Source organism: Corynebacterium mendelii, from assembly GCF_017307055.1.
Classification (GTDB): domain Bacteria; phylum Actinomycetota; class Actinomycetes; order Mycobacteriales; family Mycobacteriaceae; genus Corynebacterium; species Corynebacterium mendelii.
Genome location: NZ_JAFLEQ010000017.1, coordinates 238134 through 295804, shown reverse-complemented (window position 1 = coordinate 295804; position 57671 = coordinate 238134). Strand labels below are relative to the sequence as shown.

40 protein-coding genes and 1 tRNA gene (1 of these 41 only partly in view) are annotated in these 57671 nt (G+C 64.6%); 22 read left to right on the top strand and 19 right to left on the bottom strand.

The window, feature by feature from the left end; genetic code table 11:
* Both JZY06_RS11535 and JZY06_RS11530 read left to right on the top strand, forming a co-directional pair.
* Positions 1 to 494 carry part of the coding region annotated (locus JZY06_RS11535) for a beta-galactosidase (RefSeq protein WP_207279702.1) on the top strand (this coding region is incomplete at its 5' end). 1427 nt of the annotated region lie to the left of the window's left edge, so 494 of the 1921 annotated nt are shown.
* Between the two features lie 489 nt (positions 495 to 983).
* Positions 984 to 3938: an HNH endonuclease signature motif containing protein gene (locus tag JZY06_RS11530; protein WP_207279701.1), complete on the top strand. Its 2955-nt coding sequence runs from the start codon at positions 984 to 986 to the stop codon at positions 3936 to 3938.
* Positions 3939 to 4020: 82 nt separating this feature from the next.
* On the opposite strand, the gene JZY06_RS11525 is transcribed toward JZY06_RS11530, so the two are convergent.
* Together JZY06_RS11525 and JZY06_RS11520 are read right to left on the bottom strand one after the other, a co-directional pair.
* On the bottom strand, positions 4021 to 5271 hold the full coding sequence (locus JZY06_RS11525; protein WP_207279700.1) for a DUF4032 domain-containing protein: 1251 nt from the start codon (positions 5269 to 5271) through the stop codon (positions 4021 to 4023).
* Positions 5272 to 5473: 202 nt separating this feature from the next.
* Entirely contained in the window at positions 5474 to 6601 is a 1128-nt protein-coding gene (locus tag JZY06_RS11520; protein ID WP_207279699.1) for an ABC transporter ATP-binding protein, read from the bottom strand.
* A 536-nt stretch (positions 6602 to 7137) separates the two neighbouring features.
* On the opposite strand from JZY06_RS11520, the gene gnpA reads away from it, so the two are divergent.
* Positions 7138 to 9438 carry a 1,3-beta-galactosyl-N-acetylhexosamine phosphorylase gene (gene gnpA / locus JZY06_RS11515; RefSeq protein WP_207279698.1) on the top strand — a complete coding sequence of 767 codons (2301 nt, stop codon included), beginning with the start codon at positions 7138 to 7140 and terminating at the stop codon, positions 9436 to 9438.
* A gap of 8 nt (positions 9439 to 9446) precedes the next feature.
* On the opposite strand, the gene JZY06_RS11510 is transcribed toward gnpA, so the two are convergent.
* Positions 9447 to 10226 carry a class I SAM-dependent methyltransferase gene (locus JZY06_RS11510; RefSeq protein ID WP_330617278.1) on the bottom strand — a complete coding sequence of 260 codons (780 nt, stop codon included), beginning with the start codon at positions 10224 to 10226 and terminating at the stop codon, positions 9447 to 9449.
* Between the two features lie 151 nt (positions 10227 to 10377).
* On the opposite strand from JZY06_RS11510, the gene JZY06_RS11505 reads away from it, so the two are divergent.
* Complete coding sequence (locus JZY06_RS11505; RefSeq protein ID WP_207279696.1) at positions 10378 to 11511, top strand: glycosyltransferase family 4 protein; 1134 nt, start codon at positions 10378 to 10380, stop codon at positions 11509 to 11511.
* 21 nt (positions 11512 to 11532) lie between these two features.
* On the opposite strand, the gene JZY06_RS11500 is transcribed toward JZY06_RS11505, so the two are convergent.
* Together JZY06_RS11500 and JZY06_RS11495 are read right to left on the bottom strand one after the other, a co-directional pair.
* Positions 11533 to 13074, bottom strand: coding sequence for a hypothetical protein (locus tag JZY06_RS11500; protein WP_207279695.1), 1542 nt, complete (start codon positions 13072 to 13074; stop codon positions 11533 to 11535).
* A gap of 5 nt (positions 13075 to 13079) precedes the next feature.
* Positions 13080 to 14252, bottom strand: a complete 1173-nt coding sequence (locus tag JZY06_RS11495; RefSeq protein WP_207279694.1) for a porin PorA family protein — start codon at positions 14250 to 14252, stop codon at positions 13080 to 13082.
* Positions 14253 to 14558: 306 nt separating this feature from the next.
* Between JZY06_RS11495 and JZY06_RS11490 the strand changes: the two genes are divergently transcribed.
* The gene (locus tag JZY06_RS11490) at positions 14559 to 15725 is read left to right on the top strand and encodes an acyltransferase family protein (protein ID WP_207279693.1); all 1167 of its coding nucleotides are present in this window, start codon (positions 14559 to 14561) and stop codon (positions 15723 to 15725) included.
* Here the strand turns inward: JZY06_RS11490 and JZY06_RS11485 are convergent.
* From JZY06_RS11485 to JZY06_RS11475, 3 genes are all read right to left on the bottom strand, one after another.
* The gene (locus JZY06_RS11485) at positions 15611 to 19036 is read right to left on the bottom strand and encodes an alpha-(1->3)-arabinofuranosyltransferase domain-containing protein (protein WP_207279692.1); all 3426 of its coding nucleotides are present in this window, start codon (positions 19034 to 19036) and stop codon (positions 15611 to 15613) included. The genes JZY06_RS11490 and JZY06_RS11485 overlap by 115 nt on opposite strands.
* Positions 19037 to 19074: 38 nt before the next feature.
* Positions 19075 to 19335 carry a DUF2613 family protein gene (locus JZY06_RS11480; protein WP_207279691.1) on the bottom strand — a complete coding sequence of 87 codons (261 nt, stop codon included), beginning with the start codon at positions 19333 to 19335 and terminating at the stop codon, positions 19075 to 19077.
* Between the two features lie 213 nt (positions 19336 to 19548).
* Positions 19549 to 20031, bottom strand: a complete 483-nt coding sequence (locus tag JZY06_RS11475; protein WP_207279690.1) for a universal stress protein — start codon at positions 20029 to 20031, stop codon at positions 19549 to 19551.
* A gap of 468 nt (positions 20032 to 20499) precedes the next feature.
* Between JZY06_RS11475 and JZY06_RS11470 the strand changes: the two genes are divergently transcribed.
* Genes JZY06_RS11470 through JZY06_RS11460 form a run of 3 tightly spaced genes read left to right on the top strand, consistent with a single transcriptional unit; the run spans position 20500 to position 23749 of the window.
* Positions 20500 to 21813 carry a glycoside hydrolase family 3 N-terminal domain-containing protein gene (locus JZY06_RS11470; RefSeq protein ID WP_330617277.1) on the top strand — a complete coding sequence of 438 codons (1314 nt, stop codon included), beginning with the start codon at positions 20500 to 20502 and terminating at the stop codon, positions 21811 to 21813.
* Between the two features lie 2 nt (positions 21814 to 21815).
* Positions 21816 to 21956, top strand: a complete 141-nt coding sequence (locus tag JZY06_RS11465; RefSeq protein ID WP_207279689.1) for a hypothetical protein — start codon at positions 21816 to 21818, stop codon at positions 21954 to 21956.
* Positions 21953 to 23749, top strand: coding sequence for a peptidoglycan binding domain-containing protein (locus JZY06_RS11460; RefSeq protein WP_207279688.1), 1797 nt, complete (start codon positions 21953 to 21955; stop codon positions 23747 to 23749). The genes JZY06_RS11465 and JZY06_RS11460 overlap by 4 nt, the downstream gene beginning before the upstream one ends.
* 123 nt (positions 23750 to 23872) lie before the next feature.
* Here JZY06_RS11460 and JZY06_RS11455 read toward each other — a convergent pair whose 3' ends face one another.
* The 5 genes from JZY06_RS11455 to JZY06_RS11435 all read right to left on the bottom strand — a co-directional run bounded on the left by JZY06_RS11455 (position 23873) and on the right by JZY06_RS11435 (position 29976).
* Complete coding sequence (locus JZY06_RS11455) at positions 23873 to 24202, bottom strand: helix-turn-helix domain-containing protein (protein ID WP_207279687.1); 330 nt, start codon at positions 24200 to 24202, stop codon at positions 23873 to 23875.
* 1366 nt (positions 24203 to 25568) lie between these two features.
* A tRNA-Gly gene (locus tag JZY06_RS11450) sits at positions 25569 to 25642 on the bottom strand.
* A 79-nt stretch (positions 25643 to 25721) separates the two neighbouring features.
* Entirely contained in the window at positions 25722 to 26777 is a 1056-nt protein-coding gene (locus JZY06_RS11445; RefSeq protein ID WP_207279686.1) for a GNAT family N-acetyltransferase, read from the bottom strand.
* Positions 26778 to 26938: 161 nt separating this feature from the next.
* On the bottom strand, positions 26939 to 29002 hold the full coding sequence (locus JZY06_RS11440) for a YhgE/Pip domain-containing protein (RefSeq protein ID WP_207279685.1): 2064 nt from the start codon (positions 29000 to 29002) through the stop codon (positions 26939 to 26941).
* Positions 28999 to 29976 (bottom strand): ATP-binding cassette domain-containing protein, encoded by a 978-nt coding sequence (locus tag JZY06_RS11435; RefSeq protein WP_242516958.1) that lies wholly within the window; start codon positions 29974 to 29976, stop codon positions 28999 to 29001. The genes JZY06_RS11440 and JZY06_RS11435 overlap by 4 nt, the downstream gene beginning before the upstream one ends.
* 442 nt (positions 29977 to 30418) lie before the next feature.
* Between JZY06_RS11435 and dcd the strand changes: the two genes are divergently transcribed.
* The 6 genes from dcd (at position 30419) to JZY06_RS11405 (ending at position 39486) form a co-directional block, all read left to right on the top strand.
* Positions 30419 to 30985: a dCTP deaminase gene (dcd, locus tag JZY06_RS11430; protein WP_207279684.1), complete on the top strand. Its 567-nt coding sequence runs from the start codon at positions 30419 to 30421 to the stop codon at positions 30983 to 30985.
* Between the two features lie 158 nt (positions 30986 to 31143).
* The gene (locus JZY06_RS11425) at positions 31144 to 32232 is read left to right on the top strand and encodes a glycine betaine ABC transporter substrate-binding protein (protein ID WP_207279683.1); all 1089 of its coding nucleotides are present in this window, start codon (positions 31144 to 31146) and stop codon (positions 32230 to 32232) included.
* A gap of 564 nt (positions 32233 to 32796) precedes the next feature.
* Complete coding sequence (gene phoA, locus JZY06_RS11420; protein ID WP_330617276.1) at positions 32797 to 35985, top strand: alkaline phosphatase; 3189 nt, start codon at positions 32797 to 32799, stop codon at positions 35983 to 35985.
* A gap of 136 nt (positions 35986 to 36121) precedes the next feature.
* Positions 36122 to 36994: a TIGR03943 family putative permease subunit gene (locus JZY06_RS11415; protein WP_207279682.1), complete on the top strand. Its 873-nt coding sequence runs from the start codon at positions 36122 to 36124 to the stop codon at positions 36992 to 36994.
* On the top strand, positions 36991 to 38067 hold the full coding sequence (locus JZY06_RS11410) for a permease (RefSeq protein ID WP_207279681.1): 1077 nt from the start codon (positions 36991 to 36993) through the stop codon (positions 38065 to 38067). Before JZY06_RS11415 ends, JZY06_RS11410 begins: the two co-directional genes overlap by 4 nt.
* A gap of 57 nt (positions 38068 to 38124) precedes the next feature.
* A complete protein-coding gene (locus tag JZY06_RS11405) occupies positions 38125 to 39486 on the top strand; it encodes a UDP-glucose dehydrogenase family protein (RefSeq protein ID WP_207279680.1) in 1362 nt (453 codons plus the stop codon).
* A gap of 27 nt (positions 39487 to 39513) precedes the next feature.
* Here JZY06_RS11405 and JZY06_RS12390 read toward each other — a convergent pair whose 3' ends face one another.
* The 5 genes from JZY06_RS12390 to JZY06_RS11380 form a co-directional block, all read right to left on the bottom strand.
* Positions 39514 to 41319, bottom strand: a complete 1806-nt coding sequence (locus JZY06_RS12390; RefSeq protein WP_242516957.1) for a YibE/F family protein — start codon at positions 41317 to 41319, stop codon at positions 39514 to 39516.
* A gap of 145 nt (positions 41320 to 41464) precedes the next feature.
* Complete coding sequence (locus JZY06_RS11395) at positions 41465 to 42466, bottom strand: hypothetical protein (protein ID WP_207279679.1); 1002 nt, start codon at positions 42464 to 42466, stop codon at positions 41465 to 41467.
* A 126-nt stretch (positions 42467 to 42592) separates the two neighbouring features.
* Positions 42593 to 43207: a hypothetical protein gene (locus JZY06_RS11390; RefSeq protein ID WP_207279678.1), complete on the bottom strand. Its 615-nt coding sequence runs from the start codon at positions 43205 to 43207 to the stop codon at positions 42593 to 42595.
* A gap of 149 nt (positions 43208 to 43356) precedes the next feature.
* Positions 43357 to 44691, bottom strand: a complete 1335-nt coding sequence (locus tag JZY06_RS11385) for a pyridoxal phosphate-dependent aminotransferase (protein WP_207279677.1) — start codon at positions 44689 to 44691, stop codon at positions 43357 to 43359.
* Positions 44692 to 44931: 240 nt separating this feature from the next.
* Positions 44932 to 47931, bottom strand: a complete 3000-nt coding sequence (locus tag JZY06_RS11380; protein ID WP_207279676.1) for a (Fe-S)-binding protein — start codon at positions 47929 to 47931, stop codon at positions 44932 to 44934.
* Between the two features lie 215 nt (positions 47932 to 48146).
* Between JZY06_RS11380 and JZY06_RS11375 the strand changes: the two genes are divergently transcribed.
* Positions 48147 to 48785, top strand: coding sequence for a nucleosidase (locus tag JZY06_RS11375; RefSeq protein WP_207279675.1), 639 nt, complete (start codon positions 48147 to 48149; stop codon positions 48783 to 48785).
* A 204-nt stretch (positions 48786 to 48989) separates the two neighbouring features.
* Positions 48990 to 49517: an META domain-containing protein gene (locus JZY06_RS11370; RefSeq protein ID WP_207279674.1), complete on the top strand. Its 528-nt coding sequence runs from the start codon at positions 48990 to 48992 to the stop codon at positions 49515 to 49517.
* A 778-nt stretch (positions 49518 to 50295) separates the two neighbouring features.
* Here JZY06_RS11370 and JZY06_RS11365 read toward each other — a convergent pair.
* Complete coding sequence (locus JZY06_RS11365) at positions 50296 to 51681, bottom strand: AI-2E family transporter (protein ID WP_207279673.1); 1386 nt, start codon at positions 51679 to 51681, stop codon at positions 50296 to 50298.
* A gap of 283 nt (positions 51682 to 51964) precedes the next feature.
* On the opposite strand from JZY06_RS11365, the gene JZY06_RS11360 reads away from it, so the two are divergent.
* From JZY06_RS11360 to grpE, 6 genes are all read left to right on the top strand, one after another.
* The gene (locus JZY06_RS11360; protein ID WP_207279672.1) at positions 51965 to 52492 is read left to right on the top strand and encodes a hypothetical protein; all 528 of its coding nucleotides are present in this window, start codon (positions 51965 to 51967) and stop codon (positions 52490 to 52492) included.
* A gap of 84 nt (positions 52493 to 52576) precedes the next feature.
* Positions 52577 to 53083, top strand: a complete 507-nt coding sequence (locus JZY06_RS11355; protein ID WP_207279671.1) for a hypothetical protein — start codon at positions 52577 to 52579, stop codon at positions 53081 to 53083.
* 241 nt (positions 53084 to 53324) lie between these two features.
* Entirely contained in the window at positions 53325 to 53873 is a 549-nt protein-coding gene (locus tag JZY06_RS11350) for a hypothetical protein (protein ID WP_207279670.1), read from the top strand.
* 234 nt (positions 53874 to 54107) lie between these two features.
* Positions 54108 to 54680 carry a hypothetical protein gene (locus JZY06_RS11345; RefSeq protein WP_207279669.1) on the top strand — a complete coding sequence of 191 codons (573 nt, stop codon included), beginning with the start codon at positions 54108 to 54110 and terminating at the stop codon, positions 54678 to 54680.
* Between the two features lie 464 nt (positions 54681 to 55144).
* Positions 55145 to 56986, top strand: a complete 1842-nt coding sequence (dnaK, locus tag JZY06_RS11340) for a molecular chaperone DnaK (protein WP_207279668.1) — start codon at positions 55145 to 55147, stop codon at positions 56984 to 56986.
* Positions 56987 to 56989: 3 nt separating this feature from the next.
* Positions 56990 to 57604 carry a nucleotide exchange factor GrpE gene (gene grpE, locus JZY06_RS11335; RefSeq protein WP_207279667.1) on the top strand — a complete coding sequence of 205 codons (615 nt, stop codon included), beginning with the start codon at positions 56990 to 56992 and terminating at the stop codon, positions 57602 to 57604.
* Positions 57605 to 57671: the final 67 nt, after the last annotated feature.

Genomic DNA, 57671 nt, shown 5'->3' with positions numbered 1-57671 from the left:
CCGGCGGCAGACAGTCAGTGGCGGTGACCGTATCTGACCGGGCGCTGGCCGACTCGCTGGAAAAATTCGGCCACAGTGGCCGGCAACTGGAACACGCGGGCAGAATCTGGGCGGAATCACTCGCCGGTGCCGGTGACATCGATGTGCTGTGCACCTATGCCGACACCGGCTCCGCGCTGGATATCGCCGGACAACCGGCCATCACCAGCAGACAGGTGGGCCGGGGATCGGTGATGTATGTGTCGGTGGACGCCAGAGCCGTTGTTCGTGCCGCCCTGGTTGACCGTGCCGCATCGATCGCGGGCATATCCACACCGACAATGACCATCGGCATCCCCGGGGTTGAGGCGATTGAACGCGGGGACAACCTCTTTGTGCTCAACCACAGTGACGACACCGTCACCATCGGTGACACCACCATGGACGAGCTCGGAGCCGATCCCCGGGCGCTGACCGTCGGCCCCCGGCAGGCGGTGGTTGTTCCGCTGAAGTAGGGCTTTTTACCAAAAAGCCGGCACCGTGAACACGTTCCGGTTCCATGATCGACTGCAACTCCCACCGTCCGGTGGCAGGCCTTGGGGCGAAGTGGCCTGTCCACCGGGCGGTGGTGTTTTTCCACACGCACCACACATCGGTTCGCTGCAGTGAGGGTGTGTGGTGATCCGTTGGCCGGTGGCGCTGTGGCGGGTGCTGGTTGCCGGTGGGTGGGGGTGGTGTAACAGACGTCTGTTATTTTCCGCGCCTGTGGCCTGCGCATTTTTCGACATGTCCTTTGTGGGGGAATTTTTCCGGGGGTGATGCGGCCGCCTTGGGGCGGGCTGGTGGCCTGGTCGGCGGGGTTGGAAATTGTGATGTGCATCAAACATGTGTTCGTGCAAGGAACCGTTCGCCCGTGTGTTCGGTCTAACTGTGTTGATGGCCTTGATGGGCCGGACAAATACAGGTGAAAAGACTTTTTTGGGACGGTGTTTGTGATGTCGAACATGAAGGCGAGTGTTGAGTCGTTTGTGGTGATGCCTGATGAGGAGATTTCCACGGCGTTGGATATTGCCATGCGGGCCAGTGAGCATTACATGGCACAGGCGATGATGGTTATCGGTGTGATGGCGACCCGCCGGTCGCATGAACGCTCCGGGTGTTCGTCGATGGTGGAGTATCTGGTGCAGGCTTTTGACAAAAGTGCCACCTGGGCGCGGGAATCGATTGCGATCGGCCGTTTTCTTCTTGAGCACGAGTTGGTGGCGGCCGAGTTTTTGGACGGTAAGTTCACCCGGAGTCATGTCACTGTGATGGTGCGCCACCCCGAGGCGATGAGTGATGCTGATTTCTGCACCACCGCGTCCCGTCTGCCTGTAGCCAGGTTTCGGGATGTGGTTGCCGGTTTGTGTCCGCCGAAGAAGAAAAAAGGGCGGCAGCATTTCGTGAAGGTCACCCGTATGCCTGATACCGGGGCAGTCGCGGTCCGCGCCCTGCTGGATCCGGTGTTGGGGATGAAGGTGCTGGCGTTGCTGAAAATGTCGGAGCTTCAGGCCGGCCAGTCAGCGAAAGTCATGGCCGATGTGGTCACCTGCGGGGATCTTGAGCAGGCTTTCAACCAGGCGGAACAACAACACGACACCGTGACCGATCTTCTGTCGGACCCGGCGGATAACGACGCAGTCGACCAAGCACTGGCCCAGCTGACCAACACAGCAGACGATCGCCTCCAAGGGGATACCAACTCCGGCACTGACACCGGTGACGACTGTGGCACCGACACCCGCACCGGCGATGGTGCAGATTCCGATGCTGGTGTGGTTGGTCGTTTGCGGACTCGGGTGGATCGTAATGGGAGGTTGTTGTCGTTGTTGTGTCGTCAGACGTTGCTGGCGTCGGTGAGGACGTGCAGGGTGTCGCGGTTTGGTTTGCCGTCCGCGGCGAATTCGTATGCGGCATTGTCGTTTTTGGTGGATACGGCGTTATCGGGGGGTGGCTGGTCGTCGTCTGTCAGGCGTGCCCCCGGGGTTCGTGTGGGTGTGACGGTGCGTGAGGGTGGTGCTGTGCAGGCGCATGGTTGTGAGATTAATCGCCCATCCTTGGAGCATTTGTTGCTCAATGGTGAGTTGGTGCCGTTGGTGGTGGATTCAACGGCGCCGGGCCGGATGTGGATGGGGCGTGGTGCGCGTATCGCAAACGATGACCAGATTGATGCGTTGATGCATTTTTATGGCGGGAAGTGCGCGATGCCGACGTGTGTGAACCGGAAATTCATCGAGATTCACCATGTGGGCAATTGGAGCCACGGCGGTAAGACCGATATTGAGAATCTGATTCCGTTGTGCAATTGGCATCATGCCGAGGTCACTGCGGGGCGGATGATGATTATCGTTCCGGAAGGCCATCCGGACAAGCTGGTGTTTCAGATGACCGGGCAGCATAGTTGGGTGGCCACGGACAGGTATTTGCCTGAAAAGTGCCACAAGCCGTTGTATGTGTGGGGCCGCACCATGCACGGGGAGATGGTCGAATCGGAGGTGCGGCCGGAGTTCGCCGCGCATGCGATGCCGCAGGTGCCGGTGGGAAGGAAGGTTCTTGTCGAGCAGGGGCTGTATCTGCCCGCCGCGTTGAGTGAGCCGCGGGAAAGGGCGATTATGGGTGCTGCCGTCAAACACGCGCTCGGTATCGACGGTGACACCGACTATGGGGAGCAGTGTCTGCCGGAAACAGGTGTCGCGGTGATGACGTTGGTGAAAGATTCCACCGGCTGTTTCCTCTATGACGTCGATATCGAGAAAGAATTCACCACCCCCGGCGGCGCGTTCTGCTACGAGGTGCTGCCGCCGAAAACCAGGTGCCTGATCTCGGCTGTCCGCAGACTCAGGCAGAAAAGAAACCAGCCCCGCACTACGGGTGTGCGGGTACCGCTGCGCGCGCACCTGCTCTACCGGGTACCCGCAGAAAAGAAAACACCCTGGTCCGGGCTGGTGTCGCTGGCTGCGGGCAGGGCGCAGGGCCGTGTCGATGCGACTGCCCGGCCGGTTATTCCGGAGACGACTGTGCTTGTTGACGGTATCGATAAAATCATCGCCTACGCCAACAACCCCGCACTTCCCGATAGCACCGGGCAGATATCCGGTATCTACACCACCGAGCAGCTGCTTGACGGCAGCTGGATTTCTGCCTGCGGCTACGCCTGTGACAGCGATGACGGTACCGCTATCGGTGTCGATGATCTCGACCCGGAACAAATGATGATGCCGGCACCGCCGTGTGACCCGGTCAATATTCTCATCGGCAGCCCGTGGCGTGTCCGGCCGATGAATGGCTACGCCCGCCATACCCGGGCGATAGCGCACGCGGTGCTGCCCGATCCGGATGTGACCGCGCGGATCGGTCGTTTCCCGCAGGCGATGGTCCCCAGCCGTATCTTCGCCCCCACTATCGCCCGTAACAGTGGTTTCGATACCGACGTCAGCTGGCGGCAGCTGATCCGGCTGGTCAAACTGGTCCGGTTGGCTGACACCATCGGCATGGTCACTCTCACCCGCCATAAAATCGAGCGCCTCACCCCTGAAGAACTCGATATCCCGGGGCTGACAGCCCACCTGTGTGACGTTTTGTGCCTGGAAATCATCGACCACACCGCGGTCCTGCTCGCCGGGGAACCGACACGCACCGAGCTGATCGAGAAACTCTCTTTCGCCGGCGACGTGTTCACCACGCATCCGCTCCACCTGATTGACCAGGCACTCCACGCCCGCGGACACGACGGCATTGCCGACCGACTCGCCGACACACTCGCCTACTACACCCAGCCGCAGCTCCCCGCCGGAAACAACACCGACGGCGACAACACCGACGGCGGCAACGGCGGTGACACGTCCGATGAGAGCGGCGACAAACCTAGCGGCACCGGCGACACCGTCGACAAGCCCGACGAGGGCGGCAACAACAACTAGCCGCACCGGCCGGTAACAGATGTCTGCTACCGGCCGGTGTTGTCATGTTCCCGCTGTCACGACAGCGGCGGACAAAAAGAAGTCAGTCCTCTGGTTTGCTATCGTCCAGGTCGTCGTCGGAGCCGGTGAAGTTGAGGAAGGCTTCCTCATCCGGCTTATCGGCCAGCTGGTTGCGCAGATAGGATTTCGCGGCCTGTTTCATGCCGATGTCGCGGCCGGCCCGTTCCGACAGGTACCAGCGGTGCTCCAGGATTTCGTGGAACAGCTGGGCGCGTTCGAGTTTGTGGGTCAGCTCCCGGGGGATCATTTCCACAGTCGGTTCATAGATCTCCATCATCCAGCGGCGCGCGAGTTCCTGGTTGGGTTCTTCATCGATACCTTTGGCGCTGGCCCAGGTGCGCATCGTGTCGAGGATCCGTTTCGCCTGTTTTTCGTGCACGTCCAGCCCGGTGAGGAACCTGACGCGGCGTTTGTTGTGCCCGGCGTCGACGACTTTCGGCTGGATGACGAAGGCTTCTTTGCCGGCGTCGTGCACCATGGTCATTTCGGCGACATCGAAGCCCAGATCTTCCAGCCGTTCGATCCGCCGTGCCAGCTTCCACCGCTCATCCATGGCGATGGTTTCCTCGCTGGTCAATTCATCCCACAGATTCTCGTACGAGCTGACTACCCGGGTGCCGATACCGACGACGTCGGCATCTTCGGGGATCAGTCCCGCGGCCTGCAGATCCATCAGTTCGCCGATGATGTTGACCCGGGCCAGTTCCAGGTCGTGCCCCCGCTGTCCGGCGGTCAGTTCCTCGTGGAGTTCACCTGTTTCCGCGTCCACCAGATAGGCGCTGAAACCTGCGGCATCCCGGCGAAACAGGGTGTTCGACAAAGAGACGTCCCCCCAGAAGAAGCCGAGCAGATGCAGTTTGACCAGCAGGACGGCCAGCGCGTCGATCAGACGGGTGGTGGTGGCTTCGTCGATTCCGGAGGAAAACAGCGCCCGGTAGGGCAGGGAGAAAGGAAGATGGTTGGTCACCAGGCAGGACAGGAGTTCCTCGCCGTGGATATTGGTGCGTTCGGTGATCACCGCCGCAGGGGTGACGCAGGGTGTTTTCAGCCGGACGAGTTTCTGCAGCATCCGGTATTCCCGCCACGCGATGGGGGCCGGGGTTTCCTTGATGGCCACCACAGAGCTTTTCAGCCGCACGAAGCGCACGGTGTGGCGGGAAATGCCGCGGGGAAGGGCGGCCAGGAAACGGGTGGGCCATTTTTCCAGTGGCCGGTCCCACGGCAGGGACATCAGCTCCGGGTCGGGGTTGGCGGCATTGATCTGCAAAGGCATGGGTGATCGGTTTTCGTCTTCGGGGGGATGTAGATCCACCGGTGGGGGAGAAGTATGCGGGAAGGGGCACCGCTGGGCGGCACACGGCGGGCCACCCGCGCGCACCCGGTGGGTGGTGCGTGGATGGCCCGTGTTCGTGTGTGTTTGTGTCGGGTTGTCCTGCTGTCGGCCGAGCTATGGCAGCGTCGGCCGACAGGGAGATTTAGGACGGCAGGCGCTTGCCGGTGGATGCCGAGAAGTGGTGCTGGTGCTCGGGGCGGACACGGACATGGATGATGTTGCCGCGGCCCGGTGAAGTGCGCGGGGGAACACGCACAATGATCTGGCTGGCTTCATCTTCGGCACCGGAGCCGAGCTTGGCGCCTTCCACACCGGCCAGCTGGCCGTAGACGAAAGCATCCGAGCCGAGTTCCTCGACCAGGTCGATTTTGACCGGAATGGAGACACCGGCCTGCTCGTCGACAACTTCGAGAGCTTCGGGGCGGAAACCGATGATGATTTTGCCCTGGTCTTCCGGGGTGACTGCGGCGAGCGTGTCACGGGACAGCTCCACACGGGCCGGGCCGAGGACGGCGTGGTTTCCTTCAATATCGAAGGTGCCCAGGTTCATGGCCGGGGAGCCGATGAAGCCGGCGACGAATTCGTTGGCCGGCTCGTCGTACATCTGCTGCGGGGTGCCGACCTGCTGCAGAATGCCGTCTTTGAGAACGGCAATCCGGTCGCCCATGGTCAACGCCTCTGTCTGGTCGTGGGTGACGTAGACGGTGGTTACCCCCAGCTTGCGCTGCAGGGAAGCAATCTGGGTACGGGTCTGCACACGCAGTTTCGCGTCCAGGTTCGACAGCGGCTCGTCCATGAGGAACACCTGGGGTTTACGCACAATGGCGCGGCCCATGGCCACACGCTGACGCTGACCACCGGACAGGGCCTTCGGCTTGCGGTCCAGGTAGGGGGTCAGATCCAGGATGGCGGCGGCTTCTTCAACCCGCTTGTTGATCTCGTCTTTCGGGGTGCCCGAAATCTTCAGGGCGAAGCCCATGTTGTCGCGCACGGTCATGTGCGGGTACAGGGCGTAGTTCTGGAAGACCATGGCGATGTCGCGGTCTTTGGGCTGCACGTCGGTGACATCGCGGTCACCGATGAGAATACGGCCGGTGTTGACGTCTTCCAGGCCTGCCAGCATGCGCAGCGAGGTGGACTTGCCGCAGCCCGACGGGCCGACCAGAACCAGGAATTCACCGTCCTCGATGTGCAGGTCGAGTTCGTCGACCGACGGTGTGGTGGCACCCGGGTAAATACGGGTTGCTTTGTCGAATGTGACAGTTGCCATGGGGTTATCTCCTCCACCGGCAGGTACGTGCCGGACGATCCGAGTGGAGTGGCAGGACGGCCGCCGCCGGATCCGGTAGCGGTACCGGGTGGCGGTGCAGGATGTCCTGGTCACTTATTGAATATTGTCCACCCGCACCCTGTGTGGGATCCGTCACTGGTGGCGGATGTATGCGGGCTGAGTTACATCATTGCACATTCCGGCGGCAAAGTCAGCGGGCTGGCGCGAAGAAGTGACACACAACATGCATCCTGCAATCACAAACAATCACCAGTTGGTTCATGATCGACCATTTTCGGCTGTTCCTCCGCCGCCAGCGGCCGGACAGCCGGGCGGCGGTGGGCGGAAAAACGGCCGATGTTTTTGTCAACCACCGCCTTTTTCGGGGGCGGTTGGGGTGCGTGTGCGCCACCCCTTTTTCATGTTCCAACGGGCGCTTGACCGGCTTTTTTCATGCTTGTGCAGCAGTGGTATTCCCCGCCGGTGCCCGCCGGCGGCTGCCGCATGCGGCGGTGAAGAAGGCAAAATTGGAAACCATGGGTCGAATTCACAACGATGAGGAAGGTACCGGTGGGGCAGCAGTGAACCACGCACAGCAGAAATCTTCAGGAAGGCTGACGCTTCCCATTCAATCCGGCATGGATGAGCGGGTGGGGCAGCTCATCGGGATGCTGGGGGCGGACTGGGTGCGCAATTCCGACGGCACCAGCCTGCCGGATACGGCCGCCCAGTGGGGTGCCCGCATCATGTCCACCTATTTCCCGGCCCGCGGCGACAACGAGTTCGCGCTGGCTCACCCGGATGAAACCACCCGCATGTTCCTGTCCTCGGCCACGGTGACCGCCATGGAGTCATCCCCGCTGGATATTGAGGTCGCCGCCGAGTACTACCACAAACAGATCGCCCCTGATCTGGGAGTGGATACGGAGCGTTTCTGGCAGGTGATGGACCGTTCCACCGGCTGCCCTTTGAAACGCTCCGACTGGCGGATTTCCACTGTCCCGCGTGATGCGGCCGACTGCGACGATGATTGGCCGGCCGATGATCCGCGCCGCGAGGTGGTGACCGTCACCATTGATTCGCCGGAGCGTTTCCACCTCTACAGCGTCAACTTCATGGCGAAACAGATGTGGGATTCCACCCAGATGTACAACTATCTCACCAACGGCTGGGAGGATGATCCGCAGCGGAAAAAAGAAATCCCCTACGATATCCGCTACCCGGCGACCCGGCAGTTTGCCCGGGAGCAGCTCACCCGGTGGCTGGAGGACAACCCGCAGGTTGATGTGGTGCGTTTCACCACGTTTTTCTACCACTTCCATCTGGTGTTCGGCGCGGACGGGAAAGAGAAGTTCGTCGACTGGTTCGGCTACGGGGCATCGGTGTCGCCGAAAGCCATCGACGCCTTCGAGGCCGAATACGGCTACCGCCTCGACCCGGAGGTGTTCGTCGACGAGGGCTACTACAACTCGCCATTTCGCCCGCCGCGCAAAAAATTCGTCGACTGGATGGATTTCACCAGCCGGTTCGTCGCCGAGCAGGCCAAACAGCTGGTTGATATCGTGCACGCCCACGGCCGGACGGCCATGATGTTTCTGGGCGACAACTGGATCGGCACCGAACCCTACGGTGACTATTTCGCCGGGATCGGATTGGACGCGGTGGTCGGTTCCGTCGGCAATGCCGCCACCTGCCGCATGATCAGCGATATCCCCCATGTCAGCATCCACGAGGGCAGGCTGCTGCCCTACTTTTTCCCCGACACTTTCCACCCCGGCGGGCAACCGGAAAAGGAAGCCTGGTCCTCCTGGCGGCAGGCCCGCCGGGCGATTGTGCGCTGCCCGCTGGACCGGATCGGCTGGGGCGGGTATCTCAAACTCGCCGATGAGGCTCCCGGTTTCACCGAAGTCATGCAGTCCATCGCCGGGCAATTCCGGGCCATCCACGACATCTCGCAGGAAGACAGGCCCGCCACCTGCGGGGTGAAGGTCGGGGTGCTCAACGCGTGGGGTGCCCGCCGCAGCTGGCAGACCCACATGGTTGCCCATGCTCTGCCCTACGAGCACACCACCGCCCATGTCGGGGTTGTTGAGGCCCTGGCCGGAATGGCGGTGGATGTGGAATTTGTGTCTTTCGCCGATATCGCGGACGGCGTCCCGGATGACATTGACGTGCTGATCAATGTGGGTGAGGCGGCCACCGCTTTTTCCGGCGGGGCGGCCTGGCGGCAGCCGGGTCTGGCGCAGGCGGTGCGTGATTTCATTGCCCGCGGAGGCGGGATCATCGGGGTGGGGGAGCCTGCGGCCTGCCCGGGTAACGGCCGGTTTTTCGAACTGGCCGATGTATTCGGCGTGGACCGGGAATGCGGCTGGTCACTGTCAACCGACCGCTATTTTTCTTTGCAGCCCCACTTCATCACCGGCGGCGGCATCCCCGGCCACGGCACCATCCCGGCGTTTGACCCGCAGGGCCGGCCGGGCCAGGTCACCGTGGTGCGCGACAGCGTGAAGGTGCATGCCGCCCATGGCCAGAGCATCGATATCGCCACCAACTGTTTCGGTGACGGGCGGGCGGTGTATTTCGCCGGACTGGGCTACAGCGCGGACAATGAGCGCCTGCTCTACCGGGCGATTATGTGGGCGGCCGGACGGGAAGACAGCTATGGCGAGCTTCCGGTGGCGCAGTGCCCGCAGGTCGATACCGCCTACTACCGGAAGGCGAACAAACTGCTGGTGTTCAACAACGGCGGCACGCCGGTGACCACCCGCCTGTCGTCGCTGGTTGCCGGGGAGATCACCCTGGACGCCGGGGAAAGCCGGTGGTTCGACATCGACTGAGCGGGCGCTCAGCGGTCGTGTGCGGCCATGACGATCACCAGGTTGGAGACCGCGAATTCCCGCAGGAGGGGAACCGCGGTCACCCACCACGCCCACCCCGGGTGGTAGCGGGGGAACAGCCCGACCAGCCGGTGGCCCGCGGCGGCACGTTTTTTCGCTTCGGCGATGCCGCGGGCGGCCGACACCGCAAACAGGCTGTGGCCGAAAACGTTCTTCGGCGGGTGGCCGTTGATTTTCTGGTAGCGCCGGCGGGCGTAGTCCCCGCCGATGTAGTGCGGCAGCAGTCCTGTCTCATGCCCGCCGAACGGCCCCAGCCACACGGTGTAGCTGACCACCACCAGCCCGCCGGGGCGGGTGACGCGCAGCATCTCGTCGAGCATCTGCCACGGCCGGTCGGTGTGTTCGACGACGTTGGAACTGACCGACACATCAAAGGTTGCGTCGGCAAACGGCAGGTCCTGCCCGGTGGCCCGCACATCGGCCGCCCCCGGCAGCCCGGCGGCGGTGATTTCCCTCTGGTCCGGTTCCACCGCCAGATAGCCGGCTCCGTAGGCGGCGAAGGCCTGCCGGAAATATCCCGGTCCACCGCCGACGTCGAGGATTGTTTTCCCCGCCAGCGGGCCGGTGCCGGTGTCGGCGCACAGGCGGGAAATCATCCCGGCGGTGTCCTCGGCCAGACTGCGGTAGAAGCGTTCCGGGTTGTTCTGCTCGTCGGGATAGGACCGCAGCAGGGCCAGCGACCGGGTCAGGGTGGCGGCGGCGCGGGTGAGCGGCAAAGCATCGGGCACGGTTGTCCACTGTAGGCGCCCGGCGGATCCGCCACTGTGGCCGGGCCGGATGTTCCCCCAAGAAAAACCTGGGAAAACGGTATGAAGTTGCTGGTCAAGATGGGTGTGGGGGTGTCCGGTTGCGGTCTTGTGGGATAGGGTGAAGGCCACCATGAAGATTTTGCTGCTGTGCTGGCGCGATACCGCCCATCCCCAGGCCGGTGGTTCCGAACGCTACCTGGAACATGTCGGCGGCTATCTGGCGCAACTCGGCCACGAGGTTTATCTGCGGACGGCCGCCAGCCGGGGGCATCCGGCCACACAGACCATCGACGGGGTGGTCCACCACCGTTACGGCGGGAAATTCACCGTCTATCCGCGGGCGTTCCTGGCGATGCTGGCCGGGCGGATGGGGCTTGGCCCCTACCGGCACACCGATGTGGTGGTCGACACCCAAAACGGCATCCCGTTTTTCGCGGTGTGGGCGATGGGGCAGCCGACGATTGTTCTCACCCACCACTGCCACCGGGAACAGTGGCCGGTGGCCGGGCGGGTGCTTGCGGCGGTCGGCTGGTTCATTGAATCGGTGCTCAGCCCCAGGGTGAACCGGCACTGCGACTATGTGACGGTGTCGGGTCCTTCCGCCGAGGAACTGGTGGCGCTGGGGGTGGATGCCCGCCGCATCCACATCATCAGAAACGGCGTCGACCCCATCCCGGAAGGCCTGCCGGTAACCCGCAAAGACGGCGCCTGCCGGCCGGTGCATCTGGTGTGCCTGTCACGTCTGGTGCCGCACAAACAGATTGAACACGCCATGGATGTGGTCGCCGCTTTGAGCGCGACCCGGCCGGTGGTGCTGGATGTCATCGGCTCCGGGTGGTGGGAGGAGAACCTGCACGCCTACGCCCGGCAGCTGGGGGTGGCCGACAATGTGGTCTTCCACGGGCAGGTTTCGGAGGAAGACAAACATGCCCTGCTGGCGGCGGCGGATCTGCACGTCATGCCGTCGCGGAAAGAAGGCTGGGGGCTGGCTGTCATTGAGGCGGCCTGCCACGGGCTGCCGACGGTGGGATACCGGTGTTCGGCGGGGCTGAATGATTCGGTGGTCGACGGGGTCACCGGGGTGCTGGTGGACTCCAAGGCCGAACTGATCGCCGAAATCTCCCGGCTGATTGATGATCCGGCGGCGGTCGACGCCCTGGGCGGGAAAGCCAAAGCCCGTGCCGCCGGGTATTCCTGGGTTGATACCGGCCGCCGGTTCGCCCAGCTGATTGACACGGTGGCAGCCCCGGCCAGCCGCCGGTAACACAGGCAGCGGCAAGACGGGCTAGCGCGGTTGGTGCCGCCGCCGGCGGCAGGCAACCACCAGTCCCGCCGGGACGGCAAGCCACAGGGCCGTCAGCAGCAGCGGGGCCACCGCTGCCGCGGGATGGGGCGCGCAGCCGGTGACACCCGTCGGGTGGGCGGTGCCCCCGGGGTCGATGACGGTGCCGATGCCCAGCCGGTCCAGGGTGGTGGTATCGCCGTCGGCCCAGGCCTGCCGTGCGGTGGCGTGGCGGGCAAGATGCGGGTCGGTGACCACCCCGTCGACCCGCAGCCCGGCGGCGGGAAACGCACCGGTGGTTTTCAGCAGCGGATCCACGGCCACCCCGCCCGCGGGGGTGGCGACCAGGTCACTGGGCCGGTCGATGATGCTGCTGCAGCGTGACAGGTTGATCCGGTCGGCGGCACCGGTATCCGGTGCCGTCAGGCTGGCTGTCACCGCCCCCGGGTCGACCGGCTGCAGCTGGCCCACAGCCTGCGGGGCGTCGGGCATCTGCAGGAAAATCAGGACCGCCGCCGCCCCCGGCGCCAGGCCCGCCACCGGCCACGGCAGCCGCACGGCGGCCAGCCCCGCGGCGTACGCCGGGAGGACAAGGGCCAGAAATTTCTGGCTGTCGCGCACAATCCCCAGCGCCGGGACCATGTCGATGGCCTGTGCCAGCTGCTGGCCCGCCACCACCGGCGCCACTGTGACAGCAATGCCCAGCCCCGCCAGGACGACAAGACGCCGCGGCACCCGGCCGAGCGCGGTGGCCGCGCACAGCGCCAGGGCGATACCGAAGACGGCGGCCCCCTGTTCCCGGGAGGCCGGGACTGCCGCGGCATTCCAGATTCCGCCCAAGCCGGCCAGTGTCGCGGCCAGCCCGACGCCGTGTTCGGCCCGCGGGGCGAAGGCGGCCACCCCCGCGGCCGCGCCGACAGTTGCCCGGCCACCGCCGCCAACCAGCACCGGCACCAGCCACGGCAGGGCGCACACCGCCGCGGTGGCCCCGGCCAGGAGGCGTCTGCCGCGGGCGCAGACAACCGCGGTGACGGCGGCGACCACCAGCCCCGGCGGTGTCAGGGAGGCGCCCCATATCCCGAGCGCCATCGGCAGCGGTGCACCGGCCAGGGCGCACCCGGCCACCAGCACCACACACCAGCAGGCCACCACATAAGACCACTGGCCCTGCAGCAGCCGTTCGACCACCAGCGGGTTGTAGACGGTGATCGCCATGGCCACCGTCGGGCGGAAAAAACCGTCGGCCCCGACATGCCGGGCCAGCACAAGCGCCCCGGCGCATCCGGCGGCGCAGCCGCACAGCAGAAACAGCCGGGCCACGATATCGGCGTCCACAAGATACGACAGCACAGCCAGCACACCGTCCTGCGGGACGGCCCGCGGCCAGGCGCCGGTGAAACCGAACATGTCGGGGGTCAACGCCAGGGTGTGCGGCACCGACATGTCGCGGTGGACAAAAATCCCGCGTCCGGCCACCGGCCACAGCACCAGCCCGGCCAGGATCACCGCACTGCAGCCGACAGCGGCCTGTCTGAACCTGTCCACGGCGGCTAGGACACTTTCGCGGAGCGGATCCGGCGGCGCAGCGCACCGGCCGACAGGTATCCGACAGCGGCCAGCGAGATGCCCGCCATAAGCCACACAATGTCGCGGAAACGGGTGGCGGCTGCCAGATCACGGTGGAAGTGGAGGGCGCGGTCGGCCGCATCATCACTGGTGGGTTTGTCGTAGCCCGCGGTCATCGACAAGGCGGTGCGCTGCCCGGCGGGGGCGAAAGTTTCCGGTTCCACCCGCCCGCCGGTGCCGAACGCCTGCACTGCCGCTTCCTGCCGGGTGCGGGCGAATTCGTCGCGGACTTTCACTGTTTCGTTGACAATGATCCCCGAATCCCGGTGGACCACCACCACCCGGTGGACAAACCGGTAGCGGCTCAGCTTCACCGGGGTGTCGGGGTCAAGGCCCTGCGCCCGCAGTTCAATTCCGGTGTAGGCCCGCCCGGCCGCCACTGTCAGGCGGCTGGGGTTTCCGGCCGGGTTGTCCGACAGGTTCACCGGCCCGGTCAACTGGTGGAAAGCATAGTTTTTCACCGTGTCGGCGGGCACCGGGTCGGCGTAGTCGATCGGGGTGGTGGTTCTGGTCAGCGGGTCGAAAAATTCCACGGAGCGCAGCGGTGTCACCGGCGGGAAGAAAAACGTCAGCCCGGTGCCGGGGGCCGGAAGGATACGGGGGGTGTCGTTGACGCCGACGACCGGCTGGTCGAAGCGGGCGGACACCGTCGTCCCGTCGGCGGGTCGGCCGTGGACCCGGTCGACGGTTTCGGTGACGGTGGTCGACCACAGGGGGATACCGCCCGCCCGGGCGCTGCCGCGGGCGGTAATCGCGACGTTTTTCCGCGACTGCGGGTCAGGGGCGGTGGTGATCACCCCGGTGGCTTCCACCGGAACCGCAGTCCGGGTGAAACAGCCCAGCCGCGCCGCCGGGCCGGCGCAGTCGGGCTGCCCGCCGTGCGGGCGGTCATCCAGCCACGCTGCCGAATCGAAGACCACTTCGGCCCGCCCGCTGAACCCGATGTCGACCCGGTTGTCCACCGCCGGGATCAGGTGCGCCTGGTTGAGTACCGCCGACTGGAAGGCGGTGGCGGCCACTGCACAAGCAACAGCGATAACCAGCAGGACAGCCGCCGCCGCCCGGTAGGGGCGTCGGCGGAGAAGATTTCTGGACATTGCGGGCCTGTGGGTGGGTCGGTGAAGAGAAAAATGGGGGGCGTCCGGCCGGGCGGGGACAACCACCACGCGGCCGGGAGGAGGGGGCGACAACAACCATATCCGGTGCCGGCCGGTCCCCAGCCGCCGCCCACCCGGCCGGCTATTGTGCTGCCGGTACCGGGCGTTGTCCCGTCATCAAGGATGAAACGCCGCGGGAACACACCCAATCTAGTTCACCCGGTTTGCATGCGCCTGAAAAACCGTGCCGCCGTTGCCGGTTTCCGCAGCCCGCGCCGGATCACCAGCAGGAAGACACCCCCAACCATGACCGTCCCCGCAGCCTGTCACGCGCCCCGTTTCAACCCGGCGCTGGAAGGTCTGCGGGCGGTGGCGGCACTGGGGGTGATGACCACCCATGTCGCCTTCCAGACCGGGGTGTCGCCGAGCGGCCATATCGGCGGGATCCTCAGCCGCCTCGATTTTTTTGTGCCCGTGTTTTTCACCCTGTCGGCGTTTGTGCTGTGGCGCCGCCACGGCACTGTCGCCGGGCTGCGCCGCACCCGGTGGGGGGTCTACGCCATCCGGCGGATTTTCCGTATTGTGCCCGCCTACCTGGTGGTTGTCGGCCTGGTGCTGGTGGCCCACCCGCCGGCCTTCGGGGTGCCGGCCGATGTGGCGGCCGCCACGGTGCTGATGGTGCAGATTTATCTTCCCCACGGCCTGGCGCCGGGGTTGACCCACCTGTGGTCACTGTCGGTGGAGGTGGCTTTCTATGCGCTGCTGCCCGTGCTGGCGGTGGTGCTGTCACCGGTGAAAAAAACCCGGGCACGGCTTGTGCTGCTGGTGGCGGTGGCGGTCGTCTCCTACGGGTGGGCGTGGATTCCGGCGGTGGCGGCAAGCCCCGCCGACGGGATCGCCAACCGGCAGATCTATCCGCCGGCGTTTGCCAGCTGGTTTGCCGTCGGCATGATCGCCGCCGAAATAGAGCCGCGGGCGGAGACATTCGCCGCGTATCTCATCCGCTGGCGGTGGGTGTGCTGGCTGGCGGCGGCCGGGGTGCTGTGGGTGGCCTCCCGGCCGTGGTTCGGCCCGGTCGGGCTGGTCCATCCCGATGCGCCGGAATTTGCCCGCCGGGTGGCCGCCGGAACAGTGTTTTCCGCCCTGGTGGTTGTGCCCGTGGCGCTGGCCCCGCGGCAGGGGATGCTGTCCGGTCCCGTGGGGCAGATGCTGGGCCGGTATTCCTACGGAATTTTCCTCATCCACCTGCCGGTGCTGGAACAGGTCATGGTTGTCATGGGGATCCCGGTGTTTTCCGGCCACACTGGTGTGGTGTGGATTGTCACCGCGGTGGTGACGGTTCTTGCCGCCGCCGCGCTTTACGTGCTGGTGGAACACCCGGCGCGGGTGCTGTCGGTGCGGCTTGTCGGGTCGAGCACGCAGGCGATGGCCACCAGGGCAGCCGCCACCACGAACGGGCGGTCGCCGGCGTAGCCCGCCGCAGGCCACGGGGCGTGCGCCAGCCACAGGGCGGCCAGGGCAAACGATATGCCCGCCAGTACCGGCTGGGGCAGCAGCCGGGTGAGGCTGACTGCCGCCACCGCGATACCGGCGACGACACCGGCCAGTCCGCCGATCAGCCACAGGGCGGTGGCTGACAGCGCCCCGGCGACAACGTCGTCGGCCACCCGCGGGCGGCGGCCGGGGGAGGGCGGCCATCCGGCCGGTGGTGTTCCCGCCCGGCGGTATCTGGTGGCCAGCGTCCCGGCGGCGGCCATGGTGACCAGCCACACCAGCCCACCGGCGGCAAGCCCGCCCCGGTAGAGGCGGTCGCCGCGGAAGGTGACGGTGACCCGGCCGGTGGTGTGCGGCGGGATGACCGCCCCGGCCAGTGCCCCGGCGATCATGGTCGGTGCCAGCGGTTGGTTGCCGCTGCCGGTGGAAAGGCCCACCGACAGCCCCGGGCGGGCGGCCCGCCCGGTTGAGACCACCTGCGGGTGGGCGGCCGCGGCCACCGAACCGTCGGCGCTCAGCGCCGCCGCGGGTGGGGCCGGCCGGCCGGTTGACAAAAGCAGCCAGCCGGGCGGGCCGGTGATGGTGTGGCGCCCGGGGGCCAGGTCGATGCTGTGCCCGCAGCCGTGGCCGGTGCCGTCAATATCAAACAGCACGGGTTTTTCAGCGGCGGCGACCGCTTGTGCCGCCAGCGCCGGTGACTGGTGGTCGCGGCACACAGCCGCATCCAGTGTCACGGTCAGCGCGGTGGACAGCACGACCGCCCGGTTGAGTGTTTTCTCCCCGCTGGTGAGGGTTTGCAGCAGAATGTGTGACACTTGCCCGCCGGTGGCATCAACGGTGATGGTGCGGCCAACCGGATGCCCGGCAACGGAAAGCTCCGCCAGGCCCGCCCGCCCGCCGCGGGGTGCCACCCGCACGGTGATCTCTTCCACCCCGTCTGCGGGGATGGGCAGTGCCGCGGTGCCGAAAGCCGCCAGCTCGACGGTGGTTGCGAAAGGCCTGCCGCCGGTGGCGGTGACGGTGGCGGTGACCGCCCCGGTGGCGGCTGTGAGCACCAGCTCGGGGTGGTCGAGCGGCCGGTCCGGGGTCAGTGCCACCCACGGGTTGTCATCGCCCGGCTGCGGGTACCAGGCTGACAGCACGTCGCCGTCGGTGAGCGCGGTGACCGATTCATGCTGCCGGGACCCGCCGAAAGATATGGGCGATGATGCCTGGGAGCTGGCGGTGACCGTGCCACCGGTCGTGTGTACCGTCACCGGCGGCAGCCGCGTGGGGTAGTCGGTGACCGGGTTGGTGACCCCGGACAGCCCGGTTTCCCCCTCGGCCAGCACCGCGGACGTGGCGTGCCGCAGGCGCCCGTAGTTGCGGTCGACAAGCTGCGGGGTGTCGGTGACAATACGCGGCCGGGCGGCCGGTGCGGCGGTCGTGTCGGTGTACAGTCCCGGCCCGGCCAGGGCGGCCACCAGCGGCATGATCTCCGGGGCGCCCTGGACTGCCGTGACATCCCCGGCGGCGGCGGTGGCCATGCCCGCCGACTCGTCGATGGTGACTACCGCCATACCATCCAGGTCAGTGACCGGGTAGCCGGCGGCTGACCACACCGCCAGCAGCCGGTCGGCGCGGCGCCGGTCGGCGGGATCGCTGAGATCCCGGCGTACCGCCACCAGGCCGATACCGAAGGTGGCCAGCGCATCCCCCATGGCCCGGCCGTCCAGACCGGGGGCTTCCAGCAGATGGGTCATCCCGTCCAGCAGGCGGATCGCGCCGGGTTCGGTCAGCGGGATCGCATCCCGCACCGCCCACGGCACATCCAGCAGCGGCTGCAACGGCTCATCATTGGTGTTGCCCCAGGTGAATCTGCCGAAACCCGACGGCGGGTAGATCAGGGTGCGGGTGGTGGCGCCGTGGGCGTTGATCCAGTCGGCCGTCCGGCCGATGTAGTCGGGTACTTTTCGCACAGCCCCGGCGGGCGCCAGCTGCCCGGTGACCACCGGGGCGGCGCCGGCGGCCACGGCAAGTGCCACCAGCCCGGCGGTGACCTGCGCCGGTGACGGGGACAACCACTCGGCCCGTGTCACCGGCACCGGGAAATAGGCGGCCAGCCCGGTGATGCCCACCGCCAGCGGCAGACGCACCAGCACATCGGCTTTGTGCAGGTTGCGCAGCGCCACCCCGGCGCCGTCGAGAAAGCCGGTGACCTGCCCGCCGAGCGGGCCGTGGGCGGCGCACAACACCACCACCCCCAGCCCGAACATCCACACCCAGATGCCGCGGTGGACAACAACCGGGGCCCGCCGTGCCCGGCCGGGGGCCGCCCACCAGCCGTGGCGGGTGGTCCCGGCCAGTCCCGCCAGCCCGCAGGCGGCGGCCAGCCCGGTGGCCAGCACATGGGTGGGGCTGGTGGCCTGGGCGGTGGCGGCGGGCCGGTGCCCGTCGGCGAACGGCACCCAGTGGGTGGTGCCGCGCAGCACCTCGACAGGGTTCAGCCAGCGGGTGGTCACCCGGGCTGATTCGATGAAATCGGTAAACGGCACCGCCCACCGGCCCATGACCAGCAGCGGAATAATCCACCACAGGCTGACCATGACCACCCCGGCACACCACCACAGCAGTGTTTTCACCGCGCCCGGCCGCCGCCCGGCAACCGCCGCGGCCAGCACCACCAGCGCCGGAAGCACGGCAAACAGGTTGGCGGTGGCATTGACCGCCCCCAGACAGCCGGCCGCCACCACCGAGCAGGCCACCGGGGCGGGCGGCCACCAGCGGCGGGCCGCGGGGCGGGAAACCGTCTCCAGCAGGGGGGTGACAATCCACGGGGCCAGCACCACCGGCCAGGCTTCGGAGGAAATCGCCCCCACGGTGGCGGTTATCCGGGGGCTGGCGGTGAAAAACACCGCCCCGGCGACACACCAGAACAGCCCCGCGGTCGTGGCCCGGCGCAGCAGCCGCAGCATACCGGAAAACCCCAGGCCAAGGATGATTGTCCACCACAGCCGCTGGGCGATCCAGTCGGGCAGCGGGTCCGCGAGAAGAAACAACAGCCCCTGCGGAAACAGATACCCGTAGGCCTGGTTTTGCAGCTGCCCCAACGTGAACACATCGGTGTAGGCGGTGGTGGCGCCGGCAAGGAAATGGGCGGGATTTGCCACCAGGTCGTGTTTGGTGTCGGCCACCGTCAACCCGGGGGCGCTGGCCAGTGCCGCGACAAGCGAGACAAGCCACCCCGCGATATGCACCGGCAGGTCACCGCCACGGCAGCGGGCGGCGGGCGGGTGGTGGCGGGCGGGCACACCGGCCAATCTAACCGCCCGGCGGGCTGGCGTGCCGGTCACCTGTCGGCGGCGGGGGCGCTGGCGGGGTGACCGTTGGCGATTTCGGCCCCGGCCACTGACTGCCGGGAACCGTATTCCGGACCGCCGAGCAGTGGATCGACCACCGTGCCGGTGGTGTGCTGGGGGGCAGGATCATCCCCGCCGCCCAGCGCCGCCACCCCGGCGATGGCCGCGATACCGACCACCATGCCGATCACCGATGCCGCCAGCGCCGGCCCGACGGTACGCCGGTTGAGGGAATCGGATTCAAAAGCCATGGTGTCTCCGGCGCGTCCTTCCATGTGTACGGGCTGGCGTGGGGCACACACGCCGGTGGGCCGGGTGCATCAGGGACCGGTGGTTAAAAAGGCACATGAAAAAACCGGGCGCCCCATGCTGTGCGGGCGGGTGCAAGAAAAGTGTAGCCGGTGGCCCGCCGGTTAAACCAACGCGAGCCTGGCGCAGCCGCCGGCGCCGCGGTGCGGGCCGGGTTAGCGGGGACGGGTGTTTTTCGGCGGGACAATCAACACCGGCAGCCCGGAATTGTGCAGCACGGTCTCTGAGGTCGACGACTGCAAAAAACCTTTCACCCCGCCGGTGGCCCGGGTGCCGGTGACAATGACATCGGCCCCCAGATCGAACGCGGCGTCAACAATGGCCGACCAGATGGAGGTGGTGGTTTCCACCAGATGCGCCCCGCAGTCGGCGCCGAGCTGTTTGATGATCTCCGCGCCCTCCCGGCAGGTGGCCATCGCCTCGGTGTAGGCCGGGTCCTCCGATGCGGCATCCTCGGTGAGATCCACCACCGCCACACCCGGCGCCCCGGCGGTTTTCATCGCCTGCCGGCTGATCGACTCATAGGCGGTGACCACCTCCAGCGATGACCCGGTAAACAGGGCCACCGCATATTCCAGACCACGGCGCGCTTCCTCCGACCCGTCGTAGGCGATCAGTACGGTGGTGGACTGTTGCATCAGTGCTCCTATGGGTGGGTGTACTTTTTAAAAACCGGTGGTCGATGACCCGGGGTGGTTCCGGTGGCTGCTGCGGCAGGCCGGGCGTGGCCCAAATCCTAGTGCACCACCGGCCGGGATGCCGGGCCGGGGGAGCACCCCGCTACAGTGGTGGGTCCCCGCTGGTGCCCACTGCTGTCCGTTGCTGTTTTTCCCGCACCGGACAAAACCCCGCGGCAGCGCGCACATGTCACCGTCCGGGGCAGCCGGGTGCATAATATGGTGCACCGCTTCCTCCGCGGCCGGAACAACCGGCGGCGCAGCCGGGTTCCACGTGTCCACGGTGTTGTTTGTTTGCCGGCTCTGGGAGCTGTCCCCAGTTTTTCTTTTTTGTCGATTGTGTGTTGGTTGGTGTCGTCGTTGTTGTCGCAAACTCCGTCCCGCGGTGCGTGCCCGCTGGGAGGCCGGTTACGTGCTGCCGCCCTGGTTGTGGCGGCCCTTGCCGCAGGCTGCGCCGAATCGCCGACCACCCCTCCGCCGCCCGCCGTCACCTCCGCCACCGTCCCGGGCACCACCGTCACACTCGGCGCCGGCGGGCGGGCGGGGGATACGGCACCCCCCGGACAGTCACCGACTTCCCCCACCCGGTCACCTGACCCGGCGGACACCCCGGCGCCGTCGACGGCCGGGCAGCCGTCGACGACCGCCCGCGGCGGGGATGCCGCGACAGCCGCCCGCATCGCCGGGGTCAACCCGCTGCCGCCCGGTTTTTCCGACTTTGTGGGATCCTCCGGGCTGGGGTCGACCGGCCCGCAGATCAGCCTGCCCGCCGACAGGCGGGCCAGAATCGCCTCCCTGATGATGGTCGGGGTGGCCAACTACGATGATGCGCTCTGGGCACTCAACCAGGGGGCGGGCGGCATTTTCATCGGCTCGTTCACCGATCCGGCGCTGCTGGTGGAACCGGGGCGTGACATCGCTGCCCTGCACCGGGCGGTCGGCCGCCCCTTCCAGGTGGCCATCGACGCCGAAGGCGGGCGGGTCTCCCGGCACCCGGGACTGGTCGGGCAGCTGCCCTCGGCGCGGGTGATGGCGCAAACCATGAGCCCGCAGCAGGTGGAGGCGGCCGCCTACGACCTGGGCGCGAAACTGCGCTCACTGGGGATCACCGTCGATTTCGCGCCGGTGGCCGATATTGACGGCGGCCCGGCCGGGCGGGTCATCGGCGACCGGAGTTTTTCCCCCGACCCCGTCACCGCCGGAATCTATGCCGCGGCGTTTTCCCGCGGGCTGGCTGCCGCCGGGGTGACCCCGGTGGTCAAACACTTCCCCGGCCACGGCCGGGCCGCCGGTGACAGTCACACCGGGCAGGTATTCACCCCGCCGGCCAAGGAACTGGCGGATGTGGATCTTGTCGCCTTCACCGAGCCGCTGCGGGTGGCTGCCACCGGGGCGATGATCGGCCACATGACGGTGCCGGGCTTGGGCGATGACGGGGTTCCCGCCACCTTCAACCCGGCGGTCTACCAGCTGCTGCGGGGCGGGGCCTACCGTGGCGGGGCGCCCTTTGACGGGGTGATCTACACCGATGACCTGTCGGGAATGAAAGCCATCAGCGACACCACGCCGCTGCCGGAGGCAGTGCTCAGATCCCTCACAGCCGGGGCCGATGTCGCCCTGTGGATCAGTACCCGCGGCCTGGTGGAGGCCATCGACCACGTCGACCGGGCCGTCGCCGAGGGACGCTACAGCGAACAAGCCCTCAACCGGGCGGCCGCCCGGGTTGCCGCGCAGCGGCGGTGACCATGCCATCCCCCAGCATGTCGGCGGCGGAGCAGGAAAAAGCACCACAGCCCGACAAAACCACCAACCACACCCCGGCCGGACAAGAGGGGGGCCATGTCACCGCCGCCGGGCGAGAGTCCAATAGGCTTGAGAAACTGTGACAGAACACGAACCGAACCAGCAGCCGCATCCCAGCCAGGGGGGAGCGATCACCTCCCGGGTGTGGGCCGCTGTCCTGCTGCTTTTTCTGCTGGCGTTTGCCGCCCTGTGGTCGACGACCTATCTGGCCACCCGCGGCCGGGTGCCCACCGGGGTGTCGGTGGCCGGGGTCGATATCTCCGGGATGACCACCGGCAACGCCCGCACCACCCTGCAGGAACAATTGGGCGAGCAGGTCATTGAACCTTTTGAGGTGCATGCCGGACCCCTGACCGCCACCGTTGACCCGCTGCAGGCCGGGCTGACCGCCAACTGGTTCGAAACGGTCAAAGGTGCCGGAGTATCGTCGGGAAACCCGTTCAGCCTGGCGGCCGGACTCTTCGGCAGCAGACACGTCAACCTGCCGGTGGCCAGTGACGTTGACGAGGAGAAACTCCAGGCTACTCTGGTGCAGCTGGAAAAACAGCTGTCCCGGCAGCCCGTCGACGGCTATGTCGACATTGAAAACGGGGAAGTCCGCATCACCGAATCCCAGACCGGCATCGGGGTGGACCCGGCCGAGCTGCACTACGCGATCACCGCCGACTGGCTTTCCCCTGGACCGGTGACCGTGGAACCGGTTGTCACCGATCCCGCCATCACCCAGGACGCAGTGGACGAAGCCGCGTCCCGGGCGCGCAGCGCCGTGTCGGCGAACCTGGTGGCCCAGGGCAAAGGTGGGCAGGGACTCATCCCCACCGACCGGATGGGGGAGATCGTCGTCTTCGAGCCGAAACAGCACCGCCTGGTGCCCGCCATCAACAACGAGCTGGTCACCGAACTTTTGGCGGAAGGCCTCGACCGCACCGCCCAGGAACCGGTGAATGCGAAAGTGAAATTCGTCGGCGGCACCCCGTCGGTGGTGCCCGCCCAGAAAGGCCGCACCGTCGACTGGGAGAAAACCCTCACAGACTTTCCCGACCGGCTGTTCGGTAAAAAACCGAAAACCTGGGACGCCGTTTACGAGGAAACCGACGCCGAGTTTTCCACCGAAGACGCCGAGAAACTCAGCTTCGACGACACCCTGGGGCAGGCCAGTGAACAGGGCGGCACCCATGCCTCCAGTGTCAATGCCAGGAAAATCGCCGAGATCGTCGACGGATCGGTGGTCAACCCCGGTGAACGTTTCAGTCTGGCGGCCACCGTCGGGCCGCGGGGACCGTCAGCCGGATTCATCGCCACCACCGACACCGACGATGATGCCGGCTACGGCACCTTCGCCACCGCCATGTACAAAGCGGCCCTGCTGGCCGGTATGACCGATTTCACCCGCAGCCCCCACGCCCACTACAACGACCTCTACGAAGCGGGACTGGATGCCACCGTCGCCCCCGGCAGAGGGGATCTGGCTTTCACCAACTCCGGGGACACCCCGGTGGTGATTCTGGCGCGCTCAACCGGATCCCGGGTGGTGGTGACCTTCAAGGGCGTGAAAACAGTTAAGGTGACCATCGACCCCGGTGAGATCACCGACAAAGTCACAGCCCCGACAACCACCAGCGACGATCCGGATTGTTCCCCGCGCCGCGGACGCGACGGATTCACCACCTCGTTTACCAGGAAGATTGAAAACCTGTCCGGCACCGTCATCAAGCGGGAAAAAGTCACCACCGTCTACCCGCCGTCCCCAGAGATCAGATGCGTGGAAAAACAGCAGCCCGACCGCCGGCCGGACGACGATGATCGCCCCCAGCGCCCGGGCAATGACACCGAACCCGGCCTGGCCGATGTTCTTGACGTCCTGACCGGCAACTAGCCGGTGCAGCGACAAAAACCACCACCCGCGCACCCACAGGCTCGCGGTGGTGGTTTTTCGGCCAACCCGGCAGATACGGCACAACCCCGGCACATATGATGTGCCGGGGTTGGACTGATTCGGTTACTGCTTCATGGTGCCGCGGCTTCGCCGCAGCGGGCTGATCCCGTAGGTGTCCACACCGGGGATTTGGCTGTGCCGTTGGGCGACCGTGTCGATCGCCCGCGCGAAAATATCCTGGGGAGCTATATCCATCGCCATGCAGATTTCGATGAACTCATCGACGGTGGGCGATTTTTCTCCCCGGAAATACTGGCTCAGCTGGCTCGTTGAAATCGCCGTCAGCTCAGCAATGCGGCGCTGACGCAGATTGCGCGCGGCAAGAGCGCTGCGCAGCTGCGCGGCGATCTCCAGCCCGTAAGTGTCGGGTTTGCGTCTCGGATGTCCAGCCATGCCTCATATTCTAGAGGAATAGTCGACTGAAAAAAGGGCGGGTGCAGAGGGCGGGGGAAATTGAAAAGCTCAGCGGAACAAAAGTAGTCCCTTTGCAGGTCTGTGTTCGCAGCTTATTTCTAATCGGCGAAAAGGCATAGTTGACCAGCGTGAACGTCAGTATTTGCGATGAGTATTTTATCTGATAATTTCCAAAAAGGTTATAAAGATCATTTAATTGGTTCTTTTTTTAGCGCCGGAAAAAAGATACTTTCTGGATCAAAAGAGCAAACATGATAACCCCCATTTTTTGTAATCTAATAATGAACGGTCTGTCATTTTTATCTGGCAGGACCCTCGGGGGCGCCGCACCCATGGGGGCGGCTGGGGCGGGCTGTGGCGCAATACGCCTGTTTAGCAGCCCTTATTTAGTGGCGGACGTCCGCAGTTGAAATCCTTGGTCGGTAGTTGGCCGGTTGACTGCACATCCGGACCGACGTGATCGGGTAGCAACGGACCTGCAATCCGGGGGATGTGCGGTGTTTGCCGGGCTGGCCAATGGCATCCGGGCCGGCGGTTCGGCGGGTCGGAAATGTTCCGGATGAATGATCATTGATCTGCTCGTGAAAATGTTTTATCTGCCGCAATGAGGTCGCCCGCTATTTTTTACCGCGGTCGCATATGGGGTGACGGGGCCGGAAAAAGACTGTGTTGACTGATCGGGCTGGCCTTAGTGAGGGAATTGGAGGTGGGGGTGGACGGGGGGTGTTTTTGGTGCGGGTGGAGGTGTGCGGCGGATCCCGGTGCGTCTTCGTCGCCCGGGGCAGCCTGTCGTTCCCTCTCGTCCGCCGGTCGGCCGGGTCGCTGATGGTGCCATTGTCTCCGGTCAGCGGTGGCAGGGATGGTGCTGGGGCATGCCGCGGGGGAGTGGGCGAGGGGAGCCTTGGCGCGGCATGGGCGGCAGGTGGTTGGGCCGGTCACGGGCACTGTTTGTTGTCGGAGCTCCCCCGCCCCGGCGGACTTGATGGGTATGCCTTGCAGTGATGATGTGATTATTGGTGGGGTCAGTGCGGCGGCCCGGCGGTAATCGCTGCCGGAGGGGCGACGGTCCGGGTGGTGTGTACACGCCCGGCAGGCCGCCCCGGTTATTTTCCTTTTTGCCGCACTTTTCCCGGGTGTGTGCGCCGTGTATGTCCCGCCGCCGGGTGCCCCCGTCGCTATTTCGGGGCCGGTTTCAGGGGTTGTTTTTGCCCACATTTTGCCCACATTTTTGCCCACAAGCGCCCACAAACGCCCACAAACGCCCACATTCCCACCCCCGGGGAAGGAATGACAAACCCCCGCTGACCTGCTAAAATGCTGGTCAGCGGGGGTGAATCAAAAAGAGTGGAGCCGATGACGGGAATCGAACCCGCGCTACCTGCTTGGGAAGCAGGAGTTCTGCCATTGAACTACATCGGCATGTGCCCGCAATGCGGTGTACCCGGTGATTATAGCACTGGTTTCGGGGGCTGGTTCAAACCGTCGTCTGGCCAGGGCGTTAGTCGGTGACAACAAGATTGGCGGTGTTGTCGATGATGTAGCGGCAGTTTTTCGCCTCACCGGTGCCGGTGGCCCGGCCCTGGAGCACACCGCCCAGTGCTTCGATGGTGTGTCTTCCCGGACGGTTTGTTTCGGCGCAGTCAATCGCCACCCGGGCACTGCCGTAGTGGCCCATGCGCAGCAGCGTCTCCCGCAAAATGACCCGGGTGTGGCCGTGGCCGCGGAGATCTTCGGTGGTGGTTACGGTGATAAAGCCCGGTCTGGATTCTTTGTCGCCCGGTGGGCCGGGGCGGCAGGACAACCGGGCGCAGAGGCGTGCCCCGGCCCATGCCACAAGGGTTTCTTCCGGTTGTCCGCCGGAGCGTCCCATCCCGACGGTGTGCCGGGCCACGGTGGTGAGATAGTCGGTGAATTCACCGTTGGTGGGGTCGGGAAGGCCGGTGCCGGCACCGCTGCCGGTGTGGCGGATGAACTCTGTCAGCTCGGTTTTATCGCGGCGGTGCGGGGGCCGCAGGATAATCTGCGGGACTCGCGGCATGGTGGCACTGGGTCTGGTCGGTATCCGGAAGCGGAGAATCTCCCGCCTGTGCACCGGGTCACTGATCCTGTCGAGCGGCTTGCCGCCGCAGGCGGTGATGGTGGCACGGCTGGCGGTGTTGGTACTGTCACAGGTCACCAGGGCATCGGGAACACCGGCCTGGTAGAGGCGTTGGACTGCCGTCCGGCACAGGACGGTGGCAATGCCGCGGCGCCGGAACTGCGGCAGAACCCCGTAGCCGATATGCCCGCCGTAGCGCCTGAGATAACCGTTCAAGGCGTAGCGGATGCTGACCGCCCCGGCAGCGGCACCGTCACGGGTGGCGATGAGCAGCTCCCCGCGGACCCGTGACGGGCGCAGGTTCAAGCCGGTGGCTTCTTCGCCGAGGACGCGCAGAAATTCCCGCGGATCATCCCCCGGGTTGAATCCGATGCTGAAATCATGGCCCGGGCCGGTGAAACAGGCGAGACTCGACAGATCTTCCATGCTTGGCGGGGCGAGACTGACGATCGGCACACTTACCGAGTCTAATCATGGTTCCCCGGCGGCAGGCGGTGTTGGTGCAGCAGGTGGGACCCGTGGGTGGATACACCACCGCCCGGCGGGGCGGTGGTGGTGTGCGGGAAAGCAACAACCGGATGCCTCATCGCCGGGCGGTGTGTGCAGCAGGGGTGTTGTCACAGTTTGATCGGCGGGTGCAGCCGCTTCATCGTCCAGGTGCGGTCACGCCAGGCACCCAGGGCGGTCAGGGAGATCGACAGGGCGATGACAATCAGCACCGCGATAATCGACTGGGGCAGCCGCTCGTCCAGGTTGCCGTAGATCAGCTGGCGGAACCCGTCGACGGAATAGGTCATGGGGTTGATCGGGTGCAGCCAGGTGAAAATTTTCGGTTCGGTTTCCGTCGGGTACAGCCCGCCCGACGACAGGATTTGCAGCATCAGCAAAGCCATGGCGGCGACTTTGCCGGGGCCGGGGCCGAGCAGCACGTTGAGGAACTGGTTGACGGCGGTGAACATGATCGACACCAGCACACAGAAAGCCCACAGGGCCACCGGGTAGCTGGCTTGCAGGCCCACTCCCCACAAGGTGACGGCCACAATGGCGGTGGCCTGGAAGGTGGCGATCAGCGCCCCGGGCAAAAACCCGTCGAGTGCGGCCCGCAGCGGGGCGACGCCGCTGGCCACCGCCCGGTTTTGCAGCGGCTGCAACAGCAGGAAGATGATCAGCCCGCCGATGAACATGGCCAGGGAGAAAAAGAAGGGGGCAAGACCGGCGCCGAAGGTGTTGTTGCCGGCTTCGTTGGTGTTGACCATGCGCACCGGACCGCCGAGAACCTCAGCGACCTGTTCGCGCTGCGCGGTGGTCCACTGCGGGGTCTGGCCGGCCCCGTCAGCCAGTTTCGTCGACAATTCATCGAGTCCGGCTTCCAGTTTCACCGACCCGTCGAGCAGCTCATCCAGGCCGACGGTCAGTTTCGCCCCGCCTTCGGCCAGCGGCTGGGTGCCCTCGGTTTTCAGGCGGCTGGCGCCGTCGGCCAACTGGTGGGCGCCGTCATTGAGTCTGTTCACCCCGTCGGTGAGCTGTCCCAGCTGGCCGGGAAGCTGTCCGGTTCCGGCATGCAGCTGGTCGAATCCGGAGCGGAAAGGGGCGTGGGGGTCGGCCAACTGGTAGGCCATCTGTCCGGTACCTGCGGCCAGTTCGTGGATTTTCGCCGTCAGCGGGGAATCGGGTCCCAGCGCCGACATGTCGACGGTACGGGCCGCCTGGTCAATCTGGTCGGCCAGCCGGTGGGCGTTCGGATCCGGCAGCGTCCGCAGCTGGGCGGCGATGCGGTGCAGATCACCGGAGACGCCGGCCTGTGCCGCACCGACCTGGTCGGTTTGGTTTTTCAGTTGCTGCACACCGTTGTTGATGGCGGTGGCACCATCAGCCAGCTGGTTGATTCCGCCGGCCAGCTGATCGACCCCGTGGGTCATCTGCGTGAGTTTGCCGGTGGCTTCGTCGACTTTGCTGGCCAGCTGCCTGGTGCCGTCGGCCAGCTGGCCGGCCCCCTGCTGCAGTTGCCCGACTTTGTCATCCAGGGTGGTTAAACCGTCGGAGAGTCTGGCGGCCCCGGCATCGGCGTCCACCAGGCCGTCACGCAGCCGCACCGAGCCGTCGTGCAGCTTGCCCGCCCCGTCGCTGGCTTTGGTCAGCCCGTCCCCGGCCGATTCAATGCCCACCAGAACTTTGTCGATGGCCTGGGTGCCGATCTCGTTGGAGATCACCGGCACCATGGTGCGCAGCACATTCTGCCCGATCAGGGTTGACAGGTAGCCGTTGGCGTCGTTGTAGATGGTTTCAATGACCGCTTTGTGCGGATTGTCGGTGGTGGGGGAGACCACGGCCGCGGAGAAATCCTCGGGAAGTTCGACGACGAAATAGTATTTGCCGTCCTTGACCCCGTCGAGGGCCTCCTGCTTGGAGACATAGTCGAAGTGGACTTCGGTGTTCTGTTTGAGTTTGTCCACCACGCCGTCCCCGGCGTTGAAGGGGGCGCCGTCAACGGTGGCGCCCTTATCAGAGTTGACGAAGGCGATGGGAAGCTTGTCGACCTCGCCGAAAGGATCCCAGAAAGCCCACAGGTACAGCGCCGAATACATCAGCGGAATCAGGCTGATCGCGATCAGTGCGATTCTGCCCAAAGTGGAGCGGTGGAACCGGCGCAGTTCCGTGCCCAGCGTCAGGCCGGCGATCATAGGTGAAGCTCCTTTGGCAGCAGTGCCGGATCGGGGTGCTCCCCGGGGTTGGCGGGAAGCAGGTGGCCGGCATCGGTGAACAGTTCGATCAGCGTGTAGTCGGGGACGAGGAATTCCGGCAGCGGGTTGACCGCGTTGACCACCACCGGAATCTCTTCGGCCAGGCGGGCCAGGATATTCATCAAAATCACCCGGTCGGTGAATTCGTGGACCTGCTCCAGATCATCCATCACCAGCATGCCGATCTCGTTGCCGTCGGCCGGCCGCAGCGCCAGGGCGATACGGATCAGATACCTGTCCAGGCCCGATATTTGGGAGACATAGGCGTCCAGGGGCGGCAGGTCCCGCTGCCCGTAGACCTTGGCGCACAGCGACTCGTAGTATTCCTGGTCGGCTTTTTTCACCCACTTGATCCACGGGGTGCCCCAGGCGCGGTGCTCGGTGACAATGGTGCGCAGCCGCACATCCCGGTCGATGAGGTCAATGTCATCGACCCCGGCGATGGCGACCCGCCGCCGGATCTGGCTGCGCCGGGTCATGCCCAGCACCGTCAATTCCCCGGTATTGGGCCGCATCCGCCCGGAGATCGTCAATGCCAGGGCGGTTCGGCCCGATCCGCCGCGGCCGGTGAGAATCGTCAGACCGGTGCCCGGGATGGTCACATCCAGTGGCCCGTAGACCGGTCCTTCATCACCTGTGACGGCGATGCCGCGGGCAATGACCGCCGGGGGGATATCGGGTTCTTCCTCCACGGCATGGGAGGTGGTGATCTGTTCTGCCGCGACCACCGCCCCGGCCGGTGAATCATGGTGGACCGTCTTCCCTCCGGCGGCATGATGATCCATCTCGTGGGCGTTGAGGGGGTGTTCATGGGCGCCGGGCGGGGCCGGATCAACGGCAGGGTGCTTCCCGCCGGTGTCACCGGTTGCCCGCGGGGCAGTGTCCCGGGGTGGTGTGTGATCGTTGTCGGACATCATTTCTTCCTGCAACCATGGTTGGTGCATGCAGCCTGCAGCGGAATGGTTGTCCCTTCCCCGGTATAGGGGCAGGGGTGTGGTCTTGTCTCCCACGGGTTGTCGGCTATGGACTGTCATGTGCGGAAAAAGCCGCGTGTGGGGTGGGTCGGTGGTGTGCGCTTTTTTCTCCTGTGTACCCGCTGCTGCGGGAGGATGACAGGACGCACCGGATTCCCCGCTGCCGGTGGCGGTTGAGTCGGGGATACGATGCACCAACCATAACCCAAGCGGAGGGTTAACTTCCACTTAAGGGTAAATCCGCACCACAGGGCAGGTGTTGCCCTGTTTTGGCGGGGGTCGGTGTGGGTGGTGTGCATACCGTGTTCCACGACGTTGGGCGCCTGCCGGTGGGGCAACCGGGTGGCTCCCGGGCGGTGAACTGCCACTACACTGGGGTGCTGTGCTGCTTAGTGACCGTGATATCCGCCGCAAAATCGGCGCCAAAGATCTTGTGATCGAACCCTTCGATGCCGAGCTGATTCAGCCCTCCAGCATTGATGTGCGCCTGGACTGCCTGTTTCGGGTGTTCAACAATTCCCGCTACACCCATATTGATCCGCGGGAAAAACAGGAGGAGCTGACCTCGCTGGTCGAGGTCGCCGACGGGGAGCCGTTTATCCTGCATCCGGGCGAATTCGTGCTGGGGGCGACGTTGGAATGCTTCACCCTGCCCGCCGATCTGGCCGGTCGGCTGGAGGGCAAATCATCGCTGGGCCGGCTGGGGCTTTTGACCCACTCCACCGCCGGTTTCATCGACCCCGGTTTCACCGGGCACATCACCCTGGAACTGTCGAATACGGCGAATCTGCCGATCGCGTTGTGGCCGGGGATGAAAGTCGGCCAGCTGGCGCTGTTTAAGATGACCTCCCCCGCCGAGGTGCCCTACGGTTCAGCGGCGCTGGGGTCGAAATACCAGGGCCAGCGCGGCCCCACCCCGTCGAAGGCCTACCTGAATTTCCGTTCCTGATAAAAGGACCGCGGCCTGCCTGCTCCCCCGGGGGGTTACCCGTTGGCTGTGACCTGTATTGCGGTGGCCCGATATTCGGTACTGTCAATGGATGACGGGTCGGGTTATTGACCGCCCCGTTCACTCCGGCAGGACCGATAACGGGCAGGAGACCTAGCATGTGCCGGCCGCACCGCAGACGACAGACCCTTGTGCTGCTCGGCGCCCTGGCGCTGGTGGCCACCGGCTGCGCCGGAAATAGCGGGCACGATGCACCGGATGGGGCCGCCAGCTCTTCTGCCGCGGCCGCCTATGTGCCCACCACCCCGGCCACTTCCCCGACCGGGGACACCACCGCCCCGGCGACACCGTCCGCACCGAAAAAAACCACCGCCGGCAGCAGCACTGCGGCAGCTGGGCCGGCGGTGACGGTGGCCTCCTGCGGGCCGGATGAAACAGCCGTGATTGCCGCGGTGTGGGCCAGGGCACTGGACAACAACGGGTTCACCGTCACCGATGCGGGGGTGATGAACAACCGCGAGGAATGCCTGGCGAAACTTGCCGCCGGCGAGATTTCGCTCATCCCCGACTACTCCTCCTCGCTGGCCCGCTATTTGAGCCGCACCCACGGCGATGAGCCGCTGCCGGACGGGGCCACCGGCAAACAGGCGATGGGCACGTTGAAAAAGAACCTGCCCGCCGGGCTTGCGCTGGGTAAACAGCTTCCCGCCCCGGTAGCCCCCGTATTCGCGGTCACCAAGCAATTCGCCCGCGCCCACCACCTGGAAACACTCGCTGACCTGAGAAAGCTCGACAGCTTCCTGCTGGCGGTCAACGCCTGCACGGCCGATGACAATATCGACATCGACGCGGTTGCCGCCCACTACGGCATCGACCCCGGTGCGGTGACAGTGGTTGCCGGATCTGAGTGCAACCCCACCGGCCCGGTGCAGATGATCAGCGAAGGCAAGGCCGATGTGGCGGAAATATTTACCACCACCCCGCCCCTGGATGATGCCGGCCGCCCGGTTGATCTGGTCTACCTGAAAGACCCGGACAAGCAGATCCCCACCGAGGGCATTGTGCCGGTGATGTACGGCAAAGCCATCAACGGGGACGCCCGGGGACTGCTGGCCACCCTGAACAAGTTCCTCGACACCGACACCCTGGTGGAACTCAACACCGCCACCGTCGGGGAGCAGGCGGTGCCGCTGGACGATATTGCCGTGGCATTTATCGCCCACCATCCCGTCGGTACCGGGCGCTGACGGGCCGGGGGCAAATATCCGGCCCCACCGTCGTGCGTCCCGCACGGCGCACCCCGCCCCCGGAAGGGGGAATGACAGTGGGGACACGTGCCGCGTCATACAATGTAGAACTGTTGAAAACAATTGTCATTGCCGGTGGGATGTGCGGGATGATGGCGGCTGACTGTGGTGCAAATCGGCCTAATACGGGAAATGGGCACATGTGCATCCGCAATATCGGGGGTGACGGTGGGGTTGTTGTGGGGTGTTGTGCATTCCGTTGGTGAAGCCCGCGTAAAAACAGGCCACCCGTGGGGGTGTCAGCTGCTGCTTTGCCGGGCCGACAGGACCATGCCAGAGGCTGGTTTCTTTTCCGCCACGCTGTGTTTACCCGCCGGTGCTTTATTGGCTCACGCGCGGGGCTGACACACCAGAAGCCCGCACCGCCGCCCGGTGGTCCTGCCGCTCCCGCGCATCCATTCCCGCTTCCCCGCTTCCCCGCTTCCCCGCGGCACCGCAGCACCAGCTGTTGTCCGGCAGTGCCCCCGCGCCCACGGTGGTGCCGCAGAAAAGAGTTGACGCTAAGTGTTTTCCCCGAAAAGACATCTGCCCCGCGAGGTGACGGCGCTTGTTGCCGCCGCGCTGATTGCCGGTACCCCGACCATCGCCGCCGCCGCCCCCGCCATCGACCCGGCCGATACCTCCCCGGTACTGAAATACAACGGACCCGCCACCTGCAAGACCCGCGACGGGCAGGGACATGTTGTTGCCCCCGGACCCGGTGCCTGCGCCCAGTACGGAACCGTCGGGGAACAGCGCAGCGACACCAAGGCCCGCAACGTTATTTTGGTGATCGGTGACGGCATGGGCCAGCAGGAAATCACCGCCGCCAGAAACTATCTCAAAGGCGCGGCCGGACGCTTCGAGGGGTTGGACAGCTTCACCGCCACCGGCGCCTACACCCATCACTCCATCAACCAGGACGGCTCGTTCAACTACGTCACCGACTCGGCTGCTTCTGCCACCGCCTGGTCGACCGGCACCAAAACCTACAACGGCGCCATCGGCGTCGACCTGCTCGGTAACCCGGTGATGACCCTTCTGGAGAAAGCCAAAAAAGCCGGGATGCGCACCGGCAATGTGACGACCTCCGAAATTCAGGACGCCACCCCGGCCGGTGCGGCAACCCATGCGCTGAACCGCAAATGCTACGGCCCGCAGGCAGAAGACAACGCCACAACCTGCCGGGGGGAAGCCTTCGACAAGCAGTACCGCGACAACGGTGGGCTGGGCAGCATCGAAGAACAGATGATTGACCTGCGCCCCGATGTCACCCTGGGCGGCGGGGCGAAGCACTTCCAGCAGGAAGTGAAATTCGACGGTGTGGCCACCACCGCCTTCACTGGCCCGGGGGCGAAGTGGACGGCCGGGAAAACCGTGCTCGACAACGCCAAAGACAATGGCTTCCAGGTGGTCACCACCGCCGACGAGCTGGCCAGGGTCGACAAAGCCGACCAGGAGCAGCCGCTTCTGGGGCTGTTCCACGACAAAAACATGACCACCCGTTTCGCCGATTTCCACGCCACCCCCGGAGGGGCGAAGGAAAAACCGGCGTCCTGTGAAAAACAGGACACCGGCACCGAACCCGAACTTGCCGCCATGGCTGAGAAAGCCATCGAGCTGCTCGACGACCCGGATGCCGACACAGGCTTTTTCCTGCAGGTCGAATCAGCCTCGATCGACAAACGGGCCCATGCCGCCGACGGCTGCGGCATGATCGGCGAGGTCGAGCGTTTGGACGAAACCGTTCAAGCCGCCCTCGACTTCGCCCGCCGGGACGGCAACACCCTGGTGATGGTCACCGCCGACCACGCCCATTCCACCGAAATCATCTACGACGGGGTGGATTCGGTGTCAGCCACCCAACATTTGGCAACAGGTGAGGGCAACGGCATGACACTGGCCTACGGCACCATCCCCGCCGACCAAGCCGGCGACACATCCCAGCAGCACAACGGCAGTCAGCTGCGGGTGGCCGCTTTCGGACCCGGCGCGGAAAACATCATCGGCCAGATCGACCAGACCGACATGTTCTTCGTCATGGCCAACGCCCTGGGGCTGAACGATCTGCCGCAGGTGGATCCTTCCCCGACGGCACAGCTGACCGCTTCGGCACGGGCGGTTGATGTCTCCGAAGACAAGCGGGCACAGCCCGCCGATGCCCTGTCGACCTGCTACAAAGTCGGCAACGCCGGGTTTGTGTCCGGGCCCGGTGACTGCGCCCAGTTCGGCAAAGACGGCCAGGGCCTGGATGATGCGAAAGCCAAAAACGTCATCATCTTCGTCGGCGACGGCATGGGGGATTCGGAAATCACGTCCGCCCGCGACTACCTCACAGGCGCCAACGGGCGGCTGACCGGTATCGACCAGCTGCCGTTTACCGGCTACTACACCACCTTCGCCCTGGATGAGAAGGTCGGCGGCCCGAACTACGTCACCGATTCCGCGGCCTCCGCCACCGGCTGGGCATCGGGAACGAAAACCTACAACGGCGGTGTGGGCATCACAGTCGACGGAACCCCAGTCCCGAACCTGATTGAACTGGCCAAAGCCAAGGGAATGAAAACCGGCAATGTGACGACGGCTGAAATCCAGGACGCCACCCCGGCGGTCATGGGGTCACACGCGCTGAACCGCAAGTGCTACGGCCCGGAGGAAGACAAAAACAAAAAGACCTGCCAGGGTGAGGCTTTCCGCGGCCAGTACCGGGAAAACGGTGGCCTGGGCTCGATCATGGAGCAGCTGATTGACACCCGCGCCGATGTCACCTTCGGTGGTGGCGCCAGCTACTTCGAGCAGATTGTGCAGGTCGACGGCGACTGGAACGGGCACCGCTGGACCAAAGGTGATTCGGTTCTCGACAACGCCAAAAACCAGGGATTTACCGTGGTCACCGATATCGACGGCATGAACGCGGTCGACAAAGCCGACCAGGACACCCCGGTGCTGGGGCTTTTCGCCGAGAAAAACATGCCCCGGCTGTTCGCCCCCTCGATTCCCACTCTGACCGGCGCGAAAGCACCGGCGGTAACCTGTGAGAAAAACCCCGAATTCACCGACTCGGTGCCGCCGCTGGCGGCCATGACCGCCAAAGCACTGGATCTTCTCGACAACGACAGGGGTTTTCTGCTGCAGGTCGAATCCGCCTCGATCGACAAAGCCGACCATGAGGCCGATGCCTGCGGGCAGATCGGTGAGGCCTGGCAGCTCGACCGGGCGATCGCCTACGCCAAACAGTGGGCGATCGACCACGGCGATGACACCCTGATCATCGTCACCGCCGACCACGCCCACACCTCCCAGGTGGTGGCCAACGGCAAACTCACCGCCGGACGGACCATCAACCTGGCCACCGCCGACGGGGACACGCTGACCATGAACTATGCGACAGCACCGTCCAACGACGACGAGAAAGCCCTGGGGTCGCAAACCCACACCGGCGCCCAGCTGCGGGTGGCCGCCTACGGTCCGGGCGCGGCCAATGTGGTCGGCCAGATCGACCAGACCGATGTCCACTACGTCATCGCCAACGCGCTGGGTCTCTACGACAATGATCCGGCCATCGACCTGTCACCGCAGTGGGGCAAAAAAGCCGCCGCCGCAGACACCGGCGGCAACCGGTTGCTGGTCGTCGGTATTCTCATCGCGGTGCTTGTGCTGGTCGGCCTGGTGGCTTTCCTGGCCACCCGGCGCCGCACCCGCACCGGGCACTAAGACACCACTGCCCCCGCCCGGGCGCCTGGCAGCAGGTGGCCCGGGCGGCACGTTAAGTTTCAACATCAACAACGGGCCCGCCGTTGTTGTGTCCGCCACTGTTTTTCCTTTCCCATCCCAGGAGCACACTGCCGCTATGACCGGCGCACACCACACCACCGACCCGCGGGGACAGGATCGTGTATCCGCCGCCACCCCACCGGAGGACCCGCACGGCGGGCACAGTCACGCCCACAGCCACAGTGGTGGCACGGCTCCCGGGCGCGCCGCCCAGCGCAGCGCCGCGGTGTGGCTGGTCTTTGCCACCATGGTTGGTGCGCTGGTGGCAACCGGCCGGGCGGGAAACTATGTGCGCGGCTTCTGGCTGCCGATTCTGGGGGTTGTCGCGCTGGCGGTCCTGGTGCTTTCCGCCGCTGTACTGTGGCGGGGCCGCGGGCAGTGGCGGCCCGTCGGTTCCCGGCTGTCGGTGATGTGGCTGCTGGTTGTTCCGGTCGCCTTGGTGAGCCTGTGCGCACCCTCCCCACTGGGGGCGGCAATGCTGTCGTCGACGACAACCGGCGGCGACAACCGGGTGGCGCGCACCGCCAGAGCGGCCAAAGCCAGCAGCGGCATCAGTTTCCCGGAGCTTAGCGACAGCGGGGTCAACGAGATGACCCTGGAAGAACTCTCCGACCGTTTCAACTTCGATGACCCGGCGAAACTGGAGGGAAAACAACTGTCGGTGATCGGGTTTATCTCCCACAAAAAAGTCACCGGTGTCGAGCCGGGCCGGGACAGTGACGCCGGCCCTGCCGGCGGGGCCGGCCAGATCATGCTCAACCGTTTCAAAATCTACTGCTGCGCCGCCGACGCGATCGCCTACACCGCGGTCCTCGACACCGAGGAGACCTTCGACGACGACACCTGGGTCACCGTCACCGGCACCATTGTTCCCGGACAATCAACCCCCACCCTTTCTCCGGCATCCATCGAACCGATCCACCAGCCGAAAGCGCCCTACCTGTCATGACCGTCACCCAACCGTTGTCACCGCCGACTGCCCCCGCCGCCGAGGCGGATACAGGCCACGGCAAAAAAATCATGCTGGCGCTGGCGGCCGCCGGTATCGCCCTGGTGGTCTACACCCAGTTCGCCACCGGTCCGGGCAGCTGGGACAATCCGGTTGCGCCGCTTCCGGCGAAAGTCAACTCGTGGGCGGCGATCACCATTGCGGTGGCCATCCAGTCCCTGCCTTTTCTGGTGCTCGGCGTGGTGGTCTCCGCTGTGATAAGTGCATTTCTTCCCGTCGGGCTGCTGCAGCGGATCACCCCGACAAACCAGTTCACCAGTGTGCCGGTGGCGGCCACCGCGGCGATCGGGCTGCCGGGCTGTGAATGCGCCTCCGTCCCGGTGGCGGCATCGTTTATGCGCGCCGGGGTGCCCAAAGCCGCGGCCCTGGTGTTCATGCTGGCGTCCCCGGCGGTGAACCCAGTGGTGATTGTGTCCACGGCGGTGGCCTTCTATGCCCTCCCGGAGATGGTGTGGGCGCGGTTTACCGCCAGTTTCCTGGCTGTGCTGCTGGCCGGATGGCTGTGGGTGGCGGCCGGCTGGGATCATCTCGTCGATGAACAGTCGAGCTGCCGCGACACCTGCTGCGGGGCGGGGGAGAACAACACCAGCCTCACCCGGCGGGAGCGGTGGCACATGTTCCAGGACACCGCGATAGAGGATCTCACCCGGGCGGGCGGGTTTTTGGTGCTGGGCGCCATGATCGCCGGGCTGATCAAAGTGGTGGTGCCGGTCACCTGGTTCATCCGCCTGGCCTCCACCCCGCTGGCCGCCATTGCGGTGATGGCCCTTTTCGCCATTGTGCTGTCGCTGTGCAGTGAAGCCGATGCTTTTGTCGCCGCCTCGTTTACCGCCGTCTCTCCCACCGCGCAGCTGGCTTTTCTGGTGGTCGGGCCGATGGTCGACATCAAACTGGTGGCCATGCAGTCCGGTCATTTCGGCTGGCGGTTTGTCACCCGGTTCGTTCCGTTGGTGCTGGTGTGCGCGCTCGGTGCCGCGGCAGTGGTCGGATTCCTTTTTTTCGGCCGGCTGTAAGGTGCGGTTTACCGGGGTGCGCCCGCCCGTTCAGCTTGTCCGGGTAAAGATGTGTGTATGAAACTGTCTGTGATCGGAATCGGGTACCTGGGTTTGACCCATGCGGTGTGCATGGCCAGTCTCGGGCACGACGTCATCGGGGTCGATGTGGACACCGCGAAAGTGGAGGCGGCCGCCGCAGGCCGGGTGCCGTTTTTCGAACCCGGCCTGGATGAGCTGCTGGCGCGCACGGTTGCTGCCGGGTCGATCCGTTTCACCACGGATTTCGCCGAAGCGGCGGCTTTCGCCGATGTGCATTTCATCTGTGTCGGCACCCCGCAGTCAGCCAACTCCCATGCCGCTGACACCGGCTATGTCACCGCCGCGGTGGAAAGCCTGGCCCGCCACTGCACCGGTGACCATGTCATCATGGGTAAATCCACCGTGCCGGTCGGCATGTCGAAACAGCTGGAGCGTGTGGCCCACGGCTTCGCCGGTGACACCGCCCGGTTCGCGGTCATCTGGAACCCGGAGTTTCTGCGGGAGGGCCACGCCGTCGACGACACTTTGCACCCGGACCGTATTGTCATCGGCATTGACGATAAGACCGCCCCCGACTCCAGCGCCGATGACCCGTTGTCGGCGGGCGCGCTTGTCCGGCGGGTGGAAGAAATCTATGCCACCCCCATCGGGGAGGGAACCCCGTTTCTGGTCTGCGACACCGCCACCGCGGAGCTGGTGAAAGTATCGGCGAACGCATTTTTGGCCACCAAGATTTCCTTCATCAACGCGGTGGCCGAAGTGTGTGAAACCGCCGGGGCGGATGTGGTGCGGCTGGCTGAGGCGCTGGGGATGGATGAGCGCATCGGCAACAAGTTTTTGGGCGCGGGACTGGGGTTCGGCGGCGGCTGCCTGCCCAAAGACATCCGGGCTTTTATGGCCCGGGCCGGGGAACTCGGGGCCAATGAGGCGTTGACTTTCCTGCGGGAGGTCGACACGATCAACCTGCGCCGCCGGGAGAAAATGGTGCAGCTGATCGGCCAGTGCCTGGGTGGCAGTGTGGCGAAGAAAAAGATCACGATTCTAGGCTGCGCCTTCAAACCGAACTCCGATGATGTGCGTGACTCGCCGGCCCTGGCTGTTGCCGGTGCCCTGTCGCTGATGGGCGCCGATGTCAGCGTCTTCGACCCGGCGGCGATGGGCGGGGCGAAAAAGCTCTACCCGACGCTGCGCTACGCCGCCGATATCACGGATGCGCTCAGCGGCGCCGATGCTGTCGGGGTGGCCACCGAATGGGCGCAGTTCATCGACCTTGACCCGCATGCCGCCGGCGAAGTGGTCCACCGCCGGATCATGGTCGACGGACGCAACTGCCTGGACACCGGTGCCTGGCGGGCCGCCGGCTGGCAGGTCAGCTGTCTGGGCCGCGGGAACCTCTAGCACGCCCACCACCCGGGCGGGCGGCGGTTAGCTGTGGCCGTGGCTGTGGTCGTGGCTGTCGCCGGGGCCGGTGACGGCGGTGAACGCCGCGATCAGGGTCGTGATCGGCACCGCCAGAGTCAGCGCCAGGGCGCCGACGGCGCTGCGCAGAATCTCGGTGGCCATAATGTCGCTGGTCAGCACCTGCCCCAAGGGCCTGTCCGCCGCCGAGAGCAGCAGCAGAAGCGGTATCGCGGCACCGGTGTAGCCCAGCACCAGGGTGTACATGATCGAGGCAATATGGTCGCGGCCCACCCGGATCGCCCCGGTGAAAAGCCGCAGCGGGGTGGCTTTCGGATCCAGGTGCGCCAACTCGTTGACCGTGGATGCCTGGGAGATCGTCACATCGTTGAGCACCCCGAGAGAACCGATGATGAAACCGGCCAGCATCAGCCCCTGCACGGTGACATCCGGCAGATACAGCTGGATGAGCAGATTGTCCTCACTGCCCAGGCCCCGCAGCCGGATACCCTCAATGCCGATGCGGGCCAGCCAGGTCGCCAGAAACAGGGCGATGAGAGTTCCCGCCAGGGCCGAAGAGGTTTTCCAGGTCACTCCGTGCACCAGGTACAAAGCCAGAAACAGCGCCGCTGAGCCGCACACAGTGGCCAGAATCAGCGGATCCCCGCCGCGCAGCAGCCCCGGCAGCAGCACGAAACCCACCACCGCCAGGGTGACCAGCAAACCGATGATGGAGCGGAAACCGACGAAACCACCGACCGCAACGACCGCCACCAGGGTCACAATCACCCACCAGGCCAGCGGCACGGTGCGCTGGTAGTCGAGGAAACTGTAGCCGTTGGTGCCGTCGCTGGTGGTGGTCAGCTGCAGGGTGATCGCATCACCCTGGGCAAGCGTGGGATCCCCCGGTGTGCCCGCCAGCAGCAGCATGGTGCGCCGACCCTCATCCGGCCCGGAGGTTATCTCGATAATCGCCTGGGTGCAGGTGTTGTCCGACGGCTGCACCGGGGTGGCGGGCGCGGAATCAAACACCCGGCCCACCGACGGTGAATTGCAGGGTCCGTCATCGGTGATGATCACCGTGCCGGCGGCAACCTGGTGGCTCATCGCCGAATTCTGTGTGAATTCGGGCCGGATGGTCGGCTCGGTGTCGCCCGGCCAGATCATGATGACACCGATGACGGTGACAATAAACGCCAGGGAAAGGAAACCGGCCAGTATTTTCCGCGGCAGGGTCACAATGTTCTCGCCGGGACGGGGGGCTGTTTTCTTCCCGTCCGGGCCGATACCGTGGGCTGCCAGATGGGCTGCGGCAGCCGCCTGCCTGCGGGCACTGTCCGGGGTGGCCGCATCTGCTGCCGCCGGTGGTGTCTGCGGGGCGGGGGTGTGCCGTGGGCCGCTGTCCGGCGGCCCCACAACAGCCCGGTCGCGTTGCGCCTGCGAGTTTCCGGCAATGGCGGGCAGATCAGCCCGTGTGATCCCGGTGGCTGTTATGTGGCGGGGGTCTGTGGGGGAAGCGACCGGCCGGGCGGGCTGAGTGCCGGCCGCCGGGGGCGGGGGGTCTTTTTTCCCGGCTGCTGGGCTGGCGGTTACCGCATCAGCCAGCTTGTCCGGAATGGTCAGTGGCCCGGTTGCAGGTCCCGGCGCACAGGGGAGGCTGTGCCCGTCACGCGCCCCGTCAACCGGCCGCAGGCCGTCTGCGGCCGGGCGTTTGGGCACTGGGGTGGAGCCGGTCGGCGGTGGTGTGTCTTCGTCGAGGAAGGGGACATGCGCCGGCGTCAATGGGCCGGGGGTGGCGGCGCTGTCCCGGAAACGGTTGTGCTGTGAACCCATGTGCGCGGTGGCCTTTCTTGTGCCTGTGGCAGAGATGCCGCAGCCCGGATGATCACCTGCCGGTGTATCCCATATTCTGCCATTGACGCCGGTATCCCGCCCGAAGATGACCCGGTAGGGCAGGCCCGCGGCCGCAGGTGCGCTGCTACCACTGGGTGTAGGCGGCTTCCTCCTCGGCGGTGATGATCGTGAACTTTCCCTGCTTTGGCGCCCCCATCGTCCACCTGCCGTCGGTGTAGACCACCGACAGTTCCACCGCCCGCCAATTCCCGCCGGCGGGGATGGCGTATCTGATTGTTGCCCTGTCGGGGCTGTAGTCGGTGACGGTGAACCCCCGGCTGGTGCCCAGGCTTTCCCCGGTGGGCCACTGGGTGCCGCCGGGAGTGGCCGCCATCTGGGTGGCCGTGGCCACCAGCTGCGGGTCGGTGATGTATTCCAGGACAGCGCGGGTGGCCGCTTCGCCGCCGCGGCCCACCGACTGGTAGATCGCCCACGCCGCCAGGGCCGCCCCGAGCGGGGTGCGGGCGAAACCGGTGGGCACCCCATTGTCGACGGCGGTGGGTCCGTCGGTGGCTGAGACCGCGATATCAAACGCCTGTGAGGTCGCGGTGGCCGGGCGCAGCCGCTGCCACTGCACCACCACCACAGAAGGGGTGTACCCGGCCTCAACCCCGTCCAGTGGGGTGGGCTGATCAGATGTGGTGACCTGCGGCAGCGGATCACCGCCCGGATTGTTCGGCTGCACCACCAGATGACCGACCGCATCCCGGTGGACCGTGGCAGCGGTACCCGGGGCAGGTGAGGTGTCCGGCGGGGTGGAAGACGGTGTCGCCGCCGCAGTGGTCGGGGTGGGGGTGCTGGTCTGTGCCAGCGGGGTGGGTGTGCCGGTGCTGGACCCGGCCGGCACCGGTGTCCCTGTTGCTGGATCCGGTTCACCGGTGGCGGTCGCCGCCGGAGTTGCGGCAGCTGGTGCACCGGTTGCCGCCGGATGGCCGGTGGCACCGGATTGGCGGGCGATATCGACACCCGGGCCGGGCGGGGCCGGTTGGGCGGTCCATTTCAAATACAGTCCGAAACACACCGCAACCACCACAATGATCACGATTGTCGGCCGGTTCGGCATGGTCAGACGGTGTCTGCGGGGCACAGCATCTCCTGGTCGGGGCAAAACCCACGGGAAGAAAAGGACGGATTGATCGGCAAAACAACAACGGGCGGGCGCATATGCACCTGCCCATATTGTGCCACCGGCGGGGGGGATTGACTGTGCCCGCTACAGCCCCCGCACCGTCATCGGCAGCGCCAGCCGGTTGGGTGCCCCGGCCAGCATGGTCAACCGGTGGGCGGTGGCGCTGACCTGGCGGGCCGGACAGCCCAGACGGTGGGCGATCGCCCGGTCGCTTAACCCCCGTCCCGCCAATTCGACGATGACGGCTTCCTCCACATCCAGCGGCACAGTCACCCGGGCCGGCCACCGGTGGGCGGCCAGATCCTCTAATTTCGGCGAGTCCGCGCGCCGGGTGGCAACAGCATTGTCCAGCCACCGGGCCACCACAGTGTCACCGTCTGCCGGATCCACCCGGTCCAGACCCGCATACCTGCCGTGTGCCCTGTGCCCACCCCCGTAGCCGGTGACCAGCATCCCACAGGCAACCGGAACCGACAGTTCGGCGAGCATCGCGGCCACAGACTCCCCGCCGAAACCGGTGGCCGTGTCCTCAACCAGCACAGCCGCCGGGGCGTGAAGCCCCAGGGCGGCGGCAAGCCCCACCGCATCGACCATGACCGCCCGCACCCGGGGCCGGTCACCGGTTGTCAACCACAGGGTTTCTATTTCTCTGGCCAGCAGACTCGCCCCGGCGCCCGGCACACAAAAAGCGGTGGGCACACCGGATGCACCAGTGTGTGCAGGCCCACCGGACAAGGACATCTCACCGACACTCCACCACAGAAAACCATTCCGTCAACCGTCACCGGCGCTGCGCAGCGGGGGAGAAAACACACCGGTGCACGGCAGCGGGATTTCGTTGAAAAATCTCAGCGGACCCGGTCGGCCAGGAAATTCCCCAGCCGGTCAATGCCTTCAGCCAGCTCGTTGGCCCGCGGCAGGAACACCACCCGGAAATGGTCGGGTTTGTCCCAGTTGAAGCCGGTTCCCTGCACCATGAGAATGTGCTCTTGGCGCAACAGATCCAGCATCAGCTTCGCATCATCATCGACGTCGTAGTAGTCCAAATCCAGCTTCGGGAAGGCGTACAGCGCACCCATCGGCTTGACACAGGACACGCCCGGGATCTCGTTGAGTTTCTTCCACGCGATTTCCCGCTGCTCGTAGATGCGGCCGGTTTTTGCCGTCAACTGGAAAATCGACTGCTTGCCGCCGAGCGCCGCCTGAATGGCATGCTGGGCCGGCACATTCGGGCACAACCGCATACCCGACAAAAGATTCACGCCGTCGACAAAACCCTTCGCCACCTTCTTCGGGCCGGTGACAATCATCCAGCCCGCCCGGTAGCCGCACACCCGGTACGCCTTCGACAGGCCGTTGAAGGTGACCACCACCAGGTCGGGGGCCAGGGCGGCCACCGAATGGTGCACCGCATCGTCGAAGAGAATCCGGTCATAGATTTCATCGGCGAAAATCAAAAGCTCGTGTTCCCGGGCGATCTGCACGATCTGCTTGAGAACATCCTTCGAATACACCGCACCGGTGGGGTTGTTCGGGTTGATGATGACAATCGCCCGGGTGTTGTCACTCACCTTGGCTTTGATGTCCTCGATATCCGGATTCCACTCGTTGTTCTCGTCGCAGCGGTAGTGCACCGCCTTGCCGCCGGCCAGGTTCGTCGAGGCGGTCCACAGCGGATAGTCCGGCATCGGGACCAGCACCTCATCGCCGGGGTTGAGCAGCGCCTGGGTGCACATGGAAATCAGTTCCGAGACACCGTTGCCCAGCCACACATCATCGACATCGATGTCGGGGAATCCCTCCACCAGTTCGTAGCGGGTGACAATCGCCCGCCGCGCCGAGAGGATGCCGCGGGAGGTGGAATAGCCCTGGGACGTGGGAAGCGCGGCAATCATGTCACGCATGATCACATCGGGGGCATCGAAACCGAACACAGCCGGGTTACCGGTGTTCAGCTTCAAAATCGAGTGGCCGTGGTATTCCAGCCGCTCGGCCTCCTGGGCGATCGGCCCACGAATTTCGTACTGCACATTGGAGAGATTTTCCGCCGTGGTGAAGGCGCGGCGCTTGCGCCGTTTCACTTCACCGGTCGCGGGATCGGTGTGGGTGGTGGTCACAATGGGGCCGTCACCGGGAATCTCACTGTCGGGTCGCTGGTCGTCGATCTTTTTCTTGGAGGCCATGCGGACCATTTTGCCACGTCACAGCCACCCGTGCCGGATCACCCACCAGATGGGACCGCACCCGCTGCGACCCCTTGCAGCCCTGGGACAGTGAAAGGACAGTTAGTCCCGTTTTCCCCAACAACCAGCTCTGGCCAGTCTGAACGAAAACACCGGCGGGAAGAAAGCACTCCATACCCACAGCTGCCCGGACCACCGCAGCGACGCAGCACCGGCTGCCAACCCCGCGTAAAACCGCATCTACTCCTTGTCGTTGGTGACAGGCTTCGCCGCCCCGGGCGGCCGGATTCCCCCGGGCTTTGCCGCACCGGGTGCTTTGGGGGCAGCTGGTCGTACAGACCCTGGTGCTGCAGGTTTTGCCGATCCTGGTGCTGCTGGTTTTGCGGATCCTGGGGCTTTGGGTTTGGCGGCGCCGGGTGCTTTTGGTGCAGCTGGTATGGGTGTGGCCGTACCGGGTGCTTTGGGTGTGGCGGGTCGTGCTGATCCTGGTGCTGCTGGTTTTGCTCCGCCGGGTGCTTGGGGCGTGATGTTTTTTGGTTTCGCCGCACCGGGTGCTTTGGGGGCAGCTGGTCGTACAGACCCTGGTGCTGCAGGTTTTGCTGATCCTGGTTCTGCTGGTTTTGCTCCGCCGGGTGCTTGGGGCGTGATGTTTTTTGGTTTCGCCGCACCGGGTGCTTTGGGGGCAGCTGGTCGTACAGACCCTGGTGCTGCAGGTTTTGCTGATCCTGGTGCTGCTGGTTTTGCGGATCCTGGTGCTTGGGGGACGGTTGGTCTGGGGGTTGCCGTACCGGGTGCTTTGGGTGTGGCGGCTCGTGCGGATCCCGGTGCTGCCGGTTTGGCGGCACCTGGTGCTTGGGGGACGGTTGGTCTGGGTGTTGCTGTACCTGGGGTAGCAGCGCCGGAGGGCTGGTTGTCTTTTGCCGGGGACGGCGTGACAGGCGTCTGTTGTTGCGGCTTTGTTTTTGTCTTTTCAGAGTCTGCCGTGGGAGGCAGGTGACGGACAGACGTCAGCCCAAGATCTGTCAGGCCGCGTGTCGGCGGTTCAAGAAACTGTTTGTCTCTGGGGGTGGGGAGTTTGCCGTCGACCAACACATTGTCGCGCAGCATCTGGGCGACATCTTTGACCACCGGTTGTTCGTCTGCGGGGGCGTCACTGACGGCTTTCACCCCGCCGGTGAGCATCACGTTGCAAAACGGGCAGCCGACCGCGATTTCTTCCGCCCCGGTGGCGACTGCTTCTTCCGCCCGGTTGTCGGCGATGCGGGTACCCAGTTTTTCTTCCATGAACATCCGGGCGCCGCCGGCACCACAGCAGAAACCCTGGTTTTTGTTGCGGTCCATCTCTTTTAAATCGGCGCCGGTGGCACCGATCAGTTCCCGCGGCGGGTCGAAGACTTTGTTGTGCCGTCCCAAAAAACACGGGTCGTGGTAGGTGACCGGCTTGCGGTTCTTGTCTGTCCGGGGGACCGGTGTCAACAGACCGTCGCGCACCAGCCTGTTCAGCAGCTGGGTGTGGTGGAACACGTCAAAGTGTCCGTCGAAATCGGGGTATTCGTTGCGCAGCGTGTTAAAGCAGTGCGGGCAGGTGGTGATGATTTTGCGCTGTCCTTTCGGCACCCCGTCAAAGGTGTCGTTGAGCAGTGCAATATTGTCCTCTGCCAGCATTTGGAACAGGAATTCGTTGCCCGCCCGGCGAGCTGGATCACCGGTACAACCCTCGGCTTTGCCCAGGACCGCGAATTTCACGCCCGCGGTGTGCAGAAGTTCCACCACAGCCACGGTGGTTTTGACAGCCTGGTCGTCGAAGGCGCCGGCGCAGCCGACCCAGAACAGGTATTCCAGGTCGCTGAAATCGGTGACGTCCTCGCCGAGAACCGGAACGTCGACACCGTTTTTCCTGGCTTTGCTGATCCAGTCTTCCCGGTCTTTGGCGTTGCGGCCCCACGGGTTTTTCTTGGTCTCTAAGTTCTTGAACATCCCGGTCAGTTCGCTGGGGAACTCGGATTCGATGAGAACCTCGAAGCGACGCAGGTTGGTGATGTGGTCGATGTGCTCGATGTCGACCGGGCATTGTTCGACACAGGCGCCGCAGTTGGTGCAGCTCCACAGCTCATCGGGGTCGATGATGGCTGATCGGCCGGTCATGCGCAGCACATCCAGCCCGGCGTGGGCATCGTCTTGTGTCCCTTCCAGGAGAGAAGGGTCGACAAGGTAAGAAGAGTTTTTGATCGCCGCGTCGCGGATGTCGATCATGAATTTTTTGGGGCTGAGCGGTTTGCCGGTGTTCCAGGCCGGACACATCTCCTGGCAGCGGCCGCATTCGGTGCAGGTGGCCGAGTCGAGCAGCATCTTCCAGGAAGCGTCGGGAAGATGGCCCACCCCGATGGTGTCGGTGTCGGGGTCGGCTGTGTCCAGGGTGATTGGTCTACCGGACGAGTACATGGGCTGCACCGGACCCAGGGCATTGCTTCCGTCGGGGTTTTTCTGCAGGAAGATGGTGAAAAACGCGAGGAACCGGTGCCAGGCCACACCCCAGGACAGTTGTTTGCCGACCACGAACAGCCACACCAGACCGGAGAGCAGTTTCATCAGGGCGAAGCAGCTGACCATGATGGCCGAGGCGGGCAGCAGTGTGGCCACATGCATGGTGACAAAATCGGTCCACGGGTTCGGCGTATGGTCGGGGTAGGTGGCGATTTTCCCGGCTTTGACCAGGATCATGCCGGCACCTTCAACAAAGACCACGGCTTCGACGAAGCGGGCGGCCAGCTGGTTGGAGCCGTAGAAACGGCTCAGTCTTTCTTTTACCCGGCTGTTCAGTCGCACCAGAACCAAAAACATGATGCCCAGCACGGTCCCGAGTCCCAGGATTTCGTCGAGCAGGTGGTAGATCGGCCAGTGGCTGACCACCGGCCAGCCGCCGTGCGGGTTGAAGGTCTGGATGTAGGCCTCGAACCAGAGGATGAAACCCACCAGGAACCCGACCATGACGAACCAGTGGGCGATGGCCACCGCCGGTTTGCGGGCCATCTCCGAATGGAAGACAACCTCTTTGACCAGGGTGGCGAGGCGGGTGAACGGGCGGTTGAATCTACCGGGAAGTGGTGTTCCTGAGGTGATGAATTTCCACAGACCCCGGGCCCCGCGGAGGAAAAACAGCCATGCCGGAACCGACAGCACAACCCCGGTGATCCCGAGGATCATCGTCACGGTTGCGGTGGTGGAATCAACGTCTGGCATGGGGGTTTCAGCGGGCCTTGTGATCGACTTCGGATGGTGTGCTGCAACTGTGGGGCACAAAGTGCCGCATGTCGTTTCCGGTGGCAGCGGGGCGGGTGTGTCCCACTTACTGTAGAAGCCGGATGGGCTGCGGGAAAACCGTCGGGTTGGGCAGGCGGACTCCGGCCACCACCGAAGAAGGCGCGGTGTCGCGTTACGCAATTAAAGTGGGGGGTATGGATAATCCGATTGTTAACAACATCCCACTGGTGGTTTCGGCCACACAGGGCGAAGCCCGCCACTTGGACACTGATCTTCCGGTGGTGGTCACCGGTGTGGGCACACTGGCGGCCACTCTGACGTTGACTGAACTGATTGTTGATGCTGCCTCCCGGGGGATTGCCCCGTCCTGTCTGATCAATCTGGGTACCGCCGGGGCACTGAAAGAGGGGGTCTCCGGGTTTTTCGAGGTCTCCTGGGTCTACAAGCACGATTTCAACGACGATGTGCTGGAAGCCATCGACGGTAAACCGATGCTCAACGACCTGGTGCTGGCCACCACCGGGGTGCTGCCGGAGGCGGTGCTGGCCACCGGTGACAGTTTCGTCGCCGATTCAGCCACCAAAAACCGTCTCGCACAGAAAGCCTCCCTGGTGGAGATGGAGGGCTACGCGGTCGCCTATGTCGGCTACCGGTTCGGTATTCCGGTCACCCTGATCAAACAGACCAGCGATATGGCCGACGAGAAAGCCGTGGCCGAGTGGGCGGATGCGGTGCCGGGTTCGTCACGGAGTCTGGGCCAGGCACTGAAAACCTACCTTGAGAAAGGGACCGTGGTTGTGCCCCCGTATCCGGCCCGCCGGGAGTTCCGCTGACCGGGGGCCACCCCGGAATGTGTGGCTTCAAGGAAAAGACTGGTCCGGTTGCCGCCTGATCTGTCACACTTTTGGTGGCGGCCGTCGGCCAATCCGGTCGTCCCGGCCGGAAGAAGACGGCGCCACCGGTTCGGCTGATGTGGTTGTGCCCGGTTGTATTTTAAAAAGCACGCTATGAGAACTGTTCGGTAAGGAGGACGCGCCGTGAACCTGCCTGGTGCGCATACTGTGGTGGCCGCAGTGCTGCTGGTGGTGGCAGTGATCACCGGTGTTGTGGCCATGGGGCACAAAGAGCCGCCGACCCAACCATCCCCCGGCGGTGCCGCCGCGGCCGCTGCAACAGACACACTTGCTTCCTCGGCGGTGCGTGTCACCGATCCGGATGAGATGGCTGCTGTTGTTGCCGCCGGTCTGGTGGGGATCACCCATCCCGGCCAGATACTTCGACCCGCCGGTCCGCCCGGTGGAAAGGTGTCCGCCGAGGCCATCGGCCTGGATATCAACGACGGCTGCAACACTGGCCACGGCACGGTGTCGGTGACTGGAAAAGCAACCTTGAAAACCGACGGGTTCGCGGTCACCAGAATGGCCTGCCCGGGGGCTTCGGGCGCTGCGTCCATGGCCTTCCATACCGTGGTGGCTGACGGGGCCGGCCTGTGGCTGGATGGCACCACCTACTGGATATCCCGGGACGGGGCGGCACTGCAGTTTGCACCCTTGAACGGGAAATAACACTAACTTTTCCTTCTTTCGCCTGGCCTACCCGGTGGCCCCACGCCGCCGGGGTGCCGGTGAAACATACCGGGGGATTGGCGTTGCACGAAGACATCCCTTGATGTCACGGGAACAATTCCCGGCGCCGTGATCACTGTTGGCTGCCGGGTGCTGGTGGAAGACCGGGTGGGCATCATCTGGTCAACACCATCGACCGGTCGGTGGCAGTGTCTGTCGACCGTGTCGCCGCCACCGGGCAGTCGCCGCACTACCAGTTTGGGTGCGTGTCAGATACGGCTGCGCCGTGCCCGCAGCACCTGTCGTCATCACGAAATGGGGGCTGGTGGAACTGGGCCACATGTCATCGACCCGGGCCACCTGTGGGTCCACCCACACGCGCGGGTTGCGGGATTTCCTTGCTGAAGGCCACGTTGCTGTCAATGCCAGTGCCACCACGATCTCTCTGGCCAACAGCTGCCACGGCTTCGCATTCACCATCAGCAGCCGCTGGAACCCCGCAGCACCACCACCCCCAAAAAATATCCTCTTCAAGGGATGGTTCGGTAAATATGCACGCTATCGGCTCGCGTAATAACAGACGTCTGTTATCCCACCCCCGAAAAACGGTGATCCGCGGCCCGCTTGAGGCAGTACTGCTCCACCGCATCCGGTACGGATTAACCGGTGCCGGAAACCTCACTGTGACGAGCTGTTCGGGAAAGAACCAGGAGCATGGAAAAACCGGCCGACCCGCTGGGCGGGTCGACCGGAGTGGTTGTTTTAGACAGGGGCCGCGTCAGTGACTGTCGGCACGGGAGTTGCTGCTGCCGGATTCCCCGTCCCCGTCACCGTCCTCGTCGTCGCTGTCTTGCTGATGGTTGCCGGCGGGCATGAGGGAGGAAAACCTGTCGCGGACTTTCATCAGGCCTTCGGAGGGATTGAAGGTGCTTGAGCCCTGGGCGGTGACGATCTCAATGTCATCGACGGTGATTTCACCGGTGCGCAGGGAGACCAGTTCCGCGTGGTAGCGCAGCCACACAGCCAGCGTGGCGGCGCAGGGGACTGCTAGGAAGGCGCCCACAATGCCGAACAGGGTGCCGCCGACTGTCACCGACAGCAGCACAATAGCCGGGTGCAGGTTCATCGCCTTCGACTGCAGCATCGGGGAGAAGACATTGCCTTCCAGCTGCTGGACCACCAGGATCAGGATCAACACGAAAATGGCTGTGGTCACACCGTTGGAGACCAGGGCGACCAGCACCGAGAGCACACCGGCCGACACCGCGCCGACAATCGGGATGAACCCACCGAAGAAGGTGATCACCGCCAGCACGAAGGCCAGGGGAACGCCCATGAGCATCAGGCCGGCACCGATGCACACGGCATCGAGCAAACCGACCGCAGCCTGGGCGCGGATGTAGCCGGACAGGGTGTTCCAGGTGCGGGTGAGTACCTCAGTCAAATGCCAGCCGACGTTGTTGCCCGCGTTTTTGCGCACCCACGGCAGGAATTTGTGGCCGTCTTTGAGGAAGAAGAATGTCAGCACCAGCATCAGTGCGGTTGTCACCGCGACAGATGATGCGGTCGACAGGCCCGCGGCCACACCGGTGGCGATATTGGCGGCCTGTTCCTGCAGTTTGACGGCCGCATCCTGGGCCACCGCATTGATCTGGTCGGCGTTGATGTTCAACGGACCGTTTTCGATCCACTGCTGCAGCCGGTCAACACCTTCCAGCGCCTGCTTGTACAGCAGTGTCGACTGGTCGGCCACCCGCGGTGCCATGGCCCCGAAAATGCCGCCCAAAATACCGAAACCGCTGATCAGCACGATCACCACGGCCAGGGTGGCCGGCACCTTGTGGTCGCGCAGCCAGCGCACCGGCGGCCAAAACACAGTGGAGACCAAAATAGCCAGCAGCACGGGCAGCAGCCCGGTCCACAGTTTGTCCAGAATGTTCCAGACCATAAATGCCGCGAAACCGATCACAATCAGCCGCAGCGCCCAGCCGGCGACCCACCGGCCGTCCCGGCCGATAATCAGACCCCGGTCAATGGGCTGATCCGCGGTGACACTGATGGTTGGTGCGGCAGGGGAGGCACCTTCAACAGCATCGGTTAAGGGACTGGACATCGTGCCCTCGGGGGCACGGTCAGCGCCGTTTTCAGCCTTGTTCTCGCTCATAAATGTCCAATCATTCCACAGTGATGCTTATTCAGGTCAACAGAGCAGCTACAGGGCATAAAATGCCCTGGTTCACCGGTGAGGTCAACACCCGGTGAATGTGAGTTTTGTCACCGGTGTTGCCCGGTTGGTTGACGGCGGGTGATGCTGCTGCTGGGCTGTCGACTGTTTCGGCAAGGCACACCTGTGCCCACCGGTTACACTCTGTGGTGGCACACCGTCCCGGCAGCCCTGCCGCCGGCGACAGTTCCACCAGCCACCGACACCTAAGGCATCACCGATGATGAAACGCACATTAACCACCCTGGCAGCATCCGTGGCACTGGCAGTATCGTGCGCAGTTCCCGCCCAGGCCGCCGGTATCGCGGCCACACAGTCCTGGACCCACGGCGCCGACGGCGTGACTTCCTTCGTCAACAGCCAGGACTGCACCTTTATGACGAAGCACTCGACCCTGATGGGCTTTGTCCCGGGGGTGTCCTACGAGAAGGCGAAAATAGTCCTCACCGGCAGCACCTTCGTGCGCGGCTACATGTCCGACCGCATCGACCAGGGTGCCGGTGACTGGGCGAAGGCGATCCCCGACGATGTGCGGGCACGGCTTATCGATCTCTCGATTGCCGGAACCCTGAAAAAAGCCGCCGAATGCGACCTGGTCATCGACCCGGACCATCAAGCCGACAAAGACTACAACCGGCAGATCGCGGACGGTAACGCCGCCTACGGTGAGGTCACCGTCACCGGTGTGCTGTCGGAAACACCCGGCCTGCTGTCCAGCCTGATGGGATCGTCCGGATCATCTGAATCCTGATCCCGCCGTCTGTTCGCGGTCCGGGAAAAACCGCGGTTGTTTGCTTGATCCACTTTCCCCGTCCCTGTAAGGAGACCCACACTCATGAAGAAGAAAACCGCTGCCATCACCGCCTGCATCGCGGTGGCCGCATCCTGTTTCGCCCCCGCCCAGGCCGCCGGTTTCGCGGCCAAAGAGTCCTGGACCCGCGGTGCCGAAGGCGTCAACAAGTTCATCGACAGCCAGGACTGCACATTCATGCGCGGGCATGCCCCGATGATGGGCTATGTTCCCGGCAGCACCTTCGAGCAGGCGAAAGCCGCCGTCAACGCCAATCCGATCATCGATGAGTACATGTCCCGCCGCATCGACCAGGGCGCTGGAACCCGGGCAAAAATGGTGCCGCCGGCAGTCCGGCAGGACCTCATTGAACTCGGTATCGCCGGAACCCTGAAGAAAGTTGCCGACTGCAACCTCATTGCCGACCCGGACAACACCGCCGACAAGGAATACGACGCGGCACTGGCCAAGGGCAACGCCGCCCACACCACCATCGATCCGGCTGGTGTGGTCGCTGAGATCCCCTTTGTCATCCAGTCGTTTTCTTCCTGATTGACGAACGCGCAGGCGGGCGACGGCCACGGTTGTGTCGCCCGGTGATCGGTTCCATCAGCCGCCGGTGGGGTGCACGCCCCGCCGACGGTGCTGTCTGCCGGGGGGCAAAAAGATTTCACCCCGGCAGCAGCTTTTGCACACAGGATTACAGTGTGTGGCAGCGAACCGGGTTGACTCACGCTGTTCTACGCCGGGTCGTATCCACCGCAAATCACCTCCCAGCAGAGAAGGAAAGCCCATGAAATTGAAGAAGTTTGCAGCCGCAGGTGCCACTGCCGTACTGCTTGTCACCGGCAGTGCCGGAGTTGCAGGGGCCATCGACATCTACGAAGCAGCCAAGGGTCCCATTGAACAGCAGATCGATTCGATGTTCCCGAACAAGTGTGAAAAGGGACAAATCGAGAAGGTTCTCAAAGACAGGTTCAACGCGGAGGCCACGATTGAAGGCTTGGATTTCACGGCCGCCGTCACACTGTTGGAAAACAACAAGCCAATCAAGGCGGCGTTCAACAACGTGCTGGATGAAGTCATCACTGAGACAACACCTGTGACGCCGAGCATCGTCGATGCCGGTACTCGCGACAGGCTCTACGGGCTGGCGATTCGTAAAATCGCCGCCAAGTCTGTGGCCTGTGGCGCCCTGACCGAAAAGAACGAGGGGGACGCCGACAAAGCCCTCAAGGAATTCGACAGGAAGAGCAGCCAAGAGTCCGAGGACACCGGAATCACCAAGATCCTGAGTTCCCTGTTCGACGGATTTTCCTCGAGCCTGTCCGGCAACAAATAAGTCTGCCTGCATCCCGTGTGACTGGCCCGGTGGCGCACAGCGTCACCGGGCGTCGTCTTTTATCGGGGGCAACCTGCCGGCACCCTGAATTCCGCACCTATGGATAGTGGGGTGATTGTGTTTCTGAACACTGTTCACACAGCGTGTGATCGACTAAACTTCACCGTGAGCCGCACTGGGTGCGCATGATCGCGCCGGTACCGTCTGTGGCCTTGAAGAAGTGGAGGAGTATCCGTGTCCGCAGTATCTACCAGGCGCATCAAGCGTGCGGGATCATTGGTTGCCGCACTCATGCTGGCGGGAACCAGTCTCGTTGTCGCGCCGGGGGCGCAGGCGCAGGGCCAGCGGGAAAAGCAGACCTGGCAGGACTACCGCGACGATCACATCGCCAAGTACACAAACCCCGACGAGAAAACATGTTTCGCGATGCGTCCGATGGCGTTCAGGCGTGAACCCAGGGATGTTGATCCGAAGTGCTACCTGGTGCAGACCACCGAGGAAAGAGTGCGTAAATACGTCTTTGCGCAAGACACCTTTGACCCGGGCAACAGTGTCGATTACGGCGGTGGTGACGTGGCGAAAATCAAGGAACAGATTCGCCGGGAGGTCACCGATGCTTTTATTGCCGGTGCTGACCAGTGCCACTTCTTCGTCGGGAAAAAGCCGATCAAGACCTCCTTTGATGAGCAGTTGCCCCACGCCTGCGACGGTTACCTCAACAAGTCCCGGCCAGCGCCTGATCCTTCCCCTTCCGGAAACCGGGGCCTGCTGGCCAGCTTCTTCGGATCGTCCGGGCTGTCGGGGTAGTTCCCGCCACCGGTGCGGTGGCCGGGCTGGCACCGTGCAAAGACTTGATACGGGCCGACTCAATCTGACGGGAATGGGTCGACCCGTTTGTCATGTCCGACTGTGATCGGACAGTGTGTCCGCCTGCTGCGGACGGTGGGTCAGGGGCTGGTGCGCCGTGCCGTGTGGTGGGTGTTTCTGCCCGCTACCCCGTCTGTCGGTGGGAAAACTGTTCTGCCCCGGTGGTGTGGGGCGGCGTGAAAAAGCTTTCTGAACAGGGGGTTTGTAGATAGTGATGCAGCTCACAGTAAAAAGTTGAGTCCATGTGGAACAAGTCTGGGGTTTGCCCCGTTGTGCAGTGTGACAGACATTGAGTGGAACACACTCAAGGCGACTGGTAGATTGTCCGGCGTACCTTTTGTCGAGGGGCCGGGGATGATAACCGGTCGACTAAAAGCAAAGATTTCACAAGGAGAATTCACATCATGGGACGAGCAGTAGGAATTGACCTCGGCACAACGAACTCGGTTGTTGCCGTCCTCGAGGGTGGCGAGCCCACCGTTATCGCCAACGCCGAGGGTTCCCGCACCACCCCGTCCGTCGTCGCCTTCGCCAAGAACGGTGAAGTACTCGTCGGACAGTCCGCCAAGAACCAGGCGGTCACCAACGTCGACCGGACCATCCGCTCCGTCAAGCGCCACATGGGTTCTGACTGGACCGTCGGGATCGACGAGAAGAAATACACCCCGCAGGAAATCTCTTCCCGCACCCTGATGAAGCTGAAGCGTGACGCCGAGGCCTACCTGGGGGAGGATGTCACCGACGCGGTGATCACCGTTCCAGCCTACTTCGAGGACGCCCAGCGTCAGGCCACCAAGGAAGCCGGCCAGATCGCGGGCCTGAACGTGCTGCGCATCGTCAACGAGCCGACCGCCGCTGCTTTGGCCTACGGCCTGGAAAAGGGTGACAAGGAACAGACCATTCTGGTCTTCGACCTGGGTGGCGGTACGTTCGACGTCTCCCTGCTGGAAATCGGCGACGGTGTCGTCGAAGTGGTGGCCACCTCCGGCGACAACGAGCTCGGCGGCGACGACTGGGATCAGCGGGTGGTTGACTGGCTGGTCGAGAAATTCAAGTCGCAGCACTCCATCGACCTGACCAAGGACAAGATGGCCCTGCAGCGGCTGCGCGAAGCCGCGGAGAAAGCCAAGATTGAGCTGTCGAGCTCCCAGCAGGCCTCGATCAACCTGCCCTACATCACCGTCGACTCCGAGAAGAACCCGCTGTTCCTCGACGAGACGTTGACCCGCACCGAATTTCAGCGCATCACCTCCGATCTGCTGGAGCGCTGCAAGAAGCCGTTCAACCAGGTCATCCGCGACGCCGACATGTCGATCGGGGAAGTTGACCACGTGGTGCTGGTCGGTGGTTCCACCCGTATGCCGGCAGTGCAGGAACTGGTCAAGGAACTCACCGGTGGCCGCGAGCCCAACAAGGGCGTCAACCCCGATGAGGTTGTGGCCGTCGGTGCCGCCCTGCAGGCCGGTGTGCTGCGCGGCGAGGTCAAAGACGTCCTGCTGCTGGATGTCACCCCGCTGTCGCTGGGTATTGAAACCAAAGGTGGCGTGATGACCAAGCTGATTGAGCGCAACACCACCATTCCGACCAAGCGTTCGGAGACCTTCACCACCGCTGAGGACAACCAGCCGTCGGTGCAGATCCAGGTCTTCCAGGGTGAGCGTGAAATGGCCTCGATGAACAAGAAGCTGGGTTCCTTCGAACTCGGTGGCATCGCCCCGGCCCCGCGCGGTATCCCGCAGATCGAGGTCACCTTCGACATCGACGCCAACGGTATCGTCCACGTCACCGCCAAGGACAAGGGCACCGGCAAGGAAAACACCATCAAGATCCAGGATGGTTCGGGCCTGTCCCAGGAAGAGATCGACCGGATGATCAAGGACGCCGAAGCCCACGCCGACGAGGACAAGAAGCGTCGCGAGGAGCAGGAAGTCCGTAACTCGGCCGAGTCCATGGCCTACCAGACCCGCAAGTTCCTCGAGGACAACTCCGACAAGGTGGCCGAGGATCTGAAGACCAAGGTCGAACAGGCCGCCACCAAGGTCGATGAGGCTCTCAAGGGCGATGACATCGACGCCATCAAGGACGCCGTCGATGAACTGTCCAAGCAGTCCCAGGAGATGGGCAAGGCCATCTACGAGGCGGAAGCCGCCAAGGGTTCCACCGAGGCCGGTGCCGCCGCGGGCGAGGAAGCCGACCCCAATGTGGTCGATGCCGAAGTAGTCGACGACGAAGAGGAAAAGAAGTAGACAATGTCGAACCCCGAATCGAAGCCGGAAACCCCCGGCGCCGGGACTGACCAACCGGTCAACCCGGAACAGGAACAACCGGACACGGCCGACCTCGACGCGGGTAACGACACCCCGGATGCGGCGGAAGCCGACGCTTCCGCCGCCGGGGACAACGGTGACAGCGCAGGTGAGGAAGAATCATCGAATCCCACGGTGGAAGATCAGCTTGCCGAACGTACCGAGGATCTGCAGCGGGTAACCGCCGAATACGCCAACTTCCGCAGGCGCACCGCCCGGGAACGTGACGCGTTGGTGGCCCACGCCAAATCCTCGGTGGTCACCGAATTCCTGCCCGTCATGGATGATCTGGACTTGGTCGACCAGCACGGTGATCTCACCGGGCCGCTCAAAGCGGTCCACGACAAAATCACCGGCACTTTCGGCAAGCTGGGCGTGACACGCTTCGGTGACCCGGGCGACGGTTTCGACCCGGAGATCCACGAAGCAGTCCAGGACATCTCCTCCGGCGACGACAAAGTCATCGGTACGGTGCTGCGTCCGGGATACATGTTCGGCGACAGGCTGGTGCGCACCGCGATGGTGATCATCGCCGATGCCGACAGCCCCGCCGAATAACAGGCGGCTGAAGAAAAAACAACAGCCGCACACACCCACGACCGGACTGTGGCGGCGGCAGCCGACG

Excerpts from the sequence above, each read along its gene's own strand:
- JZY06_RS11530 (WP_207279701.1), top strand. The coding sequence starts at position 984 with ATGAAGGCGAGTGTTGAGTCGTTTGTGGTGATGCCTGATGAGGAGATT.
- JZY06_RS11525 (WP_207279700.1), bottom strand. The coding sequence starts at position 5,271 with ATGCCTTTGCAGATCAATGCCGCCAACCCCGACCCGGAGCTGATGTCC.
- JZY06_RS11520 (WP_207279699.1), bottom strand. The coding sequence starts at position 6,601 with ATGGCAACTGTCACATTCGACAAAGCAACCCGTATTTACCCGGGTGCC.
- gnpA (WP_207279698.1), top strand. The coding sequence starts at position 7,138 with ATGGGTCGAATTCACAACGATGAGGAAGGTACCGGTGGGGCAGCAGTG.
- JZY06_RS11505 (WP_207279696.1), top strand. The coding sequence starts at position 10,378 with ATGAAGATTTTGCTGCTGTGCTGGCGCGATACCGCCCATCCCCAGGCC.
- JZY06_RS11495 (WP_207279694.1), bottom strand. The coding sequence starts at position 14,252 with ATGTCCAGAAATCTTCTCCGCCGACGCCCCTACCGGGCGGCGGCGGCT.
- JZY06_RS11490 (WP_207279693.1), top strand. The coding sequence starts at position 14,559 with ATGACCGTCCCCGCAGCCTGTCACGCGCCCCGTTTCAACCCGGCGCTG.
- JZY06_RS11480 (WP_207279691.1), bottom strand. The coding sequence starts at position 19,335 with ATGGCTTTTGAATCCGATTCCCTCAACCGGCGTACCGTCGGGCCGGCG.
- JZY06_RS11475 (WP_207279690.1), bottom strand. The coding sequence starts at position 20,031 with ATGCAACAGTCCACCACCGTACTGATCGCCTACGACGGGTCGGAGGAA.
- JZY06_RS11465 (WP_207279689.1), top strand. The coding sequence starts at position 21,816 with ATGCCATCCCCCAGCATGTCGGCGGCGGAGCAGGAAAAAGCACCACAG.
- JZY06_RS11455 (WP_207279687.1), bottom strand. The coding sequence starts at position 24,202 with ATGGCTGGACATCCGAGACGCAAACCCGACACTTACGGGCTGGAGATC.
- JZY06_RS11440 (WP_207279685.1), bottom strand. The coding sequence starts at position 29,002 with ATGATCGCCGGCCTGACGCTGGGCACGGAACTGCGCCGGTTCCACCGC.
- JZY06_RS11435 (WP_242516958.1), bottom strand. The coding sequence starts at position 29,976 with ATGTCCGACAACGATCACACACCACCCCGGGACACTGCCCCGCGGGCA.
- JZY06_RS11425 (WP_207279683.1), top strand. The coding sequence starts at position 31,144 with ATGTGCCGGCCGCACCGCAGACGACAGACCCTTGTGCTGCTCGGCGCC.
- JZY06_RS11415 (WP_207279682.1), top strand. The coding sequence starts at position 36,122 with ATGACCGGCGCACACCACACCACCGACCCGCGGGGACAGGATCGTGTA.
- JZY06_RS11410 (WP_207279681.1), top strand. The coding sequence starts at position 36,991 with ATGACCGTCACCCAACCGTTGTCACCGCCGACTGCCCCCGCCGCCGAG.
- JZY06_RS11405 (WP_207279680.1), top strand. The coding sequence starts at position 38,125 with ATGAAACTGTCTGTGATCGGAATCGGGTACCTGGGTTTGACCCATGCG.
- JZY06_RS12390 (WP_242516957.1), bottom strand. The coding sequence starts at position 41,319 with ATGGGTTCACAGCACAACCGTTTCCGGGACAGCGCCGCCACCCCCGGC.
- JZY06_RS11385 (WP_207279677.1), bottom strand. The coding sequence starts at position 44,691 with ATGGCCTCCAAGAAAAAGATCGACGACCAGCGACCCGACAGTGAGATT.
- JZY06_RS11380 (WP_207279676.1), bottom strand. The coding sequence starts at position 47,931 with ATGCCAGACGTTGATTCCACCACCGCAACCGTGACGATGATCCTCGGG.
- JZY06_RS11375 (WP_207279675.1), top strand. The coding sequence starts at position 48,147 with ATGGATAATCCGATTGTTAACAACATCCCACTGGTGGTTTCGGCCACA.
- JZY06_RS11365 (WP_207279673.1), bottom strand. The coding sequence starts at position 51,681 with ATGAGCGAGAACAAGGCTGAAAACGGCGCTGACCGTGCCCCCGAGGGC.
- JZY06_RS11360 (WP_207279672.1), top strand. The coding sequence starts at position 51,965 with ATGAAACGCACATTAACCACCCTGGCAGCATCCGTGGCACTGGCAGTA.
- JZY06_RS11355 (WP_207279671.1), top strand. The coding sequence starts at position 52,577 with ATGAAGAAGAAAACCGCTGCCATCACCGCCTGCATCGCGGTGGCCGCA.
- JZY06_RS11350 (WP_207279670.1), top strand. The coding sequence starts at position 53,325 with ATGAAATTGAAGAAGTTTGCAGCCGCAGGTGCCACTGCCGTACTGCTT.
- dnaK (WP_207279668.1), top strand. The coding sequence starts at position 55,145 with ATGGGACGAGCAGTAGGAATTGACCTCGGCACAACGAACTCGGTTGTT.
- grpE (WP_207279667.1), top strand. The coding sequence starts at position 56,990 with ATGTCGAACCCCGAATCGAAGCCGGAAACCCCCGGCGCCGGGACTGAC.